Genomic DNA, 56,113 nt, shown 5'->3' with positions numbered 1-56,113 from the left:
CTCCGCCGTGATGGGCCCTTCCACATCGGGGTGCTGCTGGACAACACTGAAGATTTCGTGTTCTGGCTCGGCGCCGCCGCGCTGGCGGGTGCGGCGATCGTCGGGATCAATCCCACTCGCGGCGATGCCGAACTGGCCGCGGAGGTCCGCCACGCCGATTGCCAGCTGATCGTCACCGATACTGCCGGATTCGATCGACTGCGCGGTCTGGACCACGGCCTGGACCCCGACCGGTTCCTGGTGACCGACGAACCGCACTACGCCGAACGGGTGCGCGCGCACCGAGGGGAGCCGGCCGCTGCGCCCGGCGTCGGCCCGGAGTCACTGCTGCTGTTGTTGTTCACCTCCGGCACCACCGGCGCGTCGAAGGCGGTCAAGTGCAGCCAGGGCCGACTGGCCCGGATCGCCGAGGTGGCCACCGCCAAGTTCGGCCATGTGCGCTCCGACGTCGACTACTGCTGCATGCCGCTGTTCCACGGCAACGCGATCATGGCGCTGTGGGCGCCGGCGTTGGCCAACGGTGCCACGATCTGCCTGACACCGAAGTTCTCGGCGTCGCAGTTCCTGCCGGATGTGCGCTACTTCGGCGCGACGTTCTTCACCTATGTGGGAAAGGCCATGGGATATCTGCTGGCCACCGAAGAACATCCCGACGATGCCGACAACACCTTGGTCCGTGGTTTCGGCACCGAGGCATCACCGCAGGATCAGGCGGAGTTCCGCCGCCGGTTCGGCGCTGTGCTGCACGAGGGTTACGGGTCCAGTGAGGGCGGCAACGCCGCAGTACCCGACCCGGCGGCCCCACCCGGCGCGCTGGGTCGCCCGGCACACGCCGGTATCGCCGTGGTGGACCCGCAGACCCGCGCCGAATGCCCGGCGGCGGTCCTCGACGAGCACGGCCGGGTGACCAATGCCGACGACGCGGTCGGCGAGATCGTGGACAAGAACGGCGCCCGCGACTTCGAGGGCTACTACAAAAACGATGTTGCCGACGCCGACAAGGTCCGCGACGGCTGGTACTGGACCGGCGATCTCGGGTACCGCGACGAGGCCGGCTTCCTGTACTTCGCCGGCCGGCGCGGCGACTGGATCCGGGTCGACGGCGAGAACACCTCGGCGCTGACCATCGAACGGGTGTTACGCCGGCATCCGCTGGTCATCAGTGCCGGGGTGTACGCCGTGCCCGACCCCCGCTCGGGCGATCAGGTGATGGGTGCGATCGAGGTCGCCGACCCGGACGGGTTCGACACGACCGAGTTCGCGACCTACCTGGGCGCCCAGGCCGACCTCGGCAGCAAGGGCACACCGCGCTTCCTGCGGGTCTCGGCCAGGCTGCCGGTGACGGGATCGAACAAGGTGCTCAAACGTGAGCTGCAGGAACAACGTTGGCATACCGACGACCCGGTATATCGCTGGGAAGGGCGGGGTCGCCCGGTCTACACCCGGATGACCGACGATGACAAGCGGTCGCTGGACGCCGAATTCGTGACGTATGGGCGGCAGAGCTACCTGCGCCCGGGTTAGCTTCTCCTGTCTTCCCACGGGCTGTAGTCGGCGATCAGCTCCTCCTGCGGCGGGCGCTGCCCGGCCGGAACGTGCTGCAGGTTGATCCGGACCCGGTACCAGATCGAACTCGGGCCGCGCATACCGTCGAGCAGCACATCCTCGGGCGCCAGCCGGTTGGCCGCCGCGGCATGTTTTTCGCGCCAGACATCCAGGGCGGCCATCGCCTCGTCTTTGGTTTTGGTGCGGGCGATCTCGATCAGCGGCAGCGGCGATGCGCGCCGGCCACCGATGTTCTTGCGTGCTCCGCGCGGCGTCTTCTCTGCCGGGCCTTGCTCTTCGGCCAGTTCCAGCAGTGACTCCAAATCGCCGCTCGTGTCGTTCATGCCCGCCCAGGCATCGCCGATCTCAGCGAACCGCTGCGGCACGGTGTCCATGGTGAACGCCGCCGGGTCGGCGTCGGGCACCTCGTCCCAGTGCAGCGGCGTCGACACCCGGGCGTCGACGGTGGCACGCACCGAATAGGCCGAGGCGACCGTGCGGTCCTTGGCGTTCTGGTTGAAGTCCACAAAAACTCGAGCGCCGCGCTCTTCTTTCCACCACCGGCTGGTCGCCGACTGCGGCGTGCGCCGTTCGATCTCGCGGGCCACCGCCTGCGCGGCCAGTCGCACCTGCCGGAACTCCCATCGGGGTGCCAGCCGGGCGTAGATGTGCATACCCCGCGACCCGGACGTCTTCGGCCAGGCGGTCAGCCCGTGATCGGCCAGCACCTCCCGGGCCACCAGCGCCACTTCGACCATTTGTGTCCAGTCGACGCCGGGCATCGGATCGAGGTCGACCCGAAGCTCATCGGGGTGCTCCAGATCGCCGGCGCGCACCGGATGCGGATTGAGGTCCACGCAACCCAGGTTGATCACCCAGGCCAGCCCGGCTGCATCGTCGATGACGACCTCCTGCGCCGACCGGCCCGAGGCATAGTGCAGTTCGGCGACCGACACCCAGTCCGGGCGGTTGGCCGGTGCTCGCTTCTGGAAGACGGCCTCGGCGTCGATGCCGTCGACGAAACGTTTGAGGATCATGGGTCGCCCAGCCACCCCGGCCAGCGCGCCGTCGGCCACCGCCAGGTAGTAGCGAATCAGCTCCAGCTTGGTGCGCGAAGCGGTGCCGTCGCGTCCGGGGAACACCACCTTGTCCGGGTGGGTAACCGCCACCCGGTGTCCCGCCACGTCCAGCGACAATCCGCCGGCCATGACCGCCATGCTAGCCAGAGGCCGAATCCGCTGTCGGGCAGCGACCTGCGTCACATAAGGTTGGACCATGGCAAAGCTCACCGACCTGCCAAGTCAGGCCGTCTCCACGCTCGGTCGTTACCTGGAACGAGGAAGTGCCGAGCTGCATTACCTGCGCAAGATCCTGCAGTCCGGTGCTTTGAGGCTGGAATCACCCGGCGTCATCGCGAACGCGCTCGCCGATGGAGCCCGCTGGGGCGAGCTCGGGATGATTCCGGCGCTGAATGCCCGCCGCAACCCGAATGGCCTGGCCGTCATCGACGACGACGGCAGCATCACCTTCAAAGAGCTCGACGACGCCGCCAATGCGGTGGCCAACGGCCTGGTCGAGATGGGTGTGCGGGGCGGCGACGGGGTGGCGATCCTGGCCCGCAACCACCGCTGGTTCTTGATCGCCAACTACGGCTGCGCCCGGGTCGGCGCCCGGCTGATCCTGCTCAACAGCGAATTCTCCGGCCCACAGATCAAGGACGTCTCCGAACGCGAAGGCGCCAAACTGATCATCTACGACGACGAGTACACCGAGGCGGTCTCGCAGGCCGACCCCCCGCTGGGCAAACTGCGGGCGCTGGGAGTCAACCCCGACAGCGACCAACCCTCGGGCAGCACCGACGAGACGCTGGCGCAGCTGATCGCCCGCAGCAGCAAGGCCCGCGCGCCGAAGGTCACCAAGCACGCCTCGATCATCATCTTGACCTCCGGCACCACCGGCACCCCCAAGGGCGCCAACCGCAGCACCCCGCCCACCCTCGCCCCGATCGGCGGGATCCTGTCGCACGTCCCGTTCCGCGCCGGTGAGGTGACGTCGCTGCCGTCGCCGATGTTCCACGCGTTGGGCTACCTGCACGCCACCCTGGCGATGTTCTTCGGCTCGACACTGGTGCTGCGACGCCGCTTCAAGCCGGCCACCGTGCTGGAGGACCTGGAGAAGCACAAGGTGACCGGGATCGTCGTGGTTCCGGTCATGCTGTCGCGGATCCTCGACGAGTTGGAGAAGACCAGTCCCAAGCCGGATCTGTCGAACCTGCGGATCGTGTTCGTGTCCGGTTCACAGCTCGGCGCCGAGTTGGCCACCCGGGCGATGAAGGACCTGGGCCCGGTGATCTACAACATGTACGGCTCCACCGAGGTCGCGTTCGCCACCATCGCCGATCCGGACGACCTGCAGTACAACCCGGCAACGGTGGGCCGGGTGGTCAAGGGCGTCAAGGTCCGAATCCTCGACGACAACGGCCACCAACTGCCGCAGGGCGAGGTCGGACGGATCTTCGTCGGCAACTTCTTCCCGTTCGAGGGCTACACCGGCGGCGGGGGCAAACAGATCATCGACGGGCTGCTGTCATCGGGCGACGTGGGCTACTTCGATGAGCGCGGGCTGCTCTACGTGGCCGGCCGCGATGACGAGATGATCGTCTCCGGCGGTGAGAACGTCTTCCCCGCCGAGGTCGAAGACCTCATCAGTGGGCACCCCGAGGTGGTCGAGGCGACCGCGCTGGGCGTCGAGGACAAGGAGTGGGGGGCGCGGCTGCGTGCCTTCGTGGTCAAGAAGGAAGGCTCCACCGTCGACGAGGACACCATCAAGGTCTACGTGAAGGAGCATCTGGCCCGCTACAAGGTGCCGCGTGAGGTGGTCTTCCTCGACGAGTTGCCCCGCAACCCCACCGGCAAGATCCTCAAGCGCGAACTCCGCGAGCTGTAGGCCCCCCTTCGCGCGCGTGCGTGTCCCCGGTACGACGCGCCGCGTCGTGACCGGGATTGCGCACGCTCGTGGCCGGTCTCCAGCGTGAAGGGCGGTCTCAGGGGACGCTGCCGAGTGGCAGCGTCCAGGTGGCGCCGCTGATGCCGGTGAGCACCAGGGTGTACCGGTGCGCCGTTCCAGCGGGTTCGCTCGGTGGCTTGACCGACCCGCCCACCGTCGTCGCCGACGTAGTCGTCCAGCAACGCCTCGAGGGTCTCGCGCGCTCCGGACGCAACCGGAGCGACGCTAGCGGCACCCTCGCGGGAAATGCGGGGCTAGGGGTCGCGGGGCAGCCCCAGCAGCCGCTCGGCGATGATATTGAGCTGGACCTCCGAGGTGCCGCCGTAAATCGTTGTGGCACGGCTCATCAGCAGATACTCGGCCCACTTGCCGGGCAGTTGCTCGCGATCACCGATCGCGGCGTCACCGGCGAAGGTGCTCACACCGAACTCGGCGTAGCCCTGGCCGGTGCGCATCGACAGCAGCTTGGACACCGCCGCCGCCGGCATCGGGTCCTTGCCCGCCAGCGTCAGCAGCGTCGAACGCAGGTTGAGCAGTTTGGCGGCGTGGCCCTCGGCGATCAGCTCACCGGCCCGGCGGTGCTCGCCCTGGTCGAACTGGCCGTCGCGGATGAACTCCACGAACCCGTCGAGGCTGGCCAAAAACGGCATCTCCGAGCCGCCGATCGACACCCGCTCGGCCGTCAGCGTGTTGCGGCTGACCTCCCAGCCCCGGTTCACCTCGCCGAGCACCAGCTCGTCGGGGATGAACACATCGTCGATGAACACGGTGTTGAACATCGCCCCGCCGGTGAGTTCGCGCAGCGGACTGACGGTCACGCCCTCACTTTTCATGTCCAGCAGAAAGTAGGTGATCCCATCGTGTTTGGGGGCCGCGGCGTCGGTCCGCGCCAGCAGGGCTCCCCACGACGAGAACTGCGCGGCCGAGGTCCAGATCTTCTGCCCGCTGATCCGCCAGCCGCCGTCGACCTTGGTGGCCTTGGTGGTCAGGCTGGCCAGGTCCGAACCCGCGCCCGGCTCGGAGAACAGCTGGCACCACACCAGCTCGCCGCGGAACGTGGGCGGCAGGAAACGCTGCTTCTGCTCCTCGGTGCCGAACGCCACGATCGACGGGATGAGCCACGCCGCGATACCCATCCCCTGGCGGCGCACCCGGCCGGCCGCGAACTCCTGCTCGATGATGATCTGCTCGATCGGCTCGGCGGCCCGCCCCCACGGCTTCGGCAGGTAGGGCAGCACCCAGCCGCCCTCGGCGATCGCCACCGTGCGCTCGTCGCGCGGTATGGCCTTGAGCGCGGCCACCTCGGCACGGATCTCCGCCCGCAGTTTCTCGGTTTCGGGATCCAGGTCGATGTCGATCTTGCGCATCCCGCCGGCAGTGGCGGTGTCGACGACCTGCTGCGGGTAGTCGGCGCGACGGCCGAACGAGGCGGCCAGGATCAGTGCCCGCCGGTAATAGACGCCCGCGTCGTGCTCCCAGGTGAAACCGATCCCACCGTGGACCTGAATGCAGTCCTGAGTGCAGTGCTGCGCCGCCTCCGGGGCCAGGGTCGCAGCAACGGCGGCCGCGAACTGCACGGCCGAACCCGCGGCGTCGTTCCCGGTTGCCTCGTCGATCGCGCGGGCAGCGTCCCAGACCGCGGCGGTGGCGCGCTCGGTGGTGGCGATCATCTCGGCGCACTTGTGTTTGATGGCCTGGAACTGACCGATCGGCCGGCCGAACTGTTCGCGGATCTTGGCGTACTCCGCCGCGGTGTCGGTGGCCCACCGGGCCACCCCGACCGCCTCGGCGGACAGCAGTGTCGAGATCAGCGCGTGCGCCTGCGCCTGGTCGAGGTTGCCCAGCACGGCTTTGTCGCCGACCTCGACTCCATTGGCCCGCACGTGGGCGATCGGACGTAGCGGGTCCACGCTTTCCACCGGCTCGATCTCGAGCTGGTCGGCACTCAGCACCACCCAAGCTTCGCCGCTGTCGATCGCCACGGGCAGCACCAGCAGCGACGCCTGCGCGGCCGCCGCGACGGCACGGACCTCACCGCGGATCACCAGGCCGTCACCGTGGGCGGTGGCCGTCAGTCCGGGGTTGAGGGTGTAGCTGGCGATGACCTCGCCGGTGGCCAGACCCGCCAACTCGGCGGCGGCCGGATCATGGGCGGCGATCAAGGCGCCGGCGATCGCCGACGGCACGAACGGGCCGGGCACCGCGGCATAACCGAACTCGGCCAGCACCACCGCCAGCTCCAGGATGCCGAACCCCTGCCCGCCGACCTGTTCGGCCAGATGCACCCCCGCCAGACCTTGCTCGGCGGCGGCCCGCCAGTACGGCGGCGGGTTCTCGATCGGGTTGTCCATGGCCGCATGCAGCAACTCGGACGGCACCGCCCGGGTCAGAAGTGACCGCACTGAATCGGCGAGGTCCTGATGCTCAGATGTGATCGCTATGGGCATGTTGCGCCTTTCGGTGTGTGCGTGGGGCCAAACTAACAACCGGTCGGTTGGTTGACTACCTCGGTCAGGGGTTGACCGTCGCGCAGCCGGCGACAGTTGTCGACGGCGGCGCTCAGGTAGCGCTGCATGGTGTCGGCGGTGTACCAGCTGACATGCGGAGTCAACACCACGTTGTCCAGGCCGAGCAGGGGGTTGTCCGGGCTGATCGGCTCGACGGCGAACACATCGAGACCGGCGCCGCCCAGCCGCCCGCTCGCCAGCGCCTCGGTCAGTGCGGTCTCGTCGACGATGGTGCCACGCGCGGTGTTGACCAGCACCGCCCCGGGTTTCATGCGCGCCAGGCCGGCCCGGTCGATCAATCCCTCGGTGGCCGCCGTCAACGGCACGTGCAGCGACACGACATCGGCTTCGGCCAGCAGCTCCGGCAATGAGCGCCAGCCGGGGCGACCGTCATCGCGGGTGCTGGTGTGCAGCACGTTGGCGCCCATGGCCGAGACGATCCCGGCGACGCGTCGGGCGATGCTGCCGTAACCGACCAGACCGACGGTGCAGCCGCCGATGTCGCGGCAGTGCTCACCCAGATCCGGATCGGTGGGCCAGCCGGACCCCTGACGCGTCGAGCGATCCAGCGACACCAGCCGGCGCAACACCGCCAGCATCAGCAGCACGGCGCCCTCGGCCACCGACGCCGCGTTGGCGCCGGGCATGTTGGCCACCGCGATGCCGCACTCGGTGGCGGCCCCGACGTCGATGGTGTTGATCCCGACTCCGAACTTCTGCACCAGTCGCAGTCGCGGTCCGCCGCGCAGGTCCTCACCGGACAACGGACGCAGCACGTGCCAGATCACCTCGGCATCGGCGAGCTCACGGCGGAAGGTGGTGTCGTCGTCGGCGGCGCACCACCGGATATCGAGCCAGTCCGTTTCCGGCGCAACGAAGTCGATGACCTTCGGCCCCGGGATGAAATGCGCCAGGACGGTCAGGCTCACTGGCGGCCTGTCGGCTCGGCGTAGATGGCCCGATAGAACACGTTGGCCAGGGTTCGGATGCAGGCGTCGTCGTCCGCCGCGGCGCCGCCGTGGCGGGGGGTGGCCAGTTGGACATAGCAGAACTGGTTCAGCATCGACACGATCGCCACCGCGAGTAGTTCGGGGTCGTCATCGGCGCAGTGGCCGTCAGCCTGCGCTCGTTTCACCGTTTCGATGATGAAAGCCACTGGTACCGCACAGATCTCGGCCCAGTAATGGGCAAAGTCGTCGTTGACCATCGCCAGCTGGGAGACTCCGACCATCTCGGCGAGTCGGTTGCGGTAGGTATACCAGTGGGCGGCGGCGGCCTGCTCGATGCGCTCCCGGTTCGACAGCCCGTGCCGAACGGCGCCGGAGACCCGCTCGCCGGCCTCGTCGCGGAACCGCAGCGCCCACTCCCGGACCATCGCTTCTTTGGAGTCGTAGTAGTTGTAGAACGACGCGGTCGATCGGCCGGCCTCGGCAGCGATGTCGGCGATGGTGGTGGCCAGCACACCTTTGCGGGCGATCACCGCCCGCGCGGCGGAGTCGATCGCCGCCTGGGTGCGTCGGCCCCGACGAGTCGGCAACGGGTCGCGGTGAATGGGCTCTTCGGAGAGGGTCGACACCGAATCGATTCTCCTGTCGTTGCCGGGGCTGGATCAAACGTGAATCTGATGTTAGATTCAGATTCTGATCTTGGCCAGAGGAGTCATGATGATCAAGCCGCACGGCGTCAACACCGAGTTCGAGATCAGTGGGATCAACCACGTCGCGCTGGTCTGCGCCGACATGGCCCGAACCGTCGACTTCTACAGCAACGTGCTCGGCATGCCGTTGGTCAAGTCCCTGGATCTGCCTGCCGGGATGGGGCAGCACTTCTTCTTCGACGCCGGCAACGGTGACTGCGTCGCCTTCTTCTGGTTCGCCGACGCGCCGGACCGCGTACCGGGCATCTCATCGCCGGTCGCCATCCCGGGCGTCGGTGAGATCGTCAGCGCGGTGAGCACCATGAACCACTTGGCCTTTCACGTGCCCGCAGACAAGTTCGACGCCTACCGTCAGCGACTCAAGGACAAAGGTGTCCGCGTCGGGCCCGTTCTCAACCACGACATGTCCGAATTCCAGGCCAGCCCGACCCTGCATCCCGGCGTGTACGTCCGGTCGTTCTACTTTCTCGATCCCGACGGAATCACACTTGAATTCGCTTGCTGGACAAAGGAATTCACTCCGGACGAGGAACACGTCACGCCGAAGACCGAAGCCGACCGGAGGGTTCCGGCCGCCACCACTTAGTCTCGGTACAGCGCCGGATCGCCGAGTTTGTCCAGCAGTGCTGCCAGTTGCTCGATCAGGCGTTCCGGCTTGAACCCCACGTCACCGGCCAGCCAGGCGCTGATCGTCTGGGCGACCCCACCGACGACGAAGTGCCCGGCCGCTTTGATCCGGTCGTTCTCCGGTAGTCGCAGCGCGCTGCCGGCGTGCTGGCCAGACAACATCGCCAGCAGCGCACTGGATTCCACCCGTTTGCGTACCACCACTGGGTTGCTCAGATGTACGCCGAACAGCAATCGCCCGATCCGGGCGTCACTTGCGATCGTCCGTACGATGTTGGTGATTCCGGCACGGGTCTGCTCGCCGGGCGGTGCCACCTTCACGACCGACTGGGTCTTGGCGGCCAGGTCCGCGATGACGGAGTCGAAGACCGCGCTGACGAACTCTTCCTTGTCGGCGAAGCTCTCGTAGAAGTAGCGGGCGGTCAGGCCGGCCTGCCGGCAGATGCCCCGCACGGTCAGTTCCGCGATCTGCGGCACGTCGGCGCCGAGAAGGTCGAGCCCGGCCTCGAGGAACCGGGCTCGGCGCGATGCCCGACGGTCGACGGCGTCGACCCCGCCGTACGGGCGCGCCCCCGACGCCTTGGTGGACACCATGTCGAACATCTTGGCATCGGGCCAGACGCACAGCAATGTCCGGCTTACAGGCGTTCTCAGGATTGTGAGCCGGACGACGACTGGGCAACGGGCGGGCCTGAGGCGCCGTCTCTCGACAAGATGCAGGCCGCGACCGTGCAGGGCGGACCTTGAGGGGAAAATTTACCTGTGATTTCGGTTGACGAAACATCAGAAAAGCCCTAATGTTAGCCAAGCCATGATCTGAACAGGATCACCGGTTACAAACAAGGGGACATATCATGAAGCTGATCATACTGGGCGTCGCCGCCGGAGGTGCCGCAGCAGCATTCCTCACCGCCGCGACCGCCGGCGCCGAGGTCTCGGAGACTCCGGGGACCTGGACGCCGACCTACAACGTCGACACCGCCGAGATCCTGCAGTCGGCGAACTCGTTCGCCAACACCTGGGCCGTCACGTCGATCTTCACTCACAGTGACGGCGTGGAACTCGCCGGAACGACCTACCTCACCCCGTCGACGGGCGGGCTCAACACCCTGTTCATCGACAACGCCACCGGTGACATCTACAACCAGAACCAGCTGGGACTGGGCTTCACCAACCTGTACTACGACGCCGGCGGCGACGGCAAGGATGTCGTCGACATCCTCAAGACGCCCTTCGGAAGCATCGACATCTCTTCGATGGCGGCGTGGTTCGCGCCGGCCGACGTGGCAGACCTGACCCCCGCGTCGCCGCTGGAAGCGCTGGAGAACGCCGGCCTGTACAGCGCCCTGAACCTGGGTCTGGGTGAGGACGCTCCTGCCGACGTGACGTGGGATCCGACCTACGGCCTCGACGGTGCTCAGCTGCTCGATGTCAACGACCCGTTGTCACAGACCTGGAAGTTGACCGCGGCCTTCACCAACAGCGACGGCGAGATGCTGTCGGGCACCAACTACATCACACAGTCGTTGTTCGGCGGCGGCATCAACAACCAGTTCGTCACCAGCGACGGGGACGTGTACGCGCAGCACCAGCTGGGACTGGGCTTCACCAACCTGTACTACGACGCCGACGGCGACGGCAAGGATGTCATCGACATCCTCAAGACGCCCTTCGGAAGCTTCGACATCTCTTCGATGGCATCGTGGTTCGCGCCGACCGACTTCTCCGATGTCGACGCGGTCTCGCCGGTGGCCGATCTGGAGGACGCCGGGCTCTACAGCGCCCTGGACCTGGGTCTGCTGACCCCGGACGTGTAACCAGCCGCACCGCAAGCACGAATGCCCCGGTTCTGCCGGGGCATTCGTGTCTGTATGGCCCAGACCGGCTCGCGCAGCGCCGCCGACCGGGTCGGTATCCGTCAGCGCGCCACTTCCCGACGGACGTTGTCGATCCGACGGGTCCAGCCGCGGGAGTCGAGGTGCTCCAGCAGCGGGATCGCCACCCGCCGGGTGGTGCGCAGCGCCTGCTTGGCCTGCGTGGCGGTGAAGGGTTGGCTCAACGACGCCAGTTCCCGCATCGCCAGCGCCGGCGCCGTCGGCAGCAACACCACCGATTCGGTCAGCCGCAGCAAGCGGCCGGCCCGCTCGGCCGCGGCCAGCTCGCGAATCCCCAGTCGCAGGGCGGCCAGGTCGTCCGCGTCGGGGGCTCGGAACGGCTCGGCGGCAAGGCGAGACTCCAACGCCGCGATCGCGGCTTCGGCCGGCCCGAGATCGCCACCGGTGCCCGCTATCCGGATCAGGCCGTCATGGAACTCCAGGCCGGCGTCACGGACCACCTCGTCGAGCAAGCCCGCTTCGGGTAGCCCCAACAGATCAGCCGCTGCCCCACGGGACATCCCGGCCGACAACGGGTTTCGCTCATGCAGCTCCCGGGTTGCCGAACCCAGGCGTTCCAGCCAGCCCCGGTAGGTGCTCGTCTGAACCCACCAGCCACGGACCTCGCGCGCCCCGGCAGGCACCACCGTGCAGTCGTAGCCCAGCAGCTGCAGCCGGGCGCGCAACACCGCACCCCGGTCGGCCACCACTGCCCCCGGATCGCCGCCGGCTGCCAGTGCCGCCAGCACAACCGCGCGTCGGGTGCCGTCGCCGCGGCGCCGCAGCGCCGGCGGATCGGGATCGAGCACGCGGACCCCGGCCACCACCCGCCGGCCACCAGGGTCGCGCAACACCAGTCGATCCGAAAGCGACAGTGGCAGCGCGTGTTCCAGCGTGAGTCGGGCATGGTCGTCGTCGAACGGCCGGAGCCGGGCCGGTACCGACGCGGTGCCGACGTGCGCCACCAGGTGTTCGGGCGCCTGGCCCAGCGCGAGACCGGTCGCACGGCGCACATCCACCATGCTGGGGGTCGGCCACGCATCGACCGTGACCAGCGTGTCGCCGCGGTGCGCGTCTGCTGCCGACACCCCCCGCAGGTTGACGGCCACTCGTGCCGTCGGCGACACCGTCGCGCAGTCGTGACCGCAACTCTGCAACCCTCGAACGGTCACCTCGCGCGGCTGTCCCCGCCCGAGCAGGATAAGCCGGTCACCGCGAGCCAGCGTGCCGGCGGTAAGCGTGCCGGTGGTCACGGTCCCGGCGCCGGTGATGCTGAACGAGCGGTCCACCCACAGCCGAACCCGTGCGGTCGGGCAGGGCGCGGGCAGCTGGGACACCACCTCGTCGAGCGCTGTTCGCAGCTCGGTCAGGCCGACACCGGAGACGGCGGACACCGCCACGGCGGGGGCATCGTGCAACCCGGTCTCGGCGAGTTCGGCGCGGGTCGCGGCCAGCACCTCGGCGACCCGGGCGGGTGGCACCCGGTCGATCCGGGTCAGCGCCACCAGACCGTGCGAAATACCCAGCGCCGCAACGGCATCACGATGATCAGACGACTGCGCCCGCCAGCCCTCGTCGGCCGCGACCACGAAACACACCACCGGCGCCGGGCCCAGACCGGCCAGGGTGTTGGCGAGGAAGCGTTCATGCCCGGGCACGTCGACGAACGCCACCGGGGAGCCCGACGGCAGTGTGGTCCACGCGAACCCGAGATCGATGGTGAGTCCGCGGCGGCGCTCCTCGGCCCACCGGTCGGGCTCCATCCCGGTCAGCGCTCGCACCAGGGTGGATTTGCCGTGGTCGACGTGCCCGGCGGTGGCTACGACGAACATGGCCACATCACGGTCACGCCAGCGCCGCGCGCACCGCGGCCAGCAACCGTGCGTCGTCGGCCTCGGGCACGCAGCGCAGGTCGAGCAGGCAGGCGCCGTCGTGCACCCGGGCCAGTACCGCGGGATCGCCGGCGCGCAGCCGGGCGGCGGCTGTCTCGGGCAGTCGCACCGCCCAGCCGGGCAACAGAACTCCGGGTGCGCCGCCGCCGCCCACCCGCCCGTTATGCGGAACAGTCTCGGCGCCAACAGCGGTCGCGAGCAGCTCGGCGCGGCGCCGCAGGCGTTCGGCGTCGGCGTGCAATGCCAGCGTCACCGGTGGCAGGCCACCGACGATGGTGGCTTCGAGCGCGGCCAGCGCAAGCTTGTCGGCCCGCACCGCGCGGGCCAGCGGATGACGGGCCAGTCGGGCGACGATCTCACGGCGACCCAACACCAGCCCGGCCTGCGGCCCGCCGAGCAGTTTGTCCCCGCTGGCGGTCACCACGTCGGCGCCGGCGGCCAGCGCGGTCGCCGCATCCGGCTCGTCGGGCAGCAGCGGGTCGGCAGCGAGCAGCCCGCTGCCCAGGTCGGCCAGCAGGGCCACACCGTGCTCGTCGGCCAGCGCCCGCAACTCGCGTAGCCCGACCGCCGCGGTGAACCCCTGCACGGCGAAGTTGCTGGGATGCACCTTGAGAATGCAGCCGGTCTGCGGTCCCAGCGCCTCGGCGTAATCGTGCAGGTGGGTGCGGTTGGTGGTGCCGACCTCGCGCAGCACCGCGCCGGTGGAGGCGATCAGATCGGGCAGCCGGAACCCGGCGCCGATCTCGATCAGCTCGCCGCGGCTGACGACTACTTCTTTTCCGGCAACTCCCGGCCCGGTGGCCAGCGCGGTGGTGGCCAGTACCAGCGCAGCGGCGCCGTTGTTGACCACCAGTGCGTCCTCGGCGCCCGGACACGCCGCAAGCAGTGCGGCACTCGCGGCGACGCCGCGTTTGGAACGGGCCCCGGTTCCCAGATCCAATTCGACGTCGACATAGCCGGCGGCCGCCACGAGCGCCTCGACTGCCGCCGCGGACAATGGTGCCCGGCCCAGGTTGGTGTGTATCACCACGCCGGTGGCGTTGAGCACCGGCCGCAGTGTGGTTCCGGCATGAGATGAAAGACGTTCCAGCACCGATGATTCCACCTGGTCGGGCGCCAGTTCGCCGCGGCGTGCCCGGTCCTGGACGTCGTGCACCACCGCCCGGATGGTGCGATCGCCGAGCCGGGTGGATGCCCCGCGTACCGCGGGCAGCGCCAGCAGGGCATCGGTGCGTGGAATGGCGCGACGCGGATCGACCTGGCTCACAGCCCCTCCTGTCCGATGGCGGAGGCGGACGGGAATCGAACCCGCCAGACCGAGTTGCTCGGCCTCACCGGTTTTGAAGACCGGGGAGCCCACCAGGACCCAGACGCCTCCGCTGTTCAACCTAACCGGTGTGGCTAGCCTGAACCGATGACCATCCGGCTGACCGGTTACGCGCATGGCGGCGGCTGTGCCTGCAAGATCCCGCCGGGCGAACTCGAGGAGGCGGTGCGCGGCCTGGTAGGACAGCAGCACGATCGGGTGCTGGTCGGGCTCGACGACGGCGACGACGCGGCCGCGGTGCTGGTGCGCGACGACCTCGCCGTGCTGTCCACCGCCGACTTCTTCACCCCCGTCGTCGACGACGCCTATGACTGGGGCCGGATCGCGGCCGCCAACGCGCTCTCGGACATCTACGCGATGGGTGGGACCCCGGTGGTCGCGATCAACCTGGTGGGCTGGCCGCGGGAGACGCTGCCGATGGAGCTGATGAGCGAGGTGCTGCGCGGCGGCCTGGCCGTCGCCCAGCAGGCGGGCTGTCCGGTGATCGGCGGGCACTCCGTCGACGATCCGGAACCCAAGTACGGCATGGCCGTCACCGGGGTGGCCGACCCGAAGAGGCTGCTGCGAAACGACTCCGCCGCACCCGGTCTTCCGCTGACGCTGACCAAGCCGATCGGGGTCGGACTGCTCAACAACCGGCACAAGCGCACCGGGGAAGTCTCAGCCGAAGCCGTCGAGCTGATGACCCGGCTCAACCGCGACGCGGCCCACGAAGCGGTGGAAGCGGGCGTCCGGGCCGCCACCGACGTCACCGGCTTCGGGCTGCTCGGCCACCTGCACAAGATGTGCCGGGCATCCGGGGTGGGCGCGGTGATCGACCGCGGCGCGGTGCCGGTGATCGGCGGTGCGGTCGAGGCGCTGCGCGACGGCTTCGTCTCCGGCGGCACGCAGCGCAACCTGGACTGGGTGCGCCCGCAGCTGCGACCCGGACCCGGTATCACCGAGGATGATCTGCTGCTGCTGGCCGACGCCCAGACCTCCGGTGGCCTGCTGATTGCCGGGGAGCTTTCCGGGTATCCGGTGATCGGGCATACCGTCCCGGGAAGCGGAATCGAGGTGCGATGAGTATGAGTCAGTTCAAAGTCGGCGACCATGTCCGATGGAACTCCGAGGCCGGGCATGTGTCCGGCAAGATCACCAAGGTCCACACCAAAGACACCGAATACAAGGGGCACAACCGACGGGCGAGCCCCGACGAACCGCAGTACGAGATCAAAAGCGACAAAACCGATCACATCGCGATGCACAAGGGCTCGGCGCTGCGCAAGCTCGACGACTGAGCCGGCTCACCCCGCGGTCGTGATCGAATCCCCGGTGATGCCGGCCGCCCGCCGTGCCGCCAGGCGACGCTTCTGCGGTTCGATGGTGTAGCGCGGATCCTTCGCCGACTCGATGCCGGCCTCGAACACCCCGAACCGGGTCAGCGCCGAGGCCCCCAATAGTGCCAGCCCCGACAGTGCCGCCACCGCGCGGCGCCGGCCGCCCAGCAGCGTCCCGATACCGCCGGCGATCGCCAAGCCTTCACTGCACCGCAGCATCACCCCCGCCCGGCCCTGCTGCAGCGGCTCGGCGACGATCGGGTCCATCCGGTGCTCCATCGCCCGGGTGGCGATCAGGTCGCCGATGACTCCCAGCACCGCCAGTCGTCGCGCCGGCGCGGCTTCGGTCACCGGCGTCGTCAGCATCGCCAGGCCGCCGGCGGCCAGGCTCGCCGAGCTGACGAACACGAACGGCAGGTCGCGGTGGGCGCCGTGCCAGGTCGGGGTGGCGGTGTCGCCCAGCAGCACCGCGGTGTAGACGGCCAGCGGCGCAGCGAACACCGCGGCCTCCAGGCCGGCCGGTCCTTCGGCCGCCCGCAGCACCGGCCGCAGCGGGCCCAGGGGTAGCCGCTCGCCGGTCATGCGATCGACCTCGGCGGCGGCCGCCACCCCGGCGCCCGCGCCAAAACCGGACAGGATCCAGGAACCCAGGCTCATCGGTGAGGTGAGTTTGATGGTGCGCAGCATGTTTAAGAAGCGCTCCGGTCGACCGAGGTCGCTGATGAGCGCCGCCGCGCTCAGCACGATCGCCACCAGGGCCGCCAGCCGCGAATTGCGCCGCAACAGCTTCCGGCCGGTGAGCTGGGCGCCGGCGGCCAGGATGCCGGACCCGCCCGCCAGCCCGCCGAGGAACAGGTACGCGGCGATCTCGTGGGTCCACGGCGCCGGCTTGACCACCGGGCGCCCGTAGTAGGAGGTGAACTGCACGTCGGGCACCATCGGCATCTCGCGGCCACCGTCGCCGCCGCCACGGCGCCGACGCCTGCCGCGCCGCGGACCGTCCCAGACCGTGCTCATGACCGTCCCCCCAGGAATGCGACGGCGGCGGCGGCCAGCATCCCGGCCGCGGCCAGCGCCGACCGCTTGAACATCGCCGGCAGATCCGCGGTGCCGACCCGCGGGTCCGGTGGCAGGCCGTAGACCTCCGGCTCGTCGAGCAACAGGAAGACCGACCCGGTGCCGCCGACGCCGTCGTGCTCGTTGGCGCCGTAGAGCCGGGCCTCGGTGCGGCCCTGAGCGTGCAGTCGGGCCACCCGCTCGCGGGCATCGGCCACCAGATCGTCATGGTCACCGAACTTGATCGATTCGGTGGGACAGGTCTTGGCGCAGGCCGGGGTTCCGCCGTCGACCAGCCGGTCGTAGCACATGGTGCACTTCTGGGCAATCCCGACTTCACCGGGAGCGGTGCCACGGGCGGACTTCGGCGCCGCGGTGCCATCGGTGCGACGCTCGATCACCCCGAACGGGCAGGCCGGCACACAGTTTCCGCAGCCGTTGCAGACGTCGTCCTGCACCACGACCGTGCCGAACTCGGTGCGGAACAGTGAGCCCGTCGGGCAGACGTCCAGGCATCCGGCGTGCGTGCAGTGCTTGCAGACGTCCGACGACATCAGCCACCGGAACTGGTCGGTATCCGGCGGCGCGGTATCCGCTGCTGCGCCAGGCATTTTCGGCATGCCCAAATCGATCAGCCGTCGCCCCGACTCGCGAGCGTTCGCGATGGCGTCGGCGCCCTGTTCGATGAACGCGACGTGCCGCCAGGTGTTGGCGCCCAGCGAGCCGGTGTTGTCATAGGAGGATCCGAGCAGTTCCAGGTCGCCGTCGGCCGGGTTGTGGTTCCACTCCTTGCAAGCCACCTCGCAAGCCTTGCAGCCGATGCAGATCGAGGTGTCGGTAAGGAAGCCTTTACGCCGGTGTCGCGCTGTCCAGCCGGCGTCGGCGGCGGGGTCGGTCGGTCCGGTCAGTTGGCCCATCAGTCCCGCCTTTCCGGGTCGACAGCGGTGTTGCCGGTCTGTGGTGTTGCGCCGGAACGGCTTTGGTACTCGGCGATCAGCCGCAGCAGGGCCTCGCCATGCGGTCGCCGGCCCGGCCGGATGTCGCAGGAACCGGCCTTGGACTCCTGGATCTGCACGTTCGGATCCAGGGTCACCCCGAGCAGGTCGTTGGCGGCGTCCCCGCTCACCACCGCGTCGCCACCGACACCCCAGTGATACGGCAGCCCGATCTGGTGCACGGTGTGTCCCCCGACGACCAGCGGTGTCATCCGGTCGGTCACCAGGACGCGCGCCTCGATCGCCGCCCGCGGTGAGATGATGGTCGCCCAGCCGTAGTTCTCCAGGCCCCGCTCGGCGGCCAGCGCGGGGGAGACCTCGCAGAACATCTCCGGCTGCAGTTCGGCCAGATAGGGCAGCCATCGGCTCATGCCGCCGGCGGTGTGGTGCTCGGTGAGCCGGTAGGTGGTGAACACGTACGGGTAGACCTCGGCACCGCGCTCACCGGCGCTGGGAGCCGACAGATTGTCTTTGCGCGGGAAGGTGATTCGGGCCGGATTGCGCTGCTGGCGATACACCGCGTTGGCGACCGGTGACTCCTGCGGTTCGTAGTGGGTCGGCAGCGGGCCGTCCACCACGCCTTTGGGCGCGAACAACCAACCTTTGCCATCGGACTGCATCACGAACGGGTCGTCACCGGCCAACGCGTCCGGACCGCCCGACGCCGGATCCGGCCGGGCACCCGGGGCACGGTCGACCACGAAGTCGGGCACGTCATCGCCGGTCCAGCGGCCGGCTTGCGCGTCCCACCAGACGTAGCGTTTCCGTTCACTCCACGGCACCCCGGCCGGGTCCGCCGAAGCCCGGTTGTACAGGATCCGCCGGTCGGCCGGCCAGGCCCAGCCCCACTGCGACTGGCTGCGGCTCGGCCCGCCGTCGGGCACCCGCCGGGCGGCCTGGTTGACGCCGTCCGCGTAAACCCCGGTGTAGATCCAGCAGCCGCCGGCCGTGGTCCCGTCGGCGCGCAACTCGGTATAGGACGACAGCGGCCGGCCGGCGTCGTCGCCGGTGAGCTGATGGCCGTTGATCTCGGCCAGCACGAACTCGGGATCCGGGTCGCCGTGCTCGTTGACGGGGTAGTCCCAGACCAGATCCAGCAGCGGCCGGTCCCGCGGATCGGTCGACCCGGCCAGCTTGGCGCGGATGCGGTTGCCCAGCTCGACGAAGAACTGCAACTCGCTGATGCAGTCTCCCGGCGGGGCCACGGCCTGATGGCGCCATTGCAGCAGCCGTTGGGTCTGGGTGAACGTCCCGGCCTTCTCGACGTGACCGGCAGCCGGTAGGAAGAACACCTCGGTCTCGATGTCCTCGGCGCGCAGCTCGCCGGAGGCGATCTCGGGACCGTCCTTCCACCAGGTGGCCGACTCGATCAGGTTCAGATCCCGTACCACCAGCCACTTCAGGTGCGCCATGCCCAGCCGCTGTTGGCGCCCGTTGGCCGAACCGACCGCCGGGTTCTGACCGAGCAGGAAGTAGCCCTCGACTTCGTCGGCCAGCATCCCGGTCACGGTCTGATAGGTGCCATGTGCTCCGGTCAGCCGGGGCAGGTAGTGATAAGCCCAGTCGTTGTCGGCGGTCGCGGCGTCGCCCCACCAGGCCTTGAGCAGGCTGACCAGGTAAGCGTCGGCGTCGGCCCAGAAACCCTTCTGGCTCTTCGACCCGACGCGGTCCAGGTAGGCGGCGAGGGTGTCGTCGCGCCCGGCCTTGGGCATCGGCAGATAGCCGGGCAGCAGGTCGTAGAGGGTCGGGATGTCGGTGGAACCCTGAATGCTGGCGTGCCCGCGCAGCGCCATGATGCCGCCCCCCGGCCGGCCCACGTTGCCCAGCAGCAGCTGCAGGATCGCGGCGGTGCGGATGTACTGGGCGCCGAGGGTGTGTTGCGTCCAGCCCACCGCGTAGGCGAAGCACGTGGTGCGTTCCCGCCCCGAGTTGGACGTGACGGCGCGCGCCAGGTAGTCGAACGCCTCGGTGTCAATGCCGCAGACGTCGCGGACCATCTCCGGGGTGTAGCGCGCGTAGTGCCGCTTGAGGATCTGGAAGACCGTGCGCGGGTGCTGCAGTGTCTCATCGCGCCGCACCCGGGAGTGTTCGAGTGCCGCGCCGCCGCTGCCGAGCGTCTCGCCGACCGAGCGCGCCGACGCGCTGGCGCCGTGCTCATGACCGCCGCCGGGCGAGCCGATGTCTTCCCCGCCGGCGTTGCGGCTTTGATACGCCCACGTCGACGGGTCGTACTGCCCGGTCTCGGGGTCGAACCCGGAGAACAGCCCGCCCAGGTCCTCGGTGTCGCGGAAGTCCTCGCTGACCAGCGTCGCGGCGTTGGTGTAGGCGAGCACGTAGTCACGGAACCACAAGTCGTGGGTGAGCACGTGGTTGATCAGCGCACCCAGCAGCACCACGTCGGAGCCGGCCCGGATCGGAATGTGCTTGTCGCACACCGCCGAGGTACGGGTGAACCGCGGGTCGACATGGATCACCACCGCACCGCGGGCCCGGGCTTCTTCAACCCACTGGAACCCCACCGGATGGCACTCGGCCATGTTGGAGCCCTGGATGACGATGCAGTCGGCATTCGCCATGTCTTGCAGGGACTGTGTCGCGCCACCGCGACCGAAGGAGGCTCCCAGACCGGGAACCGTGGCGGAGTGTCAAATACGAGCTTGGTTGTCGATCTGCACTCCGCCGGCGGCGGTGAAAAGCTTCTTGATGATGTAGTTCTCTTCGTTGTCCAGTGTCGCGCCGCCCAGTGAGGCGATGCCCATGGTGCGCCGCAACGGCCGCCCGTCGGCGTCATGGTCCTGCCACTTGCTGCGCCGGGAAGCGATGAACCGGTCTGCCACCATGTCGATCGCGGTGTCCAGTTCCAGCGGCTGCCATTCCGTGGCGCGTGGCGCCCGATACAGCACCTTGATCTGCCGGCCGGGGGAGTTGACCAACTGTTCGCTCGCCGCGCCCTTGGGACACAGCCGGCCGCGGGAGATCGGGGAGTCCGGATCGCCCTCGATCTGCACCACTTTCTCGTCCTTGACGTAGACGCGCTGCCCGCAGCCGACCGCGCAGTAGGGGCAGATGCTCTGCACCACCCGGTCGGCGGTGGCGGTTCGCGGCACGGTGGCGCGGGTGCGTTCGGAGGTGACGGCCGGCCCACGGCCGAACACGTCACCGGTGCGCAGTTGCCGGATCACCGGCCACTCCAGGAATTTTCGCTGAACCATCTTCCGAGCCTAAGGGAACCGACCGCACTCCCGCAGCCGAGCAAGCATGATGGAGCAATGAGTCGGATAACGCAGCGGCGCCGGGTGAGCCATGTCGCGGCCGGTGCCGCGACGCAGCGCCCCGAGACGCTGGCGGTGGAGGAGCCGCTGGAAATCCGCCTCAACGGCACGCCGCTGAGCGTCACCATGCGTACGCCGGGATCCGATGTTGAACTGGCGCAGGGCTTCTTGCTCACCGAGGGCATCATCTCCGGTCGCGCCGACGTGCTGAGCGCGCGCTACTGCGGTACGCCGGCCGGGCCCAACACCTACAACGTGCTCGATGTGACGCTGGCGCCCGGCGTGCCGCCGCCCACGATCGACGTCACCCGCAACTTCTATATGACCTCATCGTGTGGGATCTGCGGCAAGGCTTCGCTGGACGCGGTACAACTGGCCAGCCGGTACTGCCCGGGCGATGACCCGGTCAGCGTCACCGCGGCGACGATCACCGCGATGCCGGACCAGCTGCGCTCAGCGCAGGACGTCTTCGACCGCACCGGTGGCCTGCACGCCGCGGCACTGTTCAGCTCCGATGGGTCGGTTCTGGTGGTACGTGAGGACATCGGCCGGCACAACGCCGTCGACAAAGTGATCGGCTGGGCGCTGGAACGTAACCGGATACCGCTGTCGGGCACGGTCCTGCTGGTCAGCGGGCGGGCATCGTTCGAACTGACGCAGAAGGCGGTGATGGCCGGGATCCCGGTGCTGGCCGCACTGTCCGCGCCCTCCTCGTTGGCCGTGGACCTGGCCAGCCAATCCGGCCTCACCCTGGTGGCATTCCTGCGCGGTGACTCGATGAACGTCTACAGCCGGGCCGACCGGATCGTCGGCTGAGCGTAGTCGCCGCCTGCGGTCTGGCGGAACTGGCGCGCGATGAGTTCGGCCGGGGCCTCAGGCTGCCGATGCTGCCGGACTCCGGGGGGAACCACCCGCTCGCGGATCCGGCTTGAGTGCCGCAATCACGGACCGGCAGCGGATCAGCAGGACGTAGATTCTGTTAAATTCCGGATGATCTGCCCGTAAATATTGACTGGGGTCATCCCTGCGGACGTACCGTCGGAAGGTGTCCGTGGCAGCGCTGTGACGGCGGGCAGTCGGTCTTGCCCGGGAACCGTACCGGCGTGTTTCACGACTAACCGGTAGAGCAGAAAGGAGTGCGGCGATGAGTATGTTGGATGCCCATATTCCGCAGTTGGTGGCCTCGGAGTCGGCGTTTGGGGCGAAGGCGGCGTTGATGCGGTCGACGATGGCGCAGGCTGAGCAGGCGGCGTTGTCGGCGCAGGCGTTTCATGTCGGTGAGGCGGCGGCGGCGTTTCAGGGGTCGCATGCGCGGTTTGTGGCGATGGCGGCGCGGGTGAATGCGTTGCTGGATATGGCGCAGGTGAATCTGGCTGATGCGGGCAGTACTTATGTGGCTGCCGATGCGGCGGCGGCGTCGGGTTACACCGGGGTTTAAGGGATATCGGGGCCAGAGAAAGGAACACAGTCTGATGTCGCAGATTATGTACAACTACCCGGCGATGTTGGCTCATGCCGGGGAGATGAATGGGTATGCGGGCACGTTGCAGGCGGTGGGTGCTGATATCGCCAGTGAGCAGGCGGCGTTGCAGGCGGCGTGGCAGGGCGATACGGGGATGACGTATCAGGCTTGGCAGGTGCAGTGGAATCAGGCGATGGAGGAGTTGGTGCGGGCGTATCACGCGATGGCGATGACGCATGAGACCAACACGTTGATGATGAACGCCCGCGACACCGCCGAAGCCGCCAAGTGGGGCTGACCGCGCGTCGAACCTGCGCGGGTCGGGCCGCGACCAGCAGGGATCACGCACTGATCACCCCGGCGTAGGGTCACTGGAATGCCTTTGATGCGAAGTGACGACGACAGCTGGGACATCACCACGAGTGTCGGTTCGACCGCCTTGTTCGTGGCCACCGCGAGGGCCTTGGAAGCCCGCAAGCCCGATCCGTTGGTGGTCGACCCCTATGCCGAGTTGTTCTGTCGGGCGTCCGGCGGCGACTGGGAAGCGGTGATCGCGGGCAATCTGCCCGACCACGAGCTGCTCAGTAGCGACTTCGGCGAGCACTTCGTCAACTATCAAGGCGCGCGCACCCGCTACTTCGACGACTACTTCCGCCGCGTCGCCGAGGCCGGTGTGCGGCAGGTGGTGATCTTGGCGGCCGGGCTGGACTCCCGCGGCTACCGGTTGGACTGGCCGGACCAGACGACCATCTTCGAGTTGGACCAGCCGCAGGTGCTGGCCTTCAAGGGTTACGTGCTCTCGCAGCGCGGTATCCGGCCCGGCGCGCAGCGGCGCGAGGTCGCCGTGGATCTGCGGGAGGACTGGCCGCAAGCGCTCTGCGACGCCGGCTTCGACCCGGCCCGGCCCTCGGCGTGGCTCGCCGAGGGGCTGTTGATCTACCTTCCGGCCGACGCACAGGAACAGCTGTTCACCGGTATCGACGGCCTGGCGGCTCCCGGCAGCCACCTGGCGGTCGAGGACGGCGCCCCGCTGCCGGACGAGGTGTTCCAAGCCGCGCTACAAGCCGAAGTCGTCGCCGGCGACGACAGTCGCGTCTTCCATCAACTCATCTACAACGAGCGCTGCGCGCCGGCCGATCAGTGGTTCGGCGAGCGCGGCTGGACCGCGGTGGCGACGCCGTTGGCGGACTACCTGCGTGAGCTGGGGCGCCCGGTGCCGGGTCCGGACAGCGAAGCCGGCCCGATGGTGGCCCGGAATTCGCTGGTCCGGGCGATCAAAAGGTAGGGCCCGTCGAGAACGCCAGCCACTGTCGTCAGCATGCCCCGAATGGGGTAACGTTCCAGCAAACGAAAATCATTTTCAATAAGGAGCCGGGGTATGAGTGGGAACGATGTCGGTGCTCCCGCGGCGGGTCTACCTGCCGAAGGAGCGGGGAATGCGGTGATGCAGACCACCCGGCGATCGCTCGAACCGGCCTCGACAGTTAGCTTATGCAATGCTAACTTCAGCCGGGTTAGCTTGGGGAATATTGGTGAAGGGGCGAGCCACGCATGAACAACGGTGACGCGGCTCTGTTGGCACCGCAACCTCGGATCGACGAGGAGACGCTCAGCCGGTTCGCCACTTGCTGTCGGGCCCTGGGCATCCCCGTGTACCAGCGGCAACGGCCCGCCGATCTGGTTGCCGCCCGCACCGGTTTCGCCGCGCTGACCCGTGTCGCGTACGAGCAGTGCGATGCCTGGACCGGCCTGGCCGCTGCCGGCGACCAGTCACCGCGGGTGCTGGCCGCCGTCTCGCAGACGGCCGCGAGCGCCGGGGCGCTGCAGCGCCGACTGGACCTGCCGCAGGGCGCGCTCGGGTTCCACTACGACACCGGGCTCTACCTGAAGCTGCGTGCCACCGAGGCCGATGACTTCCACCTGGCCCACGCCGCCCAACTGGCGATGGCGGGCCGCTGCGCGGAGGCGAACGAGATCGTCGCCGAGATCACCGCGCGGCGCCCGAGCTGGAACGACGCGCGCTGGCTGGCGATCTCGGTGAACCACCACGCGGGACGGTGGTCGGACATGGTCAAGCTGCTGACCCCGATCGTCAACGACCCCGACCGCGACGAGCTGTTCAGCCACGCCGCCAAGATCGCGCTGGGCGTCGCGCTGGCCCGGCTGGGCATGTACGCCCCGGCACTGTCCTACCTGGAGGAGCCCGATGGCCCGATCGCCGTCGCGGCCACCGACGGGGCACTGGCCAAGGGGCTGATCCTGCGGGCGCAGGGCGAGGACGAGACGGCCGAGGAGGTGCTGCAGGATCTCTACGCCGCCAACCCGGAGAACGAGCAGGTCGAAGAGGCCCTGCTGGACACCAGTTTCGGGATCGTCACGACCACCGCGGCGCGGATCGAGGCGCGGACTGACCCCTGGGACCCCGCGACCGAGCCGAGCGCCGAGGACTTCATCGACCCCGCCGCCCACGAGCGCAAGGCCGAGCTGCTGGCCGAGGCCGAACGTGAACTCGGCGAGTTCATCGGCCTGTCCGAGGTCAAGAACCAGGTGCAGCGGCTCAAGAGTTCGGTCGCCATGGAGGTGGTGCGCAAGCAGCACGGACTGGCCGTCGGCCAGCGCACCCACCACCTGGTGTTCGCCGGGCCGCCTGGAACCGGTAAGACCACCATCGCCCGCGTGGTCGCCAAGATCTACTGCGGCCTGGGGCTGCTGAAGAAAGAGAACATCAAAGAGGTGCACCGTGCCGACCTGATCGGTCAGCACATCGGTGAGACCGAGGCCAAGACCAACGCGATCATCGACAGTGCGCTGGACGGCGTGCTGTTCCTCGACGAGGCCTACGCCCTGGTGGCCACCGGCGCCAAGAACGACTTCGGACTGGTCGCCATCGACACACTGCTGGCGCGGATGGAGAACGACCGTGACCGGCTGGTGGTGATCGTCGCCGGCTACCGCGCCGACCTGGACCGGTTCCTGGACACCAACGAAGGTCTGCGGTCACGGTTCACCCGCAGCATCGACTTCCCGTCCTACCAGCCGCCGGAGCTGGTCGAGATCGCTTACAAGATGGCCGAACAGCGCGACAGCCGTTTCGAGCCGGCGGCGCTCGAGGAGATGCAGGCGTTGTTCCACCAGTTAGCCGAGGCGTCGCACCCCGACGCCAACGGCATCGCCCGGCGCAGCCTGGACATCGCCGGCAACGGCCGGTTCGTGCGAAACCTGGTCGAACGCTCGGAAGAGGAGCGCGAGTTCCGGCTCGACCACTCCGAGCAGTCCGGTACCGGGGTGTTCACCGATGAGGAGCTCATGACCATCACGACCGAAGACGTCCGTTACTCGGTGACGCCGTTGCTGCGTGGCCTGGGACTGGAGGCGAACGCGTGAGTGCCACGCAATCCGACCGGCCCGAGGAGGAGCGGCGCTCTTTCGCATCGCGCACCCCGGTCAACGAGAACCCCGACCGCGTCGAATACCGGCGAGGGTTCGTCACCAAGCATCAGGTCAGCGGTTGGCGCTTCGTGATGCGCCGGATCGCCTCGGGCGTGGCCCTGCACGACACCCGGATGCTGGTGGAGCCGCTGCGCTCACAGGCGCGCGCTGTGCTCATGGGTCTGCTGGTGCTGGCCACCGTCGCCGGTGGCTGCTTCGTGTTCACCCTGATCTGGCCCAACAGTGCCGCTGCCAACGACCCGGTACTGGCGGACAAGTCGACGTCGGCGCTGTATGTCCGGGTCGGCGAGCAGTTGCACCCGGTGCTGAACCTGACCTCGGCGCGGTTGATCGCCGGCCGCCCGGTCAATCCCACCGCGGTGAAAAGCGCCGGGCTGGACAAGATCCCGCGCGGCAACCTGATCGGCATCCCGGGAGCTCCGGAACGGATGGTGCAGAACACCAGCCGTGACGCGGACTGGACGGTGTGCGACTCGGTGGCCGGCTCGGAAGCCGGGGTCACGGTGATCGGCGGGCCGCTGGGCGACGGCGGCTCCCGGGCCGGTGCCCTCGACGCGCACCAGGCGGTGCTGGCCGACAACGGTTTCGGAGCATGGCTGCTCTGGGAGGGCAAACGCAGCCGGATCGACCTGGCCGACCGCGCCATCACCGGCGCGCTTGGACTCGGCGAGAAGGGCGCCGCCGTTCCCACACCCCGCTCGATCTCGACGGGCCTGTTCAACGTGATCCCGGAGGCGCCCCCGCTGACTGCGCCGGTGATCCCCGGCGCCGGCGACAAGCCGTCGTTCGACCTGCCGGCGGACGCGCCGGTGGGCGCGGTCATGGCCGCGCACGCCCTGGAGGGCAACGAGCAGGGCACCCTGCGCTACTACGCGGTGCTGCCGGACGGCCTGCAACCGATCTCCGGCGTGCTCGCCGCGGTGCTGCGCAACACCGACTCCCACGGGCTGGACCGGCCGCCGCTGCTCGGCGCCGACGACGTCGCCCGGCTACCGGTGTCGCACGCACTGGATGTCTCCCGCTTCCCGGAGCATCCGGTCAGCGTCATCGATTCGGTGGCCGACCCGCTCACCTGCGCGCATTGGAGCCGGCCCGCCGGGGCCAGCACCAGCTCGCTGACGCTGCTGGCCGGCTCGTCGCTGCCGCTGCGCGACGGTGTCCGGACCCTGGATCTGGTCGGCGCCGGAGTCGGCGGGACCGCCGCGCGGGTCGCCCTGGCACCGGGCACCGGCTACTTCGTCCAAAGCGTCAGCGCCGATCCGACCGCCGACCACTCGGCGGGACCGCTGTTCTGGATCTCCGACACCGGCGTGCGCTACGGCGTCAACACCGAGAGCGGAACCGCCGGTAGCGACGGTGACACCGTGGCTGCGCTGGGGCTGAGCCAGCCGGCGGTGCCCATCCCGTGGTCGGTGCTGTCGCAATTCGCCCTCGGTCCCACGCTGTCGCGCGCCGACGCCCTGCTGGCCCACGACGGGCTGGCACCGGATCAACGACCCGTTCGCCGCGCCACCACCGAGTTGGGTGCAACCAACGGGGGAGAGACCCGATGAGCCGACTGATCTTCGAGGCCCACCGCCGGCTGCCGGCGCCGCCCACCGACAAGGGCACCATCACCATCGAGCCGCCACCCGAATTGCCGCGGATGGTCCCGGCGTCGTTCCTGCAGCGGGCGCTGCCGGTGGTGATCGTGATCCTGATCGTGGGCATGGTAATCGCGATGGTCGCCACCGGTATGCGGCTCATCTCCCCGGTGATGCTGTTCTTCCCGTTCGCCCTACTGGTAGCGGCGGCAGGCATCTACCGCGGTGGCGACAAGAAGACCCGCACCGTCGAGGTCGACGCCGAGCGCGCCGACTACCTGCGCTACCTGTCGGTGGTCCGGGACAACATCCGGGGCTCGGCCGCCAAGCAACGGGCCGCCGCGGAATGGTCACACCCCGACCCGTCGGATCTGGCCACCGTCCCCGGCTCACGCCGGCAATGGGAGCGCGACCCGCACGACGAGGACTTCCTGGTGGTGCGCACCGGCCGTCATTCGGTGCCGCTGGCCAGCCCGGTGCGAGTCACCGACACCGCCGACGAGATCGACCTGGAGCCGGTGTCGCACAGCGCTTTACGCAGCCTGCTCGACACCCAGCGCACGGTGCGCGACGTGCCCGTCGGCCTGGATCTGACGAAAGTCTCCCGGATCACCGTGCTCGGTGAGGGTGACACGGCCGCCGATGACGTGCGCGCCGCGCTGCGGGCCTGGGTCGCCCAGGCCGTCACCTGGCACGACCCGACCATGCTCGGGGTGGCGCTGGCTTCGCCCGCTCTGGAGACCGCGGACTGGTCATGGCTGAAGTGGCTGCCACACGTCGACATCCCCGGCGCCGTGGACGGCGTCGGCCCGGCGCGCTACCTGGCGTCGAGCCCCGAGGAGTTGGCGGCGCTGCTGGCTCCGGCACTGGCCGACCGCCCGGCGTTCACCGGGGGGCCGGCCGAGACGGCGCGGCACCTGCTGGTGATCATCGACGACCCCGATTTCGACGTCCCGGCATCGTCGCTGGGTGCCGCGCGTGCCGGGGTCACCATCGTGCAGCGCAGCAGCGTCGCGCCGAACCGTGAGCAGTACTCCGACCCCGAGCGGCCGATCCTGCGCATCGCCGGGGACGTCGACGGGGCAAGCCGAGCCCGGGCCATCGACCGCTGGCAGACCGGCGGCTGGCAGCGCTACGTGGATCACGGCGATGCGTTATCCACCGATGAGGCCGCCCATCTGGCGCGGCGGCTGTCGCGCTGGGACTCCAACCCGACCCACGCCGGGCTGCGATCGGCCAGTACCCGCGGCGCCACCTTCACCACGCTGCTGGGCATCCCCGACGCCTCGCGACTGGACGTGCCCGCGCTGTGGGCGCCGCGGAACCGCGACGAGGAACTGCGGGTCCCGATCGGCGTCACCGCGACCGGCGAGCCGCTGATCTTCGACCTCAAGGACGAGGCCGAGGGTGGCATGGGGCCGCACGGCCTGATGATCGGCATGACCGGGTCCGGCAAATCCCAGACCCTGATGTCGATCCTGCTGTCGCTGCTGACGACGCACTCGGCGGATCGGCTGATCGTGATCTACGCCGACTTCAAGGGTGAGGCCGGCGCCGACATCTTCCGGCACTTCCCGCAAGTCGTCGCGGTCATCTCCAACATGGCCGAGAAGCGCTCGCTGGCCGATCGGTTCGCCGACACGCTGCGCGGTGAGGTGGCCCGCCGCGAGTTGCTGCTGCGGGAGGCCGGCCGTCGGGTGCAGGGCAGTGCGTTCAACTCGGTGACCGAGTACGAATCCGCGATCGCCGCGGGCCACGATCTGGCTCCGATCCCGACGCTGTTCATCGTCGCCGACGAGTTCACCCTGATGCTCGCCGACCACCCGGAGTACGCCGAGCTGTTCGACTACGTCGCGCGCAAGGGGCGTTCGTTCCGGATTCACATCCTGTTCGCCTCGCAGACCCTGGACGTCGGCAAGATCAAAGACATCGACAAGAACACCTCCTACCGGATCGGCCTGAAGGTGGCCAGCCCCAGCGTCTCTCGCCAGATCATCGGGGTGGAAGACGCCTACCACATCGAATCCGGCAAGGAGCACAAGGGCGAGGGCTTCTTGGTGCCAGCCCCGGGTGCAGCGCCCATCAAGTTCCGCAGCACCTACGTCGACGGCATTTACGATCCGCCGCGGCAATCCAGAACCGTTGTGATGCATGCGATTCCAGAGCCCAAGCTGTTCACCGCAGGACCGGTGGCCTCCGGCGAGGAGACCACCGTGGTGGCCGAGGCCGAAGATGAGACGCACGCCCCGCCGCGCAAGTTGATCGCGACGATCGGCGACCAGTTGGCGCACTACGGCCCGCAGGCGCCGCAGCTGTGGCTGCCCCCGCTGGACGAGTCGATCCCGCTGGTCTCGGCGCTGGGCCGAGCCGGCATCGGCGAGCGGCAGCTGCGCTGGCCGCTGGGCGAGATCGACAAGCCGTTCGACATGCGTCGCGATCCGCTGGTGTTCGACGCCCGCTCGGCCAGCGGCAACATGCTCATCCACGGCGGGCCCAAGTCCGGGAAAACGACTGCGCTGCAGACCTTCATCATGTCGGCGGCCAGCCTGCACTCGCCGCGCGAGGTGACCTTCTACTGCCTGGACTACGGCGGCGGCAAACTGCGCGGGCTCGAGGACCTGGCGCATGTGGGCAGTGTCGCCTCCGGGCTGGAGCCCGAGCGGATCCGGCGCACCTTCGGTGAACTGGAGCAACTGCTCACCGCCCGCCAGCAGCGGGAGGCGTTCCGCGACGGCAGCATCGGTTCGCTCAACGACGGGTACGGCGAGGTCTTCCTGGTCATCGACAACCTGTACGCCTTCAGCCGGGACAACACCGACCAGTTCAACACTCGGAACCCGTTGCTGGCCAAGGTGACCGAGCTGGTCAACGTCGGCCTGGCCTATGGCATCCACGTGGTCGTCACCACCCCGAGCTGGCTTGAGGTGCCGTTGGCGATGCGCGACGGACTGGGTTTGCGCCTGGAACTGAAGCTGCATGACCCGCGGGACAGCAACGTCCGGGTGGCGGGGGCATTGACCCGGCCCGCCGAGGCGGTGCCCGCCAACCAGCCCGGCCGCGGCCTGACGATGGCCGCCGAGCACTTCCTGATCGCCGAACCGGACCTGGGCCAGATCGCCGAGATCAACGCCCGCCACCCCGGTCTGGCGGCGCCGCCGGTGCGCCTGCTGCCGACGAACCTGGCCCCGGAAGAGGTCGGGACGCTGTGGCCCGGCCCGGAGCGGATCGTGATCGGTCAGCGCGAAGAGGACCTGGCTCCGGTGGAACTCGACTTCACCGCCAACCCGCTGGTGATGGTGCTCGGGGACAACAAGTCCGGCAAGACCACCCTGCTGCGCCACATCATCCGCACCGTGCGGGAGAACAGCACCGCCGAGCAGGTCGCGTTCACGGTGTTGGACCGCCGGCTGCACCTGGTCGACGAACCGTTGTTCGCCGACAACGAGTACACCGCCAACGTCGACCGGGTGATCCCGGCGATGCTGGGCCTGTCGGCGCTGATCGGCTCGCGCCGGCCGCCGGCCGGGCTGTCGGCCGCGGACCTCGCCGGATGGACCTACGAGGGACACACCCACTACCTGATCATCGACGACGTCGACGCCATCCCGGATTCCCCGGCGCTGACCGGCCCGTACGCGGGTCAACGGCCGTGGACCAACCTGATCGGGCTGCTGTCGCAGGCGCAGGACCTGGGGCTGCGCGTGATCGTGACCGGCCGGGCCACCGGGTCGGCGCATGCGCTGATGACCAACCCGCTGTTGCGGCGCCTCAACGACTTGCAGGCCACCACGCTGATGTTGTCGGGCAACCCGGCCGATTCCGGCAAGATCCGCGGCCAGCGGTTCGGCCGGTTGCCGGCGGGCCGGGCGATGCTGCTCGGCGACAGCGATGAACCCACCTACCTACAGCTGGTCAATCCATTGTTCAGCGAGAGCCTGACGCGCTGACACGCATCGAAGGGAAGGAGAAACAGCCATGACTCTCAACGTGGTTCCCGAAGGTCTTGCCGCCGCCAGCGCAGCGGTCGAGGCGCTGACCGCCCGGCTGGCGGCCGCACAGGCCGCTGCCGCCCCGCTGATCACCGCGGTGGTGCCGCCGGCGGCCGACCCGGTCTCACTGCAGACCGCGGCGGGTTTCAGCGCCCAAGGTACCGAGCACGCCGCGGTCGCCGCCCAGGGCGCCACCGAGCTCGGTCGCGCGGGTGTGGGCGTCGGTGAGTCCGGCGTCAACTACGCCGCCGGCGACGCGGCAGGTGCGTCGCGGTACTTCATGGGGTCGCGCGGCTGATGATGTCCGCCCCGGTCTGGATGGCCTCCCCCCCGGAGGTGCATTCGGCAATGCTGAGCAGCGGCCCCGGCCCGGGTCCGCTGTTGTCGGCTGCCGGGGTGTGGAATGCGCTGAGCGCCGAGTACGCGGCGGTCGCCGACGAACTCACCGCGCTGCTCGGCGCGGTACAAAGCGGTGCGTGGCAGGGGCCCAGCGCCGAGCGGTATCTGGCGGCGCATGCGCCGTATCTGGCGTGGCTGGGCCAGGCCAGCGCCGACAGCGCGGGGGTGGCGGCCCAGCACGAGGTGGCCGCCACCGCCTACACCAGCGCGCTGGCGTCGATGCCGACGCTGGCCGAGCTGGCCGCCAACCACATGACCCACGGGGTGTTGGTCGCCACCAACTTCTTCGGCATCAACACCATCCCGATTGCGCTCAACGAAGCCGACTACGCCCGGATGTGGGTCCAGGCGGCCACCACCATGAGCACCTACCACGCGGTGTCCGGTGCGGCCCTGGCGTCGGCGCCGCGCACCGTACAGGCGCCGCCGGTGCTCAAAGCCGATGCCGCGCAGCCGGCCGCTGATACGTCGTCGGACATCGGGGATTTCTTCACCCGGCTGTGGGATCAACTGGTCCAGTTCTTCACCGACCCGATCGGGGTGATCCGCGAGATCCTCAGCAGCCCCGGCGCCCTTGTCACCTGGTTTCCGTTGCTCTTCTTCATCGCCTATGAGGCTTTCTTCATCCCGTTCGGCTGGACCTTCTGGTCGCTGTTGTTCGCCAGTGCGGCGCTGGTGCCGATCCTGCTCGGAGTGGGGCTGGGCCACCTCGCCGACATGCTGGGCGGGGAATTGGCTCCCGACGGCGACCTGAAGCCGGTGCCGGTCGCGGTGACCTCGCCGGGCGACCGGGCGACTCCGGTGGTGGCCGGTTTCAGCCCGAGTGTCGCCACCCCCGGTGCAGCGAGCGTTCCCGCTGCACCGGCCACGTCGGCGGCGGCACCGGCGCCGGCGGCGGGCGGGGCCATCGGGTTCGGCTACCTGGTCGCCGGTGGCGACCCCGGTACCGGGCTGGGGCCGACCCTCACCGAGCGCAACAAGGCGCAAGCACCGGCTTCGCGGGTGCCCGCGGCTGCGGCGGCGGTGGGCGCCTCGGCTCGGGAGCGGTCTCGCGCGCGGCGGCGCCGTCGCGCCGTGCTGCACGACCACGCCGATGAGTACATGGACATGGATTCGGGCCCGGCCGCTCCGGTCGATGAGCCGGCTTCGGCCGCGGGCTCGGATCGCGGTGCCGGGGCGCTCGGTTTCACCGGAACCGTGGGCAGGCGCGGCACCACGGCCGCGTCGGGGTTGACCACTTTGGCAGGCGACGGATTCGGTGGCGGACCGGGCGTGCCGATGCTTCCCGAAACCTGGAGTGAGAACGAACTTTCCGGTCCGGAGCCGGAAACAGAACCGAAGAAATAGTTGGAGAAAGGAGTGCGGCGATGAGTATGTTGGATGCCCATATTCCGCAGTTGGTGGCCTCGGAGTCGGCGTTTGGGGCGAAGGCGGCGTTGATGCGGTCGACGATGGCGCAGGCTGAGCAGGCGGCGTTGTCGGCGCAGGCGTTTCATGTCGGTGAGGCGGCGGCGGCGTTTCAGGGGTCGCATGCGCGGTTTGTGGCGATGGCGGCGCGGGTGAATGCGTTGCTGGATATGGCGCAGCTGAATCTGGCTGATGCGGGCAGTACTTATGTGGCTGCTGATGCGGCGGCCGCGTCGGGTTACACCGGGGTTTAAGGGATATCGGGGCCAGAGAAAGGAACACAGTCTGATGTCGCAGATTATGTACAACTACCCGGCGATGTTGGCCCATGCCGGGGAGATGAATGGGTATGCGGGCACGTTGCAGGCGGTGGGTGCTGATATCGCCAGTGAGCAGGCGGCGTTGCAGGCGGCGTGGCAGGGCGATACGGGGATGACGTATCAGGCCTGGCAGGTGCAGTGGAATCAGGCGATGGAGGAGTTGGTGCGGGCGTATCACGCGATGGCGATGACGCATGAGACCAACACGTTGATGATGAACGCCCGCGACACCGCCGAAGCCGCCAAGTGGGGCTAGCCGCCATGTTCTGCTCGACGAAGGAAGGCCGGAGGCGTGAACTGGGGCACTGAACCCAACGCTGCCGAACTGACGGTCGAGCAAGCTTGGTACATCGCGGAAACCATTGGCGCCGGGTCTTTCCCGTGGGTATTGGCGATCACCATGCCCTACACCGACGCCGGGGAACGCGGTGCGTTCATGGCACGCCAGCGCGAGGAACTGACCCGGATGGGAGTTGTCTCGCCGGACGGCACGATCAACGCGTATGTGGCCGAATGGATTCGGGTGGTGTGCTTCCCGGATCGTTGGCTGGATCTGCGTTACGTGGGTTCCCCGTCCGGCGGGGCAGACGAGATGTTGCGCGGCATCGTGGCGCGCCGCGATCCCGGCAGCGCCAAGCCCACTCGGACGGTGGTGGCGCTGCGCAACGCCCAGCTGGTCACCTTCACCGCGATGGACATCGCCGACTCGCGGCTGCTGGTCCCGGTGCTCGGCGCCGGTCTACGGCAGCGCCCGCCGGCCCGATTCGACGAGTTCACCCTGCCCGCCCGGGTCGGGGTACGCGCCGACGAGCGGCTGCGCGCCGGCGCCCCGCTCGCCGAAGTTCTTGATTACCTGGGTATTCCAGCATCAGCGCGACCGGTTGTGGAGTCGGTGTTTGCCGGCCCACGTAGCTACGTCGAGGTTGTCGCGGGCTGCGCCCAGAACGGCCGGCACACCACCACCGAGGTCGGGATGAGCCTGGTCGACACCGAGCAGGGCCGCATCCTGGTCACCCCGTCGCAGGCCTTCGACGGCGAATGGGTGTCAACCTTCCGGCCCGGAACCGACTTCGCGACCGCCGTCGCGATCGAAGAGCTGACCGCCACGCTGCCCGAGGGTCAGTGGTTCCCCGGTCAGCGACTGTCCCGAGATTTCACCACCCAGCTGTCCTAGCAGAGAAAAGAATAGAGAACACCAATGACCGAAGCTCCGGTGCTGACCAGTGCCGCCATGCCGATCGTCCGCATCGCGGTCCTGGCTGACAGGCGGCTGACCGAGATCGCCGTCCCCGCGGAGTTGCCGCTGCGCGAAATCCTGCCGGCGGTGCAACGCCTGGTGGCCCCGGACTCCGGTGACCCGGCTGATTCAGCCGATTCGGGCACCGGTGTGACGACCAGGCTGAGCCTTGCGCCGGTCGGCGGCGCACCGTTCAGCCTGGACGCCAGCCTGGACACCGTCGGGGTGGTGGACGGCGACCTGTTGGCGCTTCGGCCGGTGCCGGTCGGCCCGGCGGCGCCCGGCATCGTCGAGGACATCGCCGATGCCGCGGTCATCTTCTCGGCGTCGCGCCGTAAGCCTTGGGGTGGCAACCACATCCGCCGTGGCGCACTGGCCGCCGGGGCGGCGCTGATCTTCGCGGCCACCGGCCTGGCCACCGCGCATCGGGCGCTCACCGGCGATCCGGCGGGGTTGCTGGCCGCCGCGGCCATTGCGCTGGTGACCGTGCTGGCGGCGCTGCTGTGCCGGACCCGGTCGGCCGAGGCGGCGCTGACACTGTCGATCGCGGCGCTGGTGCCGGTCGCCGCAGCGGGAACCCTGGCGGTACCCGGACTGTTCGGCCCGGCGCACGTGGTGCTGGGCGCCGCGGCGGTCAGCGCGTGGTCGCTGATCTGCCTGATCCTGCCGCCCGGCGGCGGCGGTGAGCGCGGGATCGCCTTCTTCACCGCGGCCGTGGTCGCCGGGGTCGGCGTGCTGGCGGCGGCCGCCGTCAAAACCTTCTGGGAGCTGCCGTTCCTCAGCCTCGGTTGCGGGCTCATCACCGCTTCGCTGCTGCTGACCGTGGCCGCTCCGCAACTCTCGGCGCTGTGGGCGCGGCTGCCGCTGCCGGTGATCCCGGCGCCGGGCGACCCGACCCCGTCGGCGCTGCCGCAGCGCGTGCTCGAGGACCTGCCTCGCCGCGTTCGGGTCACCGACGCCCACCAGACCGGCTTCGTCGCCGGCGCCGTGTTGCTCGCCGTGCTGGGCTCGGTGGCGATCGCCTTTGCACCCGAAGGGCTTTCGGGCTGGGCGTGGTACGTGGTCGCGGGCATCGCGCTGGCATCGGTGCTGCGCGCCCGGGTGTGGGACTCGGCGTGGTGCAAGGCCTGGCTGCTGGCCCAGCCGCACCTGACCGCGGTCGTGCTGCTGGCCTGCTACGCCGCGACCGGCCGGTTCGCGGCCGCCTTCGGCGCGGTGGTGGTGCTGGCCGCCCTGGTGGCGGTGTGGGTGGTGGTCGCGCTGAGCCCCACGATCGCATCGCCGGACAGCTACTCGCTGCCGGTGCGGCGGTTGGTCGGCTTCCTGGCCTCCGGCATCGACGCCACCTTGATTCCCGTCATGGCCTACCTGGTCGGCATTTTCGCCTGGGTCCTGTCTCGATGACCGTTGCCGACACGCACAGCTGGAGCCGAAGGGCGGTCCGGGGGGCCGGTATCACGGCCCTGGCCGCGCTGCTGACCAGCGCGCCGGCGCTGGCGATCACGCCGCCGGCGATCGACCCGACGGTGCCGCCCCCCAGCGGCGCACCCGGCCCCGTCGCGGCGATGGACCAACGCGGCGACTGCGTGAGTTCGGGTGTGCTGCCCGGCAGCGACGTCGGCACGGCGACCGCCGGACAGCGGATGCTCGACCTGCCCGCGGCGTGGCAGTTCTCCCGCGGCGAGGGCCAGACGGTGGCCGTCATCGACACCGGCGTGCGTCCGGGCCCGCGGCTGCCGGCGGTGGACCCGGGCGGCGACTACCTGGGCACGACCGACGGCCTGACCGACTGCGACGGTCACGGAACCCTGGTCGCCGGGATCATCGCCGGCCAGCCCGCGCCGGAGGGCCAGGATGGTTTCACCGGGGTGGCCCCCGCGGCGCGACTGCTGTCGCTGCGTACCGCCTCGGCCTCGGTCACGCCGCGGTCGGCTGGGGACGACCCCCGAACGACCCGGCTGGTCACCGACATCACCGCGCTCTCGCGGGCCATCGTGCACGCCGCCGACCTCGGCGCCCGGGTCATCACCATCTCGACCACCACCTGCCTGCCGGCCGACCGCAACGTCGACCAGACCGCCCTGGGCGCGGCGTTGCGCTACGCCGCGGTGGAGAAGGACGCGCTGATCGTGGCTGCTGCCGGCGACAGCGGGCAGACCGGGTCGATCGGCGGTGGCGGTGAGGCGTGCGAGTCCAATCCGCTCACCGACCTCAGCCGGCCGCACGACCCGCGTAATTGGACGGGTGTCACCTCGCTATCGGTGCCGTCGTGGTGGCAGCCCTACGTGCTGTCGGTGGCGTCGCTGTCCTCGAACGAGCAGCCGTCGAGCTTCACCATGGCCGGACCATGGGTCGGCGTCGCGGCGCCCGGGGAGGGCATCGTCTCGGTCAGCAACCGCGACGACGGCGGTCTGGCCAACGGTCTTCCCGGCAACCAGGGCAGGCTGGTGCCGCTCACCGGAACCGGCTACGCCGCCGGCTACGTCGCAGGCGTGGCCGCGCTGGTCCGCAGCCGCTACCCCGACCTGAACGCCATGCAGGTGGCGCACCGGATCGTCGCCACCGCCCACAACGGCGCCCGCGCGCCGTCGGCTCTGGTGGGTGCCGGGACCGTCGACGCGGTGGCCGCCCTGACGTGGGAACTGACACCGGTCGCGGATCCGGCTTTCTCACCGTCGAAGAAACTGTCCCCCCCGCCGGCCCCGCAACCGGAGGACCCGGCGCCGCGCATCGTCGCCTTCGCCGGAACCGCGCTGCTGGGCGGGCTGGTCGTCGCCGTCGGCGCCGCAGCGGCCGCCCGCCGACGAAAGGAAAACCAGCTGTGAGCCCGTACCGTTCCACCATCCCCCGGCCCGGTCCGGCCAGAATCGCACTGGTTCTGCTCGCCGTCGTGCCGGCACTGCTGGCCTACCCCTGGCCGACCCCCCGGGACCGCTGGGTGCTCGCCGTCGGGGTCGCGGTGGCGATCCTGCTGCTGAGTTGGTGGCACGGCCTGCACCTGACCACGATCGTCCGCCGGCGGCTGGCCATGTTGCGTTCGAGCCGAGGCGCACACACCGACCGGCGAGCGGTCTCGGGGGCGCGGGCGACGTCGGCGCTGCGGATCACGGCCGCGGCCGCCGGGGACACGTTGCCGCTCTCGGTGATCGCCGGCTACGTGAACCGGTACGGTCTGCAGGCTGACGCCGTGCGCATCACCAGCCGTGGCACCCGGCCGGAAGGTGGTGCCGATGAAACCGACACCTGGATCGGTCTGACCTTCTCGGCCGCACCGAATCTGGCTGCACTGCAGGCCCGCTCGCCGGCGATCCCGTTGCAGCGCACCGCTGACATCGCGGTGCGTCGGCTCGCCGACCATCTCCGTGAGATCGGTTGGGACTCCACGCTTGTCGCCGCCGACGAGATCCCTCCGCTGATCGACTCGGGCGCGCGGGAGACGTGGCGGTCGGTGGTTGACGGCTCAGGTGATCACGTTGCCGCCTACCAGGTCGCCATCGACGCGGCACTGGGGGACACGCTGAGCCGGATCCGGGCCTCGAACGCCGGGGAGACCTGGACGGTACTGGAATTCGCCGACGACGGTGGCCGGCGGACCGTCGCGGCCGCGTGCGCGCTGCGTACCGGTTCGGCGCCCGGCGGCGCGGCCCCGCTGGCCGGCCTGGTTTCCGAGCAGGGCAAGCACCGCAGCGCGCTGCTGGGCCTGCATCCGCTGTCCGGGAGCCGGCTCGACGGCGGTGCGGTGTTGTCGGACGCCGAGCTCGCCGGACTGCGGTGGCCCGTCGCGGCGCCGGACGTGGCGGCGCGCTAGCGGCGATCGCACACGCGACGGAGCCGGGCGCAGCGGGTCGCCGCCAACGGGTCAGCGGGTCGCCGCCATCAGGCCATCGACATCAGAACATGTATTCGCGCAGGAATGCGGTCATCCGGCGCAGGTAGGTCGGCTGGCTGACGTGCAGCACGTGGTTCCCCGGGAACCAGTGCAGCGCACATCGATCCCAGTGCCGCCAGAGCATCTCCGACTGCTCGGGCGGTGCCAACCGGTCACCCAGACCGGTGATGATCAGCCGGCGGTCCTTGGCCACCAGCGGCGGGTAGTTCAGCGGCGAATGGTACGCCGTCGCGTCGGTGAATGCGCCGTGGTCGACCCGGCCCAGCAGTTGACCGGCCCGCACCACCTTGTTGGCCGGGAACCAGTCGCGGATCTCCGAATCGACCGAGACCACTGGAACATTCGGGATCACCGCCTGCAGCCGGGGCTCGACCGCGGCGAGCAGTGCGCTGGTGTAACCGCCCAATGACAGGCCGGTCAACGCGATGCGGTCGACGCCGGTGAACTCCAGATAGTCGACCACCGAGCGGAAGTCGTGGACGGCTTGGGCTATCGCCTCGGCGAAACCCGCCATGCCGTGCGAGAAGATGCCGTATCCGCTGAAGGGCGAGTACTTCTCGGCGCGCCGACCGTGGAACGGCAGGGTGAACAACACGACGTCGTAGCCGGATCGGTAGAACCAGGGCAGTGAGAAGAACAGGCCGTTGAACAGATACGCCGATCCCATGAATCCGTGGATGACGCACAGGGTCGGCCGCGGCCCGTCATCGTGACGCCAGTGCTGAAACCGCGCGATGTTGTTCGGGCCCAGGCTGTTCCAAGAATCCCGCATGGCGGGGTTGACGGCTTCGAAGCCGCTGTGGAACGACACGTTCTCCACCGTGCCGCGCGCCACCCGCTCGGCGAGCGGGTTGGCCCGCCGCGAGCAGATCCGTGGCAGTACCGTCGGCGCCGGAAAGGAGCGGGCCGGGTCGCGTTCGGCGGCCAATTCGGCGTAGAACGCCAGGCGTTCCCGTTCCCGCCGCGACTGTTCGCGCCCGATCGCGGTGGTCAGCACCGACGGAATCATCGATGCCGCAACCATGGATGCGACCGCGGTGCGCAGGCCGATATCGGCGAACGCCGAAGCGTCGACGATCAGCTTGTCGCGCAACGACAACTCGCCGCGCTCGGGCAGGCCCCGCGGGCCCGCGTCAGCGCCCGGCACATCGGGGACCAGGATGGGCGCGGTGAGCGGGGTGGCGTCAGTGGTCACGGTCGCCAGCCTTTCTGTCAAGCGGATGGTAGCGCGATCTCGAACAATCGGGCGGCATTGTCGTGGAGCACGCCCCGCAGCCAGCCGTCGTCGATGCCGGGAACTGCGGTGACGGCGGTCAGTGCGTCGCGGTACCGGTACGGGATGTTCGGAAAGTCGCTGCCGAACACGATCCGCTCACCGGCGTCACGCAGTCGCGCCTGCTCGCCGGCCGGAAAGGGCATCAGTTCGTCGACGAACGCGGTGAACGCCATGGTGGTGTCCAGGTGCACAGCGGCCGAATCCAGGCAGAGGTCCAGGAATTCACCGTATTCGGGCATACCCATGTGCGCGACGATCAGCGGCAGCCGCGGGTGACGGCGCAGCAGTCGCCGAACCGGTTCGGGTCCGGTGAACCGCCCGGGTTGTGGTCCGGAGCCGCAGTGGATCACGACCGGGATGCCGGAATCGGAGATCGTCCCCCAAACGTCGTCGAGTAGCGGATCGTTGGGGTCGTAGTCGCCGACCTGGATGTGTGCCTTGAACAGCCGGGTGCCGGCGTGGATGGCGGCACCGACGTAGTCGGCCGCCCCCGGCTCGGGGTAGAACGTCGCCGTGGACAGACAATCCGGTGTCTCGCGGGCGAATTCGGCCGACCACTGGTTCAGCCACGCCGCCATCTGCGGCTTGTGCGGATAGACCAGCGAGGTGAATCGGCGCACCCCGAAGGACCGCAGTGTCTCGACGCGGTGGGCCTCGTCGGTGCGGTAGGTGATGGGCCAGCTGCGTCCCACCATCGGGCCTGCCGAGTCGAAATAATTCCATACCTTGTCCATTACCGGTTTCGGCATGAAATGGGTATGCACGTCGATGATTCCCGGCAGCCCGAGCCCGGACCAGATCCGCTGGACCGCGGCCGCTTCATTGTCGGTCATGGTTGCTCCCAGCTGTTCTCGGAGACGAACTCGCTCAACGGTTTCCGGTAGGCCCAGTCGTCCAGTTCCAGCGCCGGGCGATCCGGAAACTCCGGAACCGGGCCCAGGCACAGGATCGCGACCGGCTCGGCGTCGGCGGGCATACCCAGCAGTTGCGCCAGCGGCAGCGGTTCGAACAGCGAGACCCATCCCATGCCCAGGCCCTCGGCGCGGGCCGCCAGCCACAGGTTCTGGATGGCGCACGACACCGATGCCAGGTCCATCTGCGGCAGCGTGCGGCGGCCGAAGATGTGGGCCTGTCTGCCCTCGCGCAGCGCCACCACCAGCAGTTCGGCGCAGTCGCGGATGCCTTCCACCTTGAGTGCCAGGAACTCCTGTTCGCGCCGCCCCAGCGCGCGAGCGGTGCGGTGACGTTCGTCGTCGACCAGTGTGTGGATACGTTGCCGCAGGGTGTCGTCGGTGATCCGGACGAACCGCCACGGCTGCATGAGCCCCACACTGGGCGCGGCGTGCGCCGCTGCCAGCAGCCGGGCCAGCACGTTCGGGTCGACGGTGCGGTCGGGGAGGAAGCGGCGCATGTCGCGCCGCTCCGCGATCACCCGGTAGACGGCTTGGCGCTCCTGCGCGGTGAAGGACGGATCAGCCACGCGATCATGGTAGGAGTCAGAAGAAGGGATGCCCGCGATGAAACGTTCGGAACTGCTGGATCAGCTGTCCACCGGCTCCACCGGTGCGCTGGTCTACGGCGAACCGCACCAGACCCCCGACGGCGCGACGGTCATCACCGCCACCCGCATTCAGGCCGGCGGCGACGGTTCGGCGGTGACCGCCACGCCGCTGGGCGTCATGGTGATCCGCGGTGACAAAGCCAAGTGGGTAGCCGCCGTCAACGCCGACCGGATCGCCTTGCTAGGAGTGCTCACCGGCCTGGTGTCGGCGGTGATCGCATCGCTGGCGGTGCTGCGCCGCCCGCCCTGGCCGGACCTGCGCAGCGTCGGCGTGCGGCGCGATCCGACATCGTGACGCCGTCGGCGGCGCGCGCCTCCGCATGGGTCTCGGTCGTTGTCGCGGCGGCGGTCTGTGCCCTGATGCTGGTGGGTTACCGGCAGGGCTGGGGCTGGCTGGCCACCGTCGATGCCGCGGCGCTCCATGCCAGTTACGACATCGGGGTCAAACACCCGGAGTGGGTGCGGTTCTGGGACGGGCTGTCCACCGTCTTCGCACCGGCGGTGTTCCGGGTGCTGGCCATGGTGGCGGTGGTGGTCACGTTGCTGCGGCGCCGGTTGCGGCCGGCACTGTTCCTGTTGCTGACGGTGGAGTTGAGCGGGCTGCGGACCGCCGTGGCCAAGGCCTCGGTCGACCGGCCCCGCCCGGTGACCGCGTTGGCGACGGCATCGTCGTCGTCGTTTCCGTCCGGGCACGCGCTGGGGGTGATGGTCGCGGTGGGTGCACTGCTGGTGCTGCTGTTGCCGGTGCTGCGGGGCAACGCCCGGGTGGCGGCTGTCGGCGGCGGTGCGCTGGTGGTGGCCGCAGTCGGCATCGCCCGGGTGGCGCTGGGCGTGCACCATCCCTCCGACGTGCTGGCCGGCTGGGCGCTGGGCTGGGCGTATCTGACGGCCTGGGTGCTGTTACTCAAACCATGGCAGGCTTGAGGAGATGACCAGCTATGACGCCGACCCGGTGGGGACACTGGTGTGCTCGCGTAAAGGCTGCAGCGCCGCCGCGACGTTCGGCATGCTGTGGAACAACCCGAAGCTGCACACCCCCGAACGTCGCAAGGTGTGGCTGACCTGTCCCGAGCATCGGGAGTATTTCCGCGGCTATCTGTCCTCGCGCGGTCTGCTCAAGGACGAGGCGCCGGTCGAAGACCTACCGCGCCGTGCCGAACCGTGACCCGGCGCGCCGGGACCGGTGTTTGACCCTCCCGCGGCACCCGCCGATGATGAGCCAATGCGCCGACTGCTGAGCGTATTCTGCGCTGCCCTGTGCACCGCCGGCACGGCGCTGGTGGCGGCGCCCGGCGCCCAGGCCGATGTCGCGCCGTGGTTTGCGCGGTCGGTGGGGAACGCGGCCCAGGTGATCTCGGTGGTCGGGGTCGGCGGTTCCGACGCCAAGATGGACGTCTACCAGCGCAGCGCGACGGGGTGGCAACCGGTGGCGGCCGGCATACCCGCCCACGTCGGGTCGGCCGGGATGGCGCAGCGGGCCAAGAGCGGCTACCCCGCCACCCCGATGGGCGTGTTCACGCTGCCGTATGCGTTCGGCACCGCACCGAATCCCGGTGGCGGACTGCAGTATGTCCAGGTCGGTCCGGACCACTGGTGGGACGGTGACGACCACAGCCCGACTTTCAACACCATGCAGGTCTGCAAGAAGCAACAGTGCCCGTTCGACACCGGCGAGAGTGAGAACCTCCAGATTCCGCAGTACAAGCATGCGGTGGTGATGGGCGTCAACACCGCCCGCACCCCTGGTGACGGCGCAGCATTCTTCTTTCACACCACCGACGGTGGCCCGACTGCGGGTTGCGTGGCCATCGACGACGCCAAGCTGGTGCAGATCATCCAGTGGCTGCGCCCCGGGGCGGTCATGGCCATCGCGCAATAGCGCGCCGGTGACGGTCCTTAAGCGTCAGTGCAGTAGCTGGCCCGAGCGATACCGACGAATTGCGACGCCTTGGTCAGGGTCAGGCTCGGATTGGCGTTCTTGACGCCCTTGGCCGCCTGATTGACGCTGTGTCCCTCGGCGATGTACCGGCATACCGCCTGACCGCCGGCCACCGCGTCGGCCGGGTTCGGGTAGGAGATGCCCATCTGGTCGAGTGCGCCGAGGAAACCGGCGTCGCCGGGTTCGGCGGCGGCCGGGGCGGCGAGGCCCATCAGACCTGCCATCGCGAATACCGCCACCGTGGTTTTGCGAGCCCTCATCATGTCCTCCGTCGGCCGGTTAGTCAGTTGGGGCAGTACGAAGTTCGCGCGGCTATCACGAATCGCGCGGCGTTTTTCACCGACAAGCCGCGGTTGGAGATCCGCAGTGCGCGCGCGGCGCCGTCCGTCTGGTGACCGGCGTGCAGGTAGTCACAGACCTCGCGGCCGACGGCCACCGCCTCCTGCGGGTCGGTGTATTCGATGCCCGCCTGGTCGATCGCGCTGAGGAATGCGACATCGGGATCGCTGTCGGCGTGTGCCGGCGCGCCGAACCCGACCAGCGCGGCGGCGCTGATCGCGGTCAGAATCCATCGTGCGTGTTTCACAGTGTTGAAAGCATCGCGGCACGGGATTAATCACCGCCTGCCATGACGTGAATAGCGAGTGAACACCAATCGTCTGATCTGCGTCGGCGCCACCTCGGCGGCGACCGGTCGGCCGGCGCGCCGCAGATTTCATCGACGCGCCACTGTGCTGACCACCTGGCTGTAACCCCCAGTTCACTTCGGCGGCGTTTCCTCATCGCCGGATGACTTCCCGGAGAACTACAGACGAACTGTGGGTTAGCTGCTAGGGGGCTGTGATGTACCTGGACTACAGTGTTCTGCCGCCGGAGATCAACTCCGGTCGCATCTACGCAGGGCCCGGGTCCGGATCATTGCTGACCGCCGCGGCGGAGTGGGAGCAATTGGCCGCCGAACTGCACACCGCCGCAGCCGGATACGACTCGGTGACGTCGGGGTTGGCCGCCGGCCCGTGGACCGGCCCGGCCGCGACCGCGATGGCTGCTGCGGCCCAGCCATACGCGACGTGGCTGCGCGGCACCGGCGCGCAGGCGGAACAGACGGCCCGACAGGCCGCGGCCGCCGCACAGGCGTATGCGACGGCGCTCGCGGCAGTGGTGCCCCCGGCGGTGATCGCGGCCAACCGTGTCCTGCTCAATGAACTGGTCGCCACCAACTTCTTCGGGCAGAACTCCCCGGCGATTGGTGAGGCAGAACGCCAATACGCCGAGATGTGGGCCCAGGACGCCGCCGCGATGTACCGCTACGCGAGTTCCTCGGCGGCCGCGTCGACGCTGACCGCATTCGGTCAGCCGCCACCGACGACCAACGCCTCCGGGCAGGCCGCTCAGTCCGCGGCGGTGACCCAGGCCGGCGCCACGGCCGCCGGTAGCGGCGCCACCGACGGGGTGTCGGGTCTGCTCACCTCGGTGACGTCGATCATCGGACAGTTCTCGCCGTTCACCGGGCTGGCAACGCAGGGCATGAGCGCCACCATGACGGGTTGGTCGGGCACCGCGAACATGCTCAGCAATATCAACAACGGCATCGGCCTGGCCGCCTTCACAGCCGAGAACCCGGGCGGCTTGGGCGAAATCCTCAACCCGCCGATGATCGGGCCGGCCGGTCTGGGTCTGGGCGGGCTGGGCCTGGGCGGTGGCGGTTTGGGTGGTGGCGGCGGCTTGGGTGCCGGGCTGTCGGCGAGTGCGGGCAGCGCGTTGCGGATCGGGGGATTGTCGGTGCCGCACGGCTGGGCGATGCCGGCCACGCCGGCTTCAGCCGTCGGCCCGGCCGCGGCGGCCCTGCCGCCCCCGGGGGTGCCGGCGGCCGTTGCCGGCGGCCTGCCCGGAACGGCATTCGGCGAGACCATGCTCGGCACGCTCGCGGGTCGCGGCCTGGGCGCGGCGACGTCTCGCGCCGTTTCGAATCGACGCACGGTCGTGCCCCGACCGCCGGCCGCGGGCTGAGTGGGAGCCGGCATGGATTTCGCGCTGCTCCCCCCGGAGGTGAATTCCGGGCGGATGTACACCGGCCCCGGTGCGGCGCCGATGCTCGCGGCGGCCTCGGCCTGGGATGCCCTTGCCGCCGACCTGGAGTTGGCTGCCGTCGGGTATGCGGAGGTGATCGCCAGCCTGACCGGCCACGAATGGTCCGGGCCGGCATCGGCGGCGATGGTCAAGGCGGCGATGCCCTACGTGGCGTGGCTGCAGGCGAGCTCCGTCAAGGCCGAGCAGACCGCCATCCAGGCCAAGACTGTGGTGGCGGCCTACGAGGCCGCGTTTGCCGCGACCGTGCCGCCGGGCGAGGTGGCCGCCAATCGGGCGTTGCTCGCGGCGCTGGTCGCCACCAACTTCCTGGGCCAGAACACTCCGGCCATCGCCGCGACCGAGGCGCACTACGGCGAGATGTGGGCGCAGGACGCCGTCGCGATGTACGGGTATGCAGCCGTTGCTACGCCGGCCAGCGCCCTGCCGGCCGTGGACCAGCCGCCGCGCACCACCAACCCGGCCGGTCCGGGCGTCCAGTCAGCTGCGGCCTCACATGCGGCCGGGACCAGTGTTCAGGCACACCTCAACGGCGCGATACACGGCGTGCTGCAACAGCTGTCGACATCGACCGGGACGTCGGGTACGTCGTCGGAGTCGCTGGCCGACCTGCTGAATCCGCTGACGCCCTATACCAGCGTCGCCGCCAGCGGGATCAGCTTCGACTCCAGCATGTACACCGTGGTGTCGAACGGCGCCGGCTGGGGACGGCTGCTGTTCGTGCGCGGTGGCGTCGAGGGTGCGTTGACCTTCGAAGGGCTGGGCCCGCGCGGTGTGCTGTCGTCGTCGACCACGCCGGCCGTCGGTGCCGGCATGGGCCGGGCGGTCCCGGTCGGGCGACTGTCGGTACCGCCGAGATGGGCCAGCGCGGCACCGCAACTGCGGCCGACCGCGTTCACCCTGGCCGCTGCCGAGACCCGATTGCCGGCCGTGAGCGCTTTGCCGCCGGGCACGGCGTTCCAAGAGGCGCTGATGGGAACGACAGCCGGCCAGGGCGCAATGACCGACACCAGCGGTGCTCGCGGCCAGAAGACGGGCAAGAAGAACGAAGAGCAGGACGGCCAGCCGGTCACCACGCTGACCAACGGCAACGGCTGGTTGGCGTCATCCTGGGCCTATCACAACCGACCGCGGGAGGGCCAGCCGCTGCCGACCCATTGGCGCACCGGGCCTTCGGACCAGTCCGCGTAGTTATCGGCGCTCGCGTTCCAAGTAGTGGCTGACCATCTCGATCAGCGCCCGCCGTTCGGTTTGCCAGTCGAATTCGCCGCCGACGATCATCTGTGCCAACACGATTCCCCGCAGCGACGCCCAGATCACCTCGACCACACCGGAATCCGCCGGGTCATCAGAGACCAGCACGCCCAGCCGGTTGATCGCTTCGTTCATCTGCAGCAGGTGCTCGCGGGACTGCTCACCGAGGCTGCCGCGGGTGGCTCGCAGGATCTCGAACGCCGCCAGTGAGGTCGGGCTGGCGTAGCAGCGCCACGCGGTGTCCACGACGGCCTCGATGCGCTGCCGCAGCTCCAGTCCGCCGACGTCGACCGCCGACAGGCTCGTCAGCAACCGGGCGACACCGTCGTCGACCACGGCCATCAGCAGCCCGTTGCGGTCGCCGAAGTGGTACTGGATGACGCCCCAGGTCACCCCGGCCCGTTCGGCGACGTGCTTGGCGGTGGCCGCGCCGAAGCCCTCGTCGGTGATGCAGCGCACCGTCTCCTCGATGATGCGGGCACGAGTGTCGTCGCCCCGCTTGCGGGGCGCGGTGGTTCGCCGGGTCGGACCGGGAGACGCGGCAGTACCAGCGGAAATACCCATTGTTGACTTTATAACATAGTCCGATCTATTTTTTCTTCTGTGACCGAATCCAGGTATGCGTCGCTGTCGCGCGACGAGTTGGCCGTGCTGGTACCCGAACTGTTGCTGATCGGGCACATGATCGACCGCTCCGGGATGGCCTGGTGCATCCAGGAGTTCGGCCGCGAGGAGATGCTGCAGATCGCTATCGAGGAGTGGGCGGGCTCGAGCCCGGTCTACACCCAGCGCATGCAGCGGGCGCTGGGCTACGTCGGCGACGATGTGCCCACCATCTTCAAGGGCCTGCAGTTCGACATCGGCTCACCGCCGCAGTTCATGGACTTCCGCTTCACCGTCCACGACCGCTGGAATGGCGAATTCGAGTTGGCCAGCTGCGGCGCGTTGCTCGACGTCGAGCCGATGGGCGAGGACTACGTCTTCGGCATGTGCCACACCATCGAGGACCCGACGTTCGACGCCACCGCGGTGGCCACCAACGTCAAGGCGCAGTGCCGCCCGGTGCACCGGCCGCCCCGCACCCCGGCCGACCGGCAGCCGCACTGCTGCTGGACCGTCATCATCGATGAGTCCTATCCGGACGCCCAGCCGATCCCCGCGTTGGCGGTGATCAGCGAAACCAACGCCGCCACTTGGCAACTCGGTGAGATCGATCCGGCCGATGAGGGACTGTCGGACTACACTGGGCCGCTGCTGTCCGATGTCGACTTCACCGCGTTCTCCCACTCGGCACTGGTCCGGATGGCCGACGAGGTGTGTCTGCAGATGCACCTGCTGTACCTGTCGTTCGCGCTGGCGGTGCGCGCGCGGGCCGACACCGACGAGCTGGCGGTCTCGGTGGGCCGCCGTCAGCTGACCGGGCTGGCCGGGCTGGGCGCGATGCGCATCAAGAACGCCATGCGGCTCTCCGACGACATCGCCGGGGCGCTGCGCACCTTCGAGTTGCACCCGTTGCTCAATCCGGCCGGCTACGTGCGCGCCGAGATCGCTGAGGACCGGATCGCGGTGCATCGCTCAGCTGCGCACGACGACGGTGCCTGGATTTCGCTGTGTTCGCCGGCCGCGGTCAACCCGTTGCAGGCCATCGCGACCGCGGTCAACCCGCTGCTGCGGGTCAGCGTCGAAGGGTCCGACGACGAGTGGACGGCACAACTGACCGAAACCGACACCGAGGCCAAGGAATTGCCCGAGGTGATGGTGACCAAGGTCAGCGGCGGTGCGACCTTCCAGTTCCGCACCCGAAAGTCGTTGCCGCTAACGGTTGTATAACCCTATGGTCTCGACGGTGGCGGCTCACCTCGCCGTGCCCCTAACGTGGTCACGACCCTAGCCGCTGTCGATCCAAGGTAGTCAGCATATGTACGACCCGCAGGCCGACGATGTCACCCGGGAAGCGGACGCAATCGGTGCGACCCAGCTGGCGCCGACGGTGACGTCAGGCCCCGGTTCCGGTGTCGTGGACGCCTACGCCTGGTCGCAGGAGGACGGCAGTGCCGGCGCCGAACCGGTGCCCTACGTCGAGGACCCTTATGACCCGGCGCCCGGCACCGGGCGTCGTCCGGCCGCATCGGTCCCCCCGCCGGTTGCTGGCCGTCGCCACCCGGCGCGGTGGCCGCGGTATGCGCTCGGTGTCGGCATCCTGGTGGCGCTGATCGCGATCGCCGGCGCGCTTTACAGCCTGGCGGGCAGCTCGGAGACCGAGGCGCCGGTGCAGCCGGAGACCAGCGCCGTGGTGGTGGTGCCGGTCCCGTCGTCCAGCGCGTTACCGCCACCGCCGCCCAGCACGCCCGTACCGGCACCGCCGCCGGTGGCCACCACACCGGCACCGCCGCCGACTACCACCGCCCCACCGAGCACCACCACCACGGCGCCCCCCACCACCACGACTCCGCCGCCGAGCACCACCGCGCCCACCACGACGACGGCACCCCCGACCACGACGGCACCCCCGACCACGACCGCACCACCGAGCACCACCGTGCCGCCGAGCAGCACGGTGCCGCCGACCACGACCGTGCCGATGACGACCGAGTACCTGCGAATCCCCTTGGTGCCGATACCGATACCGATCACCGTTCCGGAGAACTAAGCCCGCCCGCGGATCAGCGGAACCAACACCGAGGCGGAGAACGCCGTGATCTCGTCGTGGCTGTGCAAGTGCGGCGGCCCGCCCGGTGTCAGCAGCAGCGACTGGGTCAGCCGGGCCAGCACCGCTGACAGCGAAGCGATCTCGCTTGCGTCGGTCGAGCCGCCGGAGCGCTCCCGCACCAACCGGATGCGCTCGGCGAGGAACGCCGAGGCCAGCTCGACCACGTCACCGGCTCCGATCGTCAGCGCTCGGAGCGTCTCGTCGCGGTCCACCTCGAGCAGCTGGTGCAGTAATCGGTTGTCGCGCAACGTGACCAGGGTGGTGGTGCAGAACCGCACGATGTAGTCGTCGATCTCGGCGTCGGCCGGATGGTCGGCCAACATGCCGGTGCCGGAGTCGATCTGCGTCAGCACCCGCCCGGCCTCATACAGGAACGCCGCCGCGACGATATCGCTCTTGGCGCCCAGTCGCCGGTAGAGCGTGGCCCGGTTGATCCCGGCGCGGCGGGCGATGTCGTCGGTACTGGTCCGCCGGACCCCGGTCAGGGCGAACTGTTCCAGCGCGGCCCGCAGGATGGGGGCATCGGCGTCGGACTCGTCTGGCGTCCCGAGCAGCGCAAACAACGGATTGGCGGCCATCGGGGTCGAATCTACCGCCGCCAACATTGCCAACCACTCGAAACGATGCAACAATTATTGTTGAATCGTTGCATAGTGGAGAGGATGCGGCCATGGCTATCCGGCACTCCCAGCCACCGGTCGACCGGGGTCTGAACCTGGCGGACTACGTCGGTGAGGGTTTTCTGTTCCTCGGCGCGGGCGTGACGGTGCTGCTGCAGCTGGCCGAGCCCGGCGTCGGGCACGGCGTCGCCGATCACTCCACGGTGCTGTCCCGGCCGCTGGACCGGCTGCGCACCACCATGACCTACATCTACGTCACCACCCTGGGCACCGAGGAGGAGCGGCGCGCCGTGGCCAAGATGGTCAACCAGGCGCACGTGCCGGTGAAGTCGAAGCCGGACGGCCCGGTGCCCTACAACGGCTTCGACCCCGAGCTGCAGCTGTGGGTGGCGGCCACGCTCTATAAGAACGGCCAAGACCTCTACGAGCGCTTCCTGGGCCCGATGGACGACGCCACGGCCGAACGGCTGTATCAGCAGTCAGCGGTCTACGGCACCACGCTGCAGGTCAAGCCGGAGATGTGGCCGCCGACCCGCGCCGAGTTCGAGCAGTACTGGCAGCGCAAGCTCGACGAGCTGACCATCGACGACCATGTTCGGGCGTTCTGCCACGAGCTGTTCCGCGGCGGCGACTCGCCGCTGCTGATCCGGGTCGGTATGCCGTTGAACCGGTGGATCACCCGAGGCCTGCTGCCGCCGCAACTCCGCGAGCAACTGCACTGGACCTGGAGCCCGCGCGATCAGCAGCTGTTCGACGCGCTGATGGCGGTGCTGCCGCCGGTGTACCGGCTGGTGCCGCGGCCGATCCGCTGGTTGCCGTCGCGCTACTACCTGTGGGCGATGCGCCGCCGGCTGAGCAGCGGGCGGCGGCTGATCGACGAGCGCGACCGGGTCGACGCCGCCTGACACTGGCCGGATCCCGCCCGCCGCGGGCACACTGGGGTGTGACACGGGCCGGAAGGGGTTGGCGATGAGCAACGACGGTGCATTCGGATTCGATTCCGAGGACCTGGACCGGATGATGCGCGAGGCCGGCGAGGGGCTGCGCGCCGCATTCGACCGGTTCTCCGGCGCGCTCGGCACGGGCAACCGGGCGGGCTGGGGCGGGATTCTCGCCGATCTGGCCCAGGCGGCGCGGTCCGGGCCGCCGACCGCCGGCGAGACCGGCGACGGCGTATGGGCCATCTACACCGTCGGCGACGACGGCGCGGCCCGGGTCGAGCAGGTCTACGCCACCGAGATCGACGCGCTGCGGGCCAGCCAACGCAACCCCGATCCCAAGCGAAAAGTACGGTTTTTGCCCTATGGAATTGCGGTCGGTGTGCTCGATGACAGTGCCGACCAAAGCGAGTGACGTAGCCCACCGACAGGCGGGGCACGCCTGGTTTGAGACGGTTCCGGCGTGGGTTACATTGCCACCGTGCCTGAGATGAGCCGCCGCCAAGTCATGTTGATGCTGGGTGCCGGGGCGCTCGCCGCCACCGCCCCGAACCCGCTGGCCAGAGCCGTTCCGGCGCCTCCCGGGGCGCCCGGCGACCCGACGCAGCCACCGGCCGCCCCGGCCGATCCGGCGGCGCCCGCCGCGGGAGCCAAGCCCGGCGGCTTCATCTGGCACGACGAGTTCGACGGCCCGGCCGGTTCCGCGCCCGACCGATCGAAGTGGACGATCTCCAACCACCGCACCCCGATCCGCCGCCCGGTCGGCTGGGACCGGCCGGAGTACTTCTACCAGTACCGCGACAGCCGCCAGAACGTCTTCCTCGACGGCAAGTCCAACCTGGTCATCCGTGCCACCCAGGAGGGCAACACCTACTTCGGGGGGCTGGTGCACGGTAATTGGCGTGGCGGTATCGGAACCACCTGGGAAGCCCGGATCAAGCTGAACTGCCAGACCGCGGGCTGCTGGCCCGCGTGGTGGTTGTCCAACGACGACCCGGGCCGCGAAGGCGAGATCGACGTGATGGAGTGGTACGGCAACGGCGAGTGGCCGTCCGGCACCACCGTGCACGCCAACCCCTATGGCACCGCGTTCGAAACCTTCGCGTTCCCGGTCGACGGCAACTGGCACACCTGGCGCGTCACCTGGAACGCCAGCGGCATGTACTTCTGGCAGGACTACGTCGAGGGGATGGAGCCCTACTTTTCCGTCCCGGCCGTGGGCATCGAAGACATCGAGGAACCGGTCCGCGTCTGGCCCTTCAATGATCCGGGCTACACCGTGTTCCCGATCCTGAACCTCGCGGTCGGCGGTTCCGGGGGCGGGGACGCGCGGCAGGGGTCCTACCCGGCGGACATGCTGATCGACTGGGTGCGCGTCTTCTAGCCGGCGTTCTGCCGTGCCGCCGACACCGATCGATGGCACCATTCGAAGATGCCCGAGATCAATCGACGCAGCCTGATGCTGACCACCGGGATCGGGATGCTGGCCACCGCGATGCGCATCCCGGAGGCGTGGGCGCGGCCGTCGCCGGTGGGCCCGCTGCCCGCCGCGCCGGCCCAGACCTACCTGTTCAGTGACGAGTTCGACGGCCCCGCCGGCTCCGCCCCGGATTCGGCGAAGTGGATCGTGGCGCGAGCCCGCGAATCCATGAAGGACCCGACCTTCTGGGAGCGGCCCGAAAACGTCGGGCAGTACCGCGACGATCGCCGCAATGTGTTCCTCGACGGCAAGTCCAACCTGGTGCTGCGGGCCGCCAAAGACGGCAACACCTACTACAGCGGCAAGGTCCAGAGCCGGTGGACCGGCGGTATCGGCCACACCTGGGAAGCCCGCATCAAGCTCAACTGCCTGACGCCCGGCGCCTGGCCCGCCTGGTGGATGGGCAACGAGGATCGCGGCGAGATCGACGTACTGGAGTGGTACGGCAACGGCAACTGGCCCTCGGCGACCACCGTCCACACCAAAGCCAACGGGGCCGAATGGGCCACCCAGCAGATCGCGCTGGACAGCGCCTGGCACACCTGGCGGTGCCGATGGGACGACGACGGCATCCGGTTCTGGCGCGACTACGTCGACGGCGCCGCGCCCTACTTCACGGTCCCGGCGAACTCCATCGCCGACTGGCCCTTCAATGATCCCGGCTACCAGGTGTTCACGGTGCTGAATCTGGCCGTCGCGGGTTCGGGCGGCGGCGACCCCGGCCCGGGCAACTACCCGGCGGAGATGCTGGTCGACTGGATACGGGTGTTCTAAGCGGCGGTGTGCTGGTCGAGCCAGGCCACACCGTCTTGCGCCGCCCGGAACAGCGCGCCGCGCTCGCCGAAATATCCGGCGATCGCCCCGATCCCGGGCAGCAGACTGAGCCGCTGGTAGAGCTTCTTCGGGTGCGGGCGCTTGGCCGCTTCCTCGAAGGTCGCCCGCAGGATCCCGGCCAGCTGCCAGACGGTCCGGGTGATCACCACCGGGGTCGACGAGGTGACGGTCTGCAGCGGCCGCCAGCCCGGCGGCGGTGTTTCGGGGAGCGGCTCGGGATCGGGCGGCGGCGGCACGTCGAGGTCGTCGGGAAGATCCCGCCGGCACAGCACCGCCGCGAGCAGCCGCACCTGCTCGCGCCGGTCGGTGACGCCGTACTCGCGGGCCAGCGCGCACAGCACGATGGCGTGATTGACGAATCCGGCCAACTCGCCGACCGGCACCACCCGTGCCAGCCACCCGAAGACGCGCGGCGAGGCCACCACCACGGTGTTCAGTGCGCCGACCCGGTGCACCCACCAGTGCACGCGCTCATCGCGGCTCATCCGTTCCCAGGCGGCGGTGCCCGGCAGGTCGGCGGCGTTCATCAATCGCGCGCCGGCGTTGAGGGCACGGTCGGCGTTGCTGGGCTTGCGGCCGGCCTCGCGGCGGCGGCGCTTCAGCCGCCGCCGGCGAATCCGGTCGGCCAGCCCGCGCGGCGGGCTGAGCAACCGGCGCGTGCGCTTGCGCAGCCCGATCGGATCGGACTGCGCGAGCAGGTCGAGCAGCGGGTTGATGACGGCCACCGCGCGACCGAGGGCGTCGGCGACCTCGGCATCGGTGAGGGTGGCGTGCGGCTTCGGGAAGAGACCCATACCGGTGATTGTCGTCTGGTCAGCCGGCCCCGGGGAAGGTCGGGGGCAGCAGTCCGTGCAGCGCGACCACGGCCAGTCGGCGGGCGTGTTCCTCGGTGAGCGGGCAGTGACCGGTCATGCGCCGAAAGATCAGCGGCCCGAACAGCACATCGATGACATCGTCGACCGCGATGTCGGCGTGCACGTCGCCGCGCGCGACGCCTCGCTGCCACAGCTCGGTGATCGCCGCGCGTCGAGCCTTCAGGAAGTACTCGCGGAAATACGCTGTGCCCGCCGCATCCTCGACGCAGGCGGCGAGCAGCTGTGCGAACACCTCGCCCCGGGTGCTGGCATAGAACGCCGAAACCCGCACCATCTGCTGCGCGAGGTCACCGCCGGTGCTGCCGGTGTCCGGCAGCGGCAGAGCCTGGGCCATGAGCAGCCCGAAAGCCTCGGCTGCCACCGCAGTCCGGGAGGGCCAGTGCTTATAGATCGTGGCCTTGCTGGCTCCGGACCGGGCCGCGATGGCATCAACGGTGGCGACGGCGTAACCGCCCTCATCGAGCAGTTCGGCCGTCGCGTCCAAGATGGCCTGGTGGATGCGGTCGCTGCGGGCGCCGGTGGGCCGGGCGAAGCGGTACTCGCCGGACGCACCGCCGGTGTCAGGCGACAACGTCGAAATCGGTCGATTCCGAGACGCTGCGCCACTGGGCCAATTCAGCTTGCACGTGGGCGATCTTGGCCTCCACCGCCGCGATGGTGTCGTTGCCCAGCTGCAGACGCACCGGAGGCCGCTCGGATTCGACCACGTCGATGATGGCCGCAGCCGCCTTGACCGGGTCGCCGGGTTGGTCGTGGTTGCGTTCGCCGGCGGTGACGCGCATCTTGCCGGCGGGGCCGTCGGCGTAGTCGTCGATGAGGTTCTGCTGGATCTGCAGGCTGGACGAGTCGAGGAAGTCGGTGCGGAAATAGCCGGGCTCCACGACCATCGCGTGCACGCCGAGCGGTTGCAGTTCGGCATGCAGCGCCTCGGAGATCGCTTCGACGGCGAACTTGGTCGACGCGTAGACGCCCCAGCCCGGGGAGCTGACGAAGCCGCCGATCGAAGAGATGTTGACGATCGTGCCGGAACGCTGCGCCCGCAGCACCGGCGTGACCGCGCGGGTGACGGTCAGCAGGCCGAACACATTGGTCTCGTAGACGGCACGGACCTCAGCATCGGTGGCCTCCTCGACCGCCCCGAGCAGCCCCCGGCCGGCGTTGTTGATCAGCACATCGATGCGCCCGAAGCGCTCCATGGCCGCCGCCACGGCCTGGCGGGCTTGCGCCTCATCGGTGACGTCCAGCGCCACGGCCAGCAGATTGTCGTGGGGGCCGAGTGCCTCGGTGACGGCGGCCGCTTGGCGCGCGGTCGCGACGACCTGATGGCCGCGGTCGAGTAGATCGCGGGCGATCTGCAAGCCGAACCCCCGGGAAGCTCCGGTGATGAACCAAACGCCCATGTCAGCATCCTTTCTAGAACTAAACTGTACGGCTAGTTTAGTTCTGCGCCCAAGGTGGGCGCAAGGGCTGATTTTCCAGCCACCCGAAGGCCGCTTTAGCTCCACGGCGATCCGCGGTCGAGGCGCGTGAAGGCGAGTGCCGCCGAGGTCGCGTTTCCGAACCCTTGAGATTCCGGCCGTATGAAGCGGCCGTCTGCCCGCCGCAACTGCGGTCCGTCGACCTGCCCAAACGTGGAGCCGATGACGGTGTGTGGTTCCAGGACATAGGAATGGCGTGTCTCAGGACATCGGAATAGGTTCAGGCCGCACCGTCAGCGGGTGTCGA

54 protein-coding genes and 1 tRNA gene (1 of these 55 cut by a window edge) are annotated in these 56,113 nt (G+C 69.2%); 33 read left to right on the top strand and 22 right to left on the bottom strand.

Annotated features, from left to right (window positions below):
* A protein-coding gene (locus ACAG20_RS07375) for an AMP-binding protein (RefSeq protein WP_370492122.1) crosses the window boundary here: on the top strand, positions 1 to 1,524 show its 3' portion. 135 nt of this gene lie to the left of the window's left edge; 1,524 of the gene's 1,659 nt are visible here — the last part of the coding sequence; its start codon lies beyond the left edge, outside the window; it ends in the stop codon at positions 1,522 to 1,524.
* On the opposite strand, the gene ligD is transcribed toward ACAG20_RS07375, so the two are convergent.
* On the bottom strand, positions 1,521 to 2,762 hold the full coding sequence (ligD, locus tag ACAG20_RS07370) for a non-homologous end-joining DNA ligase (RefSeq protein WP_370492121.1): 1,242 nt from the start codon (positions 2,760 to 2,762) through the stop codon (positions 1,521 to 1,523). The two genes, ACAG20_RS07375 and ligD, sit on opposite strands and share 4 nt — an antisense overlap.
* A gap of 58 nt (positions 2,763 to 2,820) precedes the next feature.
* Between ligD and fadD2 the strand changes: the two genes are divergently transcribed.
* Positions 2,821 to 4,491: a long-chain-fatty-acid--CoA ligase FadD2 gene (fadD2, locus tag ACAG20_RS07365; protein WP_112683886.1), complete on the top strand. Its 1,671-nt coding sequence runs from the start codon at positions 2,821 to 2,823 to the stop codon at positions 4,489 to 4,491.
* A 314-nt stretch (positions 4,492 to 4,805) separates the two neighbouring features.
* Here the strand turns inward: fadD2 and ACAG20_RS07360 are convergent, their stop codons facing one another.
* The 3 genes from ACAG20_RS07360 to ACAG20_RS07350 are packed head-to-tail and all read right to left on the bottom strand — an operon-like array spanning position 4,806 to position 8,634.
* Positions 4,806 to 6,998, bottom strand: coding sequence for an acyl-CoA dehydrogenase (locus ACAG20_RS07360; protein WP_112683885.1), 2,193 nt, complete (start codon positions 6,996 to 6,998; stop codon positions 4,806 to 4,808).
* Positions 6,999 to 7,030: 32 nt separating this feature from the next.
* The gene (locus ACAG20_RS07355; protein ID WP_370492120.1) at positions 7,031 to 7,987 is read right to left on the bottom strand and encodes a 2-hydroxyacid dehydrogenase; all 957 of its coding nucleotides are present in this window, start codon (positions 7,985 to 7,987) and stop codon (positions 7,031 to 7,033) included.
* Positions 7,984 to 8,634 carry a TetR/AcrR family transcriptional regulator gene (locus ACAG20_RS07350; RefSeq protein WP_370492119.1) on the bottom strand — a complete coding sequence of 217 codons (651 nt, stop codon included), beginning with the start codon at positions 8,632 to 8,634 and terminating at the stop codon, positions 7,984 to 7,986. Before ACAG20_RS07350 ends, ACAG20_RS07355 begins: the two co-directional genes overlap by 4 nt.
* An 88-nt stretch (positions 8,635 to 8,722) precedes the next feature.
* On the opposite strand from ACAG20_RS07350, the gene ACAG20_RS07345 reads away from it, so the two are divergent.
* Entirely contained in the window at positions 8,723 to 9,301 is a 579-nt protein-coding gene (locus tag ACAG20_RS07345; protein ID WP_112683883.1) for a VOC family protein, read from the top strand.
* On the opposite strand, the gene ACAG20_RS07340 is transcribed toward ACAG20_RS07345, so the two are convergent.
* Positions 9,298 to 9,945: a TetR/AcrR family transcriptional regulator gene (locus tag ACAG20_RS07340; protein WP_370492118.1), complete on the bottom strand. Its 648-nt coding sequence runs from the start codon at positions 9,943 to 9,945 to the stop codon at positions 9,298 to 9,300. The genes ACAG20_RS07345 and ACAG20_RS07340 overlap by 4 nt on opposite strands.
* A 251-nt stretch (positions 9,946 to 10,196) precedes the next feature.
* Here ACAG20_RS07340 and ACAG20_RS07335 point away from each other — a divergent pair, with 251 nt between their 5' ends.
* Positions 10,197 to 11,159 carry a hypothetical protein gene (locus ACAG20_RS07335; RefSeq protein ID WP_370492117.1) on the top strand — a complete coding sequence of 321 codons (963 nt, stop codon included), beginning with the start codon at positions 10,197 to 10,199 and terminating at the stop codon, positions 11,157 to 11,159.
* A gap of 101 nt (positions 11,160 to 11,260) precedes the next feature.
* Here ACAG20_RS07335 and selB read toward each other — a convergent pair whose 3' ends face one another.
* The 3 genes from selB to ACAG20_RS07320 form a co-directional block, all read right to left on the bottom strand.
* Positions 11,261 to 13,048: a selenocysteine-specific translation elongation factor gene (gene selB, locus ACAG20_RS07330; protein ID WP_370492116.1), complete on the bottom strand. Its 1,788-nt coding sequence runs from the start codon at positions 13,046 to 13,048 to the stop codon at positions 11,261 to 11,263.
* A 13-nt stretch (positions 13,049 to 13,061) separates the two neighbouring features.
* Entirely contained in the window at positions 13,062 to 14,375 is a 1,314-nt protein-coding gene (gene selA / locus ACAG20_RS07325) for an L-seryl-tRNA(Sec) selenium transferase (RefSeq protein ID WP_370492115.1), read from the bottom strand.
* A gap of 16 nt (positions 14,376 to 14,391) precedes the next feature.
* Positions 14,392 to 14,486, bottom strand: a tRNA-Sec gene (locus ACAG20_RS07320).
* Positions 14,487 to 14,522: 36 nt separating this feature from the next.
* On the opposite strand from ACAG20_RS07320, the gene selD reads away from it, so the two are divergent.
* On the top strand, positions 14,523 to 15,500 hold the full coding sequence (gene selD / locus ACAG20_RS07315; protein WP_112689516.1) for a selenide, water dikinase SelD: 978 nt from the start codon (positions 14,523 to 14,525) through the stop codon (positions 15,498 to 15,500).
* Positions 15,501 to 15,502: 2 nt separating this feature from the next.
* Positions 15,503 to 15,715, top strand: coding sequence for a DUF2945 domain-containing protein (locus ACAG20_RS07310; RefSeq protein ID WP_370492114.1), 213 nt, complete (start codon positions 15,503 to 15,505; stop codon positions 15,713 to 15,715).
* A gap of 6 nt (positions 15,716 to 15,721) precedes the next feature.
* Here the strand turns inward: ACAG20_RS07310 and nrfD are convergent, their stop codons facing one another.
* Genes nrfD through fdh form a run of 3 tightly spaced genes read right to left on the bottom strand, consistent with a single transcriptional unit; the run spans position 15,722 to position 21,017 of the window.
* A complete protein-coding gene (gene nrfD, locus ACAG20_RS07305) occupies positions 15,722 to 16,771 on the bottom strand; it encodes an NrfD/PsrC family molybdoenzyme membrane anchor subunit (protein WP_370492113.1) in 1,050 nt (349 codons plus the stop codon).
* Positions 16,768 to 17,727, bottom strand: a complete 960-nt coding sequence (locus ACAG20_RS07300) for a 4Fe-4S dicluster domain-containing protein (RefSeq protein ID WP_370492112.1) — start codon at positions 17,725 to 17,727, stop codon at positions 16,768 to 16,770. Before ACAG20_RS07300 ends, nrfD begins: the two co-directional genes overlap by 4 nt.
* Complete coding sequence (gene fdh, locus ACAG20_RS07295; RefSeq protein ID WP_370492111.1) at positions 17,727 to 21,017, bottom strand: formate dehydrogenase; 3,291 nt, start codon at positions 21,015 to 21,017, stop codon at positions 17,727 to 17,729. Before fdh ends, ACAG20_RS07300 begins: the two co-directional genes overlap by 1 nt.
* A 57-nt stretch (positions 21,018 to 21,074) precedes the next feature.
* Between fdh and fdhD the strand changes: the two genes are divergently transcribed.
* The 16 genes from fdhD (at position 21,075) to eccE (ending at position 38,732) form a co-directional block, all read left to right on the top strand.
* Complete coding sequence (gene fdhD / locus ACAG20_RS07290; RefSeq protein WP_370492110.1) at positions 21,075 to 21,893, top strand: formate dehydrogenase accessory sulfurtransferase FdhD; 819 nt, start codon at positions 21,075 to 21,077, stop codon at positions 21,891 to 21,893.
* Positions 21,890 to 22,009 carry a hypothetical protein gene (locus tag ACAG20_RS07285; protein WP_370492328.1) on the top strand — a complete coding sequence of 40 codons (120 nt, stop codon included), beginning with the start codon at positions 21,890 to 21,892 and terminating at the stop codon, positions 22,007 to 22,009. Before fdhD ends, ACAG20_RS07285 begins: the two co-directional genes overlap by 4 nt.
* A 212-nt stretch (positions 22,010 to 22,221) precedes the next feature.
* Positions 22,222 to 22,515, top strand: coding sequence for a hypothetical protein (locus ACAG20_RS07280; protein ID WP_041316776.1), 294 nt, complete (start codon positions 22,222 to 22,224; stop codon positions 22,513 to 22,515).
* Between the two features lie 34 nt (positions 22,516 to 22,549).
* On the top strand, positions 22,550 to 22,837 hold the full coding sequence (locus tag ACAG20_RS07275) for a WXG100 family type VII secretion target (protein WP_041316779.1): 288 nt from the start codon (positions 22,550 to 22,552) through the stop codon (positions 22,835 to 22,837).
* An 87-nt stretch (positions 22,838 to 22,924) separates the two neighbouring features.
* Entirely contained in the window at positions 22,925 to 23,824 is a 900-nt protein-coding gene (locus ACAG20_RS07270) for a class I SAM-dependent methyltransferase (protein ID WP_370492327.1), read from the top strand.
* A 266-nt stretch (positions 23,825 to 24,090) separates the two neighbouring features.
* Positions 24,091 to 25,923, top strand: a complete 1,833-nt coding sequence (gene eccA / locus ACAG20_RS07265) for a type VII secretion AAA-ATPase EccA (protein WP_193466091.1) — start codon at positions 24,091 to 24,093, stop codon at positions 25,921 to 25,923.
* Positions 25,920 to 27,542 carry a type VII secretion protein EccB gene (gene eccB, locus ACAG20_RS07260; RefSeq protein ID WP_370492109.1) on the top strand — a complete coding sequence of 541 codons (1,623 nt, stop codon included), beginning with the start codon at positions 25,920 to 25,922 and terminating at the stop codon, positions 27,540 to 27,542. Before eccA ends, eccB begins: the two co-directional genes overlap by 4 nt.
* Entirely contained in the window at positions 27,539 to 31,519 is a 3,981-nt protein-coding gene (gene eccCa / locus ACAG20_RS07255) for a type VII secretion protein EccCa (RefSeq protein WP_370492108.1), read from the top strand. Before eccB ends, eccCa begins: the two co-directional genes overlap by 4 nt.
* A 28-nt stretch (positions 31,520 to 31,547) precedes the next feature.
* Entirely contained in the window at positions 31,548 to 31,859 is a 312-nt protein-coding gene (locus ACAG20_RS07250; protein ID WP_013827237.1) for a PE family protein, read from the top strand.
* Between the two features lie 2 nt (positions 31,860 to 31,861).
* Positions 31,862 to 33,307, top strand: a complete 1,446-nt coding sequence (locus tag ACAG20_RS07245; RefSeq protein ID WP_370492326.1) for a PPE family protein — start codon at positions 31,862 to 31,864, stop codon at positions 33,305 to 33,307.
* 20 nt (positions 33,308 to 33,327) lie between these two features.
* Positions 33,328 to 33,621, top strand: a complete 294-nt coding sequence (locus tag ACAG20_RS07240) for a type VII secretion protein EsxS (protein WP_370492107.1) — start codon at positions 33,328 to 33,330, stop codon at positions 33,619 to 33,621.
* Between the two features lie 34 nt (positions 33,622 to 33,655).
* On the top strand, positions 33,656 to 33,943 hold the full coding sequence (locus tag ACAG20_RS07235) for a WXG100 family type VII secretion target (protein WP_041316779.1): 288 nt from the start codon (positions 33,656 to 33,658) through the stop codon (positions 33,941 to 33,943).
* A 36-nt stretch (positions 33,944 to 33,979) separates the two neighbouring features.
* On the top strand, positions 33,980 to 34,861 hold the full coding sequence (locus tag ACAG20_RS07230) for an ESX secretion-associated protein EspG (RefSeq protein WP_112689610.1): 882 nt from the start codon (positions 33,980 to 33,982) through the stop codon (positions 34,859 to 34,861).
* Between the two features lie 24 nt (positions 34,862 to 34,885).
* The gene (gene eccD, locus ACAG20_RS07225; protein ID WP_370492106.1) at positions 34,886 to 36,328 is read left to right on the top strand and encodes a type VII secretion integral membrane protein EccD; all 1,443 of its coding nucleotides are present in this window, start codon (positions 34,886 to 34,888) and stop codon (positions 36,326 to 36,328) included.
* The gene (gene mycP, locus ACAG20_RS07220; protein WP_370492105.1) at positions 36,325 to 37,749 is read left to right on the top strand and encodes a type VII secretion-associated serine protease mycosin; all 1,425 of its coding nucleotides are present in this window, start codon (positions 36,325 to 36,327) and stop codon (positions 37,747 to 37,749) included. The genes eccD and mycP overlap by 4 nt, the downstream gene beginning before the upstream one ends.
* On the top strand, positions 37,746 to 38,732 hold the full coding sequence (gene eccE / locus ACAG20_RS07215; RefSeq protein WP_370492104.1) for a type VII secretion protein EccE: 987 nt from the start codon (positions 37,746 to 37,748) through the stop codon (positions 38,730 to 38,732). The genes mycP and eccE overlap by 4 nt, the downstream gene beginning before the upstream one ends.
* An 82-nt stretch (positions 38,733 to 38,814) precedes the next feature.
* Here the strand turns inward: eccE and ACAG20_RS07210 are convergent, their stop codons facing one another.
* Genes ACAG20_RS07210 through bluB form a run of 3 tightly spaced genes read right to left on the bottom strand, consistent with a single transcriptional unit; the run spans position 38,815 to position 41,569 of the window.
* Positions 38,815 to 40,008 carry an alpha/beta hydrolase family protein gene (locus tag ACAG20_RS07210; RefSeq protein WP_370492103.1) on the bottom strand — a complete coding sequence of 398 codons (1,194 nt, stop codon included), beginning with the start codon at positions 40,006 to 40,008 and terminating at the stop codon, positions 38,815 to 38,817.
* Between the two features lie 17 nt (positions 40,009 to 40,025).
* Positions 40,026 to 40,922, bottom strand: coding sequence for an amidohydrolase family protein (locus tag ACAG20_RS07205; RefSeq protein WP_370492102.1), 897 nt, complete (start codon positions 40,920 to 40,922; stop codon positions 40,026 to 40,028).
* Entirely contained in the window at positions 40,919 to 41,569 is a 651-nt protein-coding gene (gene bluB / locus ACAG20_RS07200) for a 5,6-dimethylbenzimidazole synthase (RefSeq protein WP_112688952.1), read from the bottom strand. The genes ACAG20_RS07205 and bluB overlap by 4 nt, the downstream gene beginning before the upstream one ends.
* Positions 41,570 to 41,606: 37 nt before the next feature.
* Here bluB and ACAG20_RS07195 point away from each other — a divergent pair, with 37 nt between their 5' ends.
* Genes ACAG20_RS07195 through ACAG20_RS07180 form a run of 4 tightly spaced genes read left to right on the top strand, consistent with a single transcriptional unit; the run spans position 41,607 to position 43,529 of the window.
* Positions 41,607 to 41,945: a hypothetical protein gene (locus ACAG20_RS07195; RefSeq protein ID WP_370492101.1), complete on the top strand. Its 339-nt coding sequence runs from the start codon at positions 41,607 to 41,609 to the stop codon at positions 41,943 to 41,945.
* Entirely contained in the window at positions 41,942 to 42,574 is a 633-nt protein-coding gene (locus ACAG20_RS07190) for a phosphatase PAP2 family protein (protein WP_370492100.1), read from the top strand. Before ACAG20_RS07195 ends, ACAG20_RS07190 begins: the two co-directional genes overlap by 4 nt.
* 4 nt (positions 42,575 to 42,578) lie before the next feature.
* Positions 42,579 to 42,815, top strand: coding sequence for a hypothetical protein (locus ACAG20_RS07185; RefSeq protein ID WP_112688954.1), 237 nt, complete (start codon positions 42,579 to 42,581; stop codon positions 42,813 to 42,815).
* A gap of 57 nt (positions 42,816 to 42,872) precedes the next feature.
* Positions 42,873 to 43,529 (top strand): L,D-transpeptidase, encoded by a 657-nt coding sequence (locus ACAG20_RS07180; RefSeq protein ID WP_112688956.1) that lies wholly within the window; start codon positions 42,873 to 42,875, stop codon positions 43,527 to 43,529.
* Positions 43,530 to 43,546: 17 nt separating this feature from the next.
* Here ACAG20_RS07180 and ACAG20_RS07175 read toward each other — a convergent pair whose 3' ends face one another.
* Positions 43,547 to 43,849 carry a DUF732 domain-containing protein gene (locus ACAG20_RS07175; RefSeq protein WP_165825106.1) on the bottom strand — a complete coding sequence of 101 codons (303 nt, stop codon included), beginning with the start codon at positions 43,847 to 43,849 and terminating at the stop codon, positions 43,547 to 43,549.
* Between the two features lie 23 nt (positions 43,850 to 43,872).
* Positions 43,873 to 44,175 carry a DUF732 domain-containing protein gene (locus ACAG20_RS07170; RefSeq protein ID WP_112688960.1) on the bottom strand — a complete coding sequence of 101 codons (303 nt, stop codon included), beginning with the start codon at positions 44,173 to 44,175 and terminating at the stop codon, positions 43,873 to 43,875.
* Between the two features lie 257 nt (positions 44,176 to 44,432).
* Here ACAG20_RS07170 and ACAG20_RS07165 point away from each other — a divergent pair, with 257 nt between their 5' ends.
* Complete coding sequence (locus ACAG20_RS07165; RefSeq protein WP_370492098.1) at positions 44,433 to 45,599, top strand: PPE family protein; 1,167 nt, start codon at positions 44,433 to 44,435, stop codon at positions 45,597 to 45,599.
* Positions 45,600 to 45,611: 12 nt separating this feature from the next.
* On the top strand, positions 45,612 to 46,868 hold the full coding sequence (locus ACAG20_RS07160; RefSeq protein WP_370492097.1) for a PPE family protein: 1,257 nt from the start codon (positions 45,612 to 45,614) through the stop codon (positions 46,866 to 46,868).
* Here ACAG20_RS07160 and ACAG20_RS07155 read toward each other — a convergent pair whose 3' ends face one another.
* Complete coding sequence (locus ACAG20_RS07155; protein ID WP_370492096.1) at positions 46,869 to 47,495, bottom strand: TetR/AcrR family transcriptional regulator; 627 nt, start codon at positions 47,493 to 47,495, stop codon at positions 46,869 to 46,871. It lies immediately after the preceding gene.
* A gap of 39 nt (positions 47,496 to 47,534) precedes the next feature.
* Between ACAG20_RS07155 and ACAG20_RS07150 the strand changes: the two genes are divergently transcribed.
* Positions 47,535 to 48,761, top strand: coding sequence for a hypothetical protein (locus ACAG20_RS07150; protein ID WP_370492095.1), 1,227 nt, complete (start codon positions 47,535 to 47,537; stop codon positions 48,759 to 48,761).
* A 402-nt stretch (positions 48,762 to 49,163) separates the two neighbouring features.
* On the opposite strand, the gene ACAG20_RS07145 is transcribed toward ACAG20_RS07150, so the two are convergent.
* The gene (locus ACAG20_RS07145; protein ID WP_370492094.1) at positions 49,164 to 49,565 is read right to left on the bottom strand and encodes a hypothetical protein; all 402 of its coding nucleotides are present in this window, start codon (positions 49,563 to 49,565) and stop codon (positions 49,164 to 49,166) included.
* A 12-nt stretch (positions 49,566 to 49,577) separates the two neighbouring features.
* Positions 49,578 to 50,219 (bottom strand): helix-turn-helix domain-containing protein, encoded by a 642-nt coding sequence (locus ACAG20_RS07140; RefSeq protein ID WP_370492093.1) that lies wholly within the window; start codon positions 50,217 to 50,219, stop codon positions 49,578 to 49,580.
* A gap of 92 nt (positions 50,220 to 50,311) precedes the next feature.
* Between ACAG20_RS07140 and ACAG20_RS07135 the strand changes: the two genes are divergently transcribed.
* From ACAG20_RS07135 to ACAG20_RS07120, 4 genes are all read left to right on the top strand, one after another.
* Positions 50,312 to 51,166: an oxygenase MpaB family protein gene (locus ACAG20_RS07135; RefSeq protein ID WP_370492092.1), complete on the top strand. Its 855-nt coding sequence runs from the start codon at positions 50,312 to 50,314 to the stop codon at positions 51,164 to 51,166.
* A 64-nt stretch (positions 51,167 to 51,230) separates the two neighbouring features.
* Complete coding sequence (locus ACAG20_RS07130) at positions 51,231 to 51,614, top strand: hypothetical protein (protein ID WP_370492091.1); 384 nt, start codon at positions 51,231 to 51,233, stop codon at positions 51,612 to 51,614.
* Between the two features lie 75 nt (positions 51,615 to 51,689).
* Positions 51,690 to 52,583 carry a family 16 glycosylhydrolase gene (locus ACAG20_RS07125; RefSeq protein ID WP_370492089.1) on the top strand — a complete coding sequence of 298 codons (894 nt, stop codon included), beginning with the start codon at positions 51,690 to 51,692 and terminating at the stop codon, positions 52,581 to 52,583.
* Between the two features lie 48 nt (positions 52,584 to 52,631).
* Positions 52,632 to 53,453, top strand: coding sequence for a family 16 glycosylhydrolase (locus ACAG20_RS07120; RefSeq protein WP_370492088.1), 822 nt, complete (start codon positions 52,632 to 52,634; stop codon positions 53,451 to 53,453).
* On the opposite strand, the gene ACAG20_RS07115 is transcribed toward ACAG20_RS07120, so the two are convergent.
* The 3 genes from ACAG20_RS07115 to ACAG20_RS07105 are packed head-to-tail and all read right to left on the bottom strand — an operon-like array spanning position 53,450 to position 55,788.
* Positions 53,450 to 54,307, bottom strand: coding sequence for a hypothetical protein (locus ACAG20_RS07115; RefSeq protein ID WP_370492087.1), 858 nt, complete (start codon positions 54,305 to 54,307; stop codon positions 53,450 to 53,452). The genes ACAG20_RS07120 and ACAG20_RS07115 overlap by 4 nt on opposite strands.
* Before the next feature lie 19 nt (positions 54,308 to 54,326).
* On the bottom strand, positions 54,327 to 54,959 hold the full coding sequence (locus ACAG20_RS07110) for a TetR/AcrR family transcriptional regulator (RefSeq protein ID WP_370492086.1): 633 nt from the start codon (positions 54,957 to 54,959) through the stop codon (positions 54,327 to 54,329).
* The gene (locus ACAG20_RS07105) at positions 54,949 to 55,788 is read right to left on the bottom strand and encodes an oxidoreductase (RefSeq protein ID WP_370492085.1); all 840 of its coding nucleotides are present in this window, start codon (positions 55,786 to 55,788) and stop codon (positions 54,949 to 54,951) included. The genes ACAG20_RS07110 and ACAG20_RS07105 overlap by 11 nt, the downstream gene beginning before the upstream one ends.
* Positions 55,789 to 56,113: the final 325 nt, after the last annotated feature.

This window comes from Mycobacterium sp. pW045, from assembly GCF_041287085.1.
Lineage (GTDB): Bacteria > Actinomycetota > Actinomycetes > Mycobacteriales > Mycobacteriaceae > Mycobacterium > Mycobacterium algericum_A.
The sequence above is the reverse complement of the archived record's forward strand: the minus strand, read 5'-3'. Positions and strand labels throughout refer to the sequence as shown.

Coding starts and splice junctions, on each gene's coding strand:
- ligD (WP_370492121.1), bottom strand. CDS start 2,762: ATGGCGGTCATGGCCGGCGGATTGTCGCTGGACGTGGCGGGACACCGG.
- fadD2 (WP_112683886.1), top strand. CDS start 2,821: ATGGCAAAGCTCACCGACCTGCCAAGTCAGGCCGTCTCCACGCTCGGT.
- ACAG20_RS07360 (WP_112683885.1), bottom strand. CDS start 6,998: ATGCCCATAGCGATCACATCTGAGCATCAGGACCTCGCCGATTCAGTG.
- ACAG20_RS07345 (WP_112683883.1), top strand. CDS start 8,723: ATGATCAAGCCGCACGGCGTCAACACCGAGTTCGAGATCAGTGGGATC.
- ACAG20_RS07340 (WP_370492118.1), bottom strand. CDS start 9,945: ATGTTCGACATGGTGTCCACCAAGGCGTCGGGGGCGCGCCCGTACGGC.
- ACAG20_RS07335 (WP_370492117.1), top strand. CDS start 10,197: ATGAAGCTGATCATACTGGGCGTCGCCGCCGGAGGTGCCGCAGCAGCA.
- selB (WP_370492116.1), bottom strand. CDS start 13,048: ATGTTCGTCGTAGCCACCGCCGGGCACGTCGACCACGGCAAATCCACC.
- selD (WP_112689516.1), top strand. CDS start 14,523: ATGACCATCCGGCTGACCGGTTACGCGCATGGCGGCGGCTGTGCCTGC.
- ACAG20_RS07310 (WP_370492114.1), top strand. CDS start 15,503: ATGAGTCAGTTCAAAGTCGGCGACCATGTCCGATGGAACTCCGAGGCC.
- nrfD (WP_370492113.1), bottom strand. CDS start 16,771: ATGAGCACGGTCTGGGACGGTCCGCGGCGCGGCAGGCGTCGGCGCCGT.
- ACAG20_RS07300 (WP_370492112.1), bottom strand. CDS start 17,727: ATGGGCCAACTGACCGGACCGACCGACCCCGCCGCCGACGCCGGCTGG.
- fdhD (WP_370492110.1), top strand. CDS start 21,075: ATGAGTCGGATAACGCAGCGGCGCCGGGTGAGCCATGTCGCGGCCGGT.
- ACAG20_RS07280 (WP_041316776.1), top strand. CDS start 22,222: ATGAGTATGTTGGATGCCCATATTCCGCAGTTGGTGGCCTCGGAGTCG.
- ACAG20_RS07275 (WP_041316779.1), top strand. CDS start 22,550: ATGTCGCAGATTATGTACAACTACCCGGCGATGTTGGCTCATGCCGGG.
- ACAG20_RS07270 (WP_370492327.1), top strand. CDS start 22,925: ATGCGAAGTGACGACGACAGCTGGGACATCACCACGAGTGTCGGTTCG.
- eccA (WP_193466091.1), top strand. CDS start 24,091: ATGAACAACGGTGACGCGGCTCTGTTGGCACCGCAACCTCGGATCGAC.
- eccCa (WP_370492108.1), top strand. CDS start 27,539: ATGAGCCGACTGATCTTCGAGGCCCACCGCCGGCTGCCGGCGCCGCCC.
- ACAG20_RS07250 (WP_013827237.1), top strand. CDS start 31,548: ATGACTCTCAACGTGGTTCCCGAAGGTCTTGCCGCCGCCAGCGCAGCG.
- ACAG20_RS07245 (WP_370492326.1), top strand. CDS start 31,862: ATGTCCGCCCCGGTCTGGATGGCCTCCCCCCCGGAGGTGCATTCGGCA.
- ACAG20_RS07240 (WP_370492107.1), top strand. CDS start 33,328: ATGAGTATGTTGGATGCCCATATTCCGCAGTTGGTGGCCTCGGAGTCG.
- ACAG20_RS07235 (WP_041316779.1), top strand. CDS start 33,656: ATGTCGCAGATTATGTACAACTACCCGGCGATGTTGGCCCATGCCGGG.
- eccD (WP_370492106.1), top strand. CDS start 34,886: ATGACCGAAGCTCCGGTGCTGACCAGTGCCGCCATGCCGATCGTCCGC.
- mycP (WP_370492105.1), top strand. CDS start 36,325: ATGACCGTTGCCGACACGCACAGCTGGAGCCGAAGGGCGGTCCGGGGG.
- ACAG20_RS07205 (WP_370492102.1), bottom strand. CDS start 40,922: ATGACCGACAATGAAGCGGCCGCGGTCCAGCGGATCTGGTCCGGGCTC.
- ACAG20_RS07195 (WP_370492101.1), top strand. CDS start 41,607: ATGAAACGTTCGGAACTGCTGGATCAGCTGTCCACCGGCTCCACCGGT.
- ACAG20_RS07185 (WP_112688954.1), top strand. CDS start 42,579: ATGACCAGCTATGACGCCGACCCGGTGGGGACACTGGTGTGCTCGCGT.
- ACAG20_RS07180 (WP_112688956.1), top strand. CDS start 42,873: ATGCGCCGACTGCTGAGCGTATTCTGCGCTGCCCTGTGCACCGCCGGC.
- ACAG20_RS07175 (WP_165825106.1), bottom strand. CDS start 43,849: ATGAGGGCTCGCAAAACCACGGTGGCGGTATTCGCGATGGCAGGTCTG.
- ACAG20_RS07165 (WP_370492098.1), top strand. CDS start 44,433: ATGTACCTGGACTACAGTGTTCTGCCGCCGGAGATCAACTCCGGTCGC.
- ACAG20_RS07160 (WP_370492097.1), top strand. CDS start 45,612: ATGGATTTCGCGCTGCTCCCCCCGGAGGTGAATTCCGGGCGGATGTAC.
- ACAG20_RS07155 (WP_370492096.1), bottom strand. CDS start 47,495: ATGGGTATTTCCGCTGGTACTGCCGCGTCTCCCGGTCCGACCCGGCGA.
- ACAG20_RS07140 (WP_370492093.1), bottom strand. CDS start 50,219: ATGGCCGCCAATCCGTTGTTTGCGCTGCTCGGGACGCCAGACGAGTCC.
- ACAG20_RS07135 (WP_370492092.1), top strand. CDS start 50,312: ATGGCTATCCGGCACTCCCAGCCACCGGTCGACCGGGGTCTGAACCTG.
- ACAG20_RS07130 (WP_370492091.1), top strand. CDS start 51,231: ATGAGCAACGACGGTGCATTCGGATTCGATTCCGAGGACCTGGACCGG.
- ACAG20_RS07125 (WP_370492089.1), top strand. CDS start 51,690: ATGAGCCGCCGCCAAGTCATGTTGATGCTGGGTGCCGGGGCGCTCGCC.
- ACAG20_RS07120 (WP_370492088.1), top strand. CDS start 52,632: ATGCCCGAGATCAATCGACGCAGCCTGATGCTGACCACCGGGATCGGG.
- ACAG20_RS07115 (WP_370492087.1), bottom strand. CDS start 54,307: ATGGGTCTCTTCCCGAAGCCGCACGCCACCCTCACCGATGCCGAGGTC.
- ACAG20_RS07105 (WP_370492085.1), bottom strand. CDS start 55,788: ATGGGCGTTTGGTTCATCACCGGAGCTTCCCGGGGGTTCGGCTTGCAG.